This window comes from Lentzea chajnantorensis (assembly GCF_054300775.1).
Window position 1 is genome coordinate 7,675,001 of sequence record NZ_JBSDZT010000002.1, and the last position, 56,639, is coordinate 7,731,639.

The 56,639-nt window shown below is 70.5% G+C and carries 55 protein-coding genes and 4 pseudogenes (1 of these 59 cut by a window edge); 25 read left to right on the forward strand and 34 right to left on the reverse strand.

Annotated features, from left to right (window positions below; all coding sequences use genetic code 11):
* Positions 1-231: 231 nt before the first annotated feature.
* From ACVDFE_RS36610 to ACVDFE_RS36625, 4 genes and pseudogenes are all read right to left on the reverse strand, one after another.
* Entirely contained in the window at positions 232-1,359 is a 1,128-nt protein-coding gene (locus tag ACVDFE_RS36610; protein WP_360398277.1) for a sensor histidine kinase, read from the reverse strand.
* Between the two features lie 3 nt (positions 1,360-1,362).
* Positions 1,363-2,047: pseudogene (locus tag ACVDFE_RS36615) on the reverse strand (response regulator transcription factor).
* Positions 2,048-2,093: 46 nt separating this feature from the next.
* The gene (locus tag ACVDFE_RS36620) at positions 2,094-2,537 is read right to left on the reverse strand and encodes a MarR family winged helix-turn-helix transcriptional regulator (protein ID WP_360398280.1); all 444 of its coding nucleotides are present in this window, start codon (positions 2,535-2,537) and stop codon (positions 2,094-2,096) included.
* A gap of 27 nt (positions 2,538-2,564) precedes the next feature.
* A complete protein-coding gene (locus ACVDFE_RS36625) occupies positions 2,565-3,041 on the reverse strand; it encodes a hypothetical protein (protein ID WP_458433667.1) in 477 nt (158 codons plus the stop codon).
* 61 nt (positions 3,042-3,102) lie between these two features.
* Between ACVDFE_RS36625 and ACVDFE_RS36630 the strand changes: the two genes are divergently transcribed.
* Positions 3,103-3,561: a hypothetical protein gene (locus ACVDFE_RS36630; protein WP_458433668.1), complete on the forward strand. Its 459-nt coding sequence runs from the start codon at positions 3,103-3,105 to the stop codon at positions 3,559-3,561.
* On the opposite strand, the gene ACVDFE_RS36635 is transcribed toward ACVDFE_RS36630, so the two are convergent.
* From ACVDFE_RS36635 to ACVDFE_RS36650, 4 genes and pseudogenes are all read right to left on the reverse strand, one after another.
* Positions 3,548-4,189: an SPFH domain-containing protein gene (locus ACVDFE_RS36635; RefSeq protein ID WP_458433669.1), complete on the reverse strand. Its 642-nt coding sequence runs from the start codon at positions 4,187-4,189 to the stop codon at positions 3,548-3,550. The two genes, ACVDFE_RS36630 and ACVDFE_RS36635, sit on opposite strands and share 14 nt — an antisense overlap.
* A 219-nt stretch (positions 4,190-4,408) precedes the next feature.
* Positions 4,409-6,322, reverse strand: coding sequence for a 1-deoxy-D-xylulose-5-phosphate synthase (dxs, locus tag ACVDFE_RS36640; protein WP_458433670.1), 1,914 nt, complete (start codon positions 6,320-6,322; stop codon positions 4,409-4,411).
* Between the two features lie 61 nt (positions 6,323-6,383).
* Positions 6,384-7,541, reverse strand: coding sequence for a class I SAM-dependent RNA methyltransferase (locus ACVDFE_RS36645; protein ID WP_458433671.1), 1,158 nt, complete (start codon positions 7,539-7,541; stop codon positions 6,384-6,386).
* A 29-nt stretch (positions 7,542-7,570) separates the two neighbouring features.
* Positions 7,571-9,557, reverse strand: a pseudogene (locus ACVDFE_RS36650) (APC family permease).
* Between the two features lie 82 nt (positions 9,558-9,639).
* Here ACVDFE_RS36650 and ACVDFE_RS36655 point away from each other — a divergent pair.
* Positions 9,640-10,302, forward strand: coding sequence for a potassium channel family protein (locus ACVDFE_RS36655; protein ID WP_360398292.1), 663 nt, complete (start codon positions 9,640-9,642; stop codon positions 10,300-10,302).
* The gene (locus ACVDFE_RS36660) at positions 10,302-10,958 is read left to right on the forward strand and encodes a potassium channel family protein (RefSeq protein WP_053738527.1); all 657 of its coding nucleotides are present in this window, start codon (positions 10,302-10,304) and stop codon (positions 10,956-10,958) included. Before ACVDFE_RS36655 ends, ACVDFE_RS36660 begins: the two co-directional genes overlap by 1 nt.
* A gap of 93 nt (positions 10,959-11,051) precedes the next feature.
* Here ACVDFE_RS36660 and ACVDFE_RS36665 read toward each other — a convergent pair whose 3' ends face one another.
* On the reverse strand, positions 11,052-11,186 hold the full coding sequence (locus ACVDFE_RS36665) for a hypothetical protein (RefSeq protein WP_360398294.1): 135 nt from the start codon (positions 11,184-11,186) through the stop codon (positions 11,052-11,054).
* Between the two features lie 80 nt (positions 11,187-11,266).
* On the opposite strand from ACVDFE_RS36665, the gene ACVDFE_RS36670 reads away from it, so the two are divergent.
* Positions 11,267-12,580 (forward strand): LuxR C-terminal-related transcriptional regulator, encoded by a 1,314-nt coding sequence (locus ACVDFE_RS36670; RefSeq protein ID WP_458433672.1) that lies wholly within the window; start codon positions 11,267-11,269, stop codon positions 12,578-12,580.
* Positions 12,581-12,671: 91 nt separating this feature from the next.
* Here the strand turns inward: ACVDFE_RS36670 and ACVDFE_RS36675 are convergent, their stop codons facing one another.
* Positions 12,672-13,442: a DUF3159 domain-containing protein gene (locus ACVDFE_RS36675; protein ID WP_360398298.1), complete on the reverse strand. Its 771-nt coding sequence runs from the start codon at positions 13,440-13,442 to the stop codon at positions 12,672-12,674.
* Entirely contained in the window at positions 13,439-13,804 is a 366-nt protein-coding gene (locus ACVDFE_RS36680) for an OB-fold nucleic acid binding domain-containing protein (RefSeq protein WP_065913341.1), read from the reverse strand. The genes ACVDFE_RS36675 and ACVDFE_RS36680 overlap by 4 nt, the downstream gene beginning before the upstream one ends.
* A 219-nt stretch (positions 13,805-14,023) precedes the next feature.
* Here ACVDFE_RS36680 and ACVDFE_RS36685 point away from each other — a divergent pair, with 219 nt between their 5' ends.
* A complete protein-coding gene (locus ACVDFE_RS36685) occupies positions 14,024-14,551 on the forward strand; it encodes an alpha/beta fold hydrolase (RefSeq protein WP_458433673.1) in 528 nt (175 codons plus the stop codon).
* Here the strand turns inward: ACVDFE_RS36685 and ACVDFE_RS36690 are convergent.
* Positions 14,548-15,165, reverse strand: coding sequence for a DUF3710 domain-containing protein (locus tag ACVDFE_RS36690; RefSeq protein ID WP_360398302.1), 618 nt, complete (start codon positions 15,163-15,165; stop codon positions 14,548-14,550). The genes ACVDFE_RS36685 and ACVDFE_RS36690 overlap by 4 nt on opposite strands.
* A gap of 3 nt (positions 15,166-15,168) precedes the next feature.
* Positions 15,169-15,651, reverse strand: coding sequence for a dUTP diphosphatase (gene dut / locus ACVDFE_RS36695; RefSeq protein WP_360398304.1), 483 nt, complete (start codon positions 15,649-15,651; stop codon positions 15,169-15,171).
* A gap of 24 nt (positions 15,652-15,675) precedes the next feature.
* Here dut and ACVDFE_RS36700 point away from each other — a divergent pair, with 24 nt between their 5' ends.
* The gene (locus ACVDFE_RS36700) at positions 15,676-16,137 is read left to right on the forward strand and encodes a DUF3093 domain-containing protein (RefSeq protein WP_360398306.1); all 462 of its coding nucleotides are present in this window, start codon (positions 15,676-15,678) and stop codon (positions 16,135-16,137) included.
* 105 nt (positions 16,138-16,242) lie between these two features.
* On the opposite strand, the pseudogene ACVDFE_RS36705 reads toward ACVDFE_RS36700, so the two are convergent.
* Positions 16,243-16,543: pseudogene (locus ACVDFE_RS36705) on the reverse strand (DUF4193 domain-containing protein).
* Positions 16,544-16,984: 441 nt separating this feature from the next.
* Here ACVDFE_RS36705 and cei point away from each other — a divergent pair.
* A complete protein-coding gene (gene cei, locus ACVDFE_RS36710) occupies positions 16,985-17,680 on the forward strand; it encodes an envelope integrity protein Cei (protein ID WP_360398308.1) in 696 nt (231 codons plus the stop codon).
* 133 nt (positions 17,681-17,813) lie between these two features.
* Here cei and ACVDFE_RS36715 read toward each other — a convergent pair whose 3' ends face one another.
* Positions 17,814-18,608: an inositol monophosphatase family protein gene (locus ACVDFE_RS36715; RefSeq protein ID WP_360398310.1), complete on the reverse strand. Its 795-nt coding sequence runs from the start codon at positions 18,606-18,608 to the stop codon at positions 17,814-17,816.
* Positions 18,609-18,708: 100 nt separating this feature from the next.
* On the opposite strand from ACVDFE_RS36715, the gene ppgK reads away from it, so the two are divergent.
* From ppgK to ACVDFE_RS36730, 3 genes and pseudogenes are all read left to right on the forward strand, one after another.
* Positions 18,709-19,470 carry a polyphosphate--glucose phosphotransferase gene (ppgK, locus tag ACVDFE_RS36720; RefSeq protein ID WP_360398312.1) on the forward strand — a complete coding sequence of 254 codons (762 nt, stop codon included), beginning with the start codon at positions 18,709-18,711 and terminating at the stop codon, positions 19,468-19,470.
* 227 nt (positions 19,471-19,697) lie between these two features.
* A pseudogene (locus ACVDFE_RS36725) lies at positions 19,698-21,036 on the forward strand (RNA polymerase sigma factor).
* A gap of 474 nt (positions 21,037-21,510) precedes the next feature.
* Positions 21,511-21,690, forward strand: a complete 180-nt coding sequence (locus ACVDFE_RS36730) for a DUF7455 domain-containing protein (protein WP_231642793.1) — start codon at positions 21,511-21,513, stop codon at positions 21,688-21,690.
* A gap of 83 nt (positions 21,691-21,773) precedes the next feature.
* On the opposite strand, the gene ACVDFE_RS36735 is transcribed toward ACVDFE_RS36730, so the two are convergent.
* From ACVDFE_RS36735 to ACVDFE_RS36755, 5 genes are all read right to left on the reverse strand, one after another.
* Positions 21,774-22,928, reverse strand: a complete 1,155-nt coding sequence (locus ACVDFE_RS36735; RefSeq protein WP_360398316.1) for an ROK family protein — start codon at positions 22,926-22,928, stop codon at positions 21,774-21,776.
* A gap of 4 nt (positions 22,929-22,932) precedes the next feature.
* Entirely contained in the window at positions 22,933-24,363 is a 1,431-nt protein-coding gene (locus ACVDFE_RS36740; protein ID WP_360398318.1) for a sugar ABC transporter permease, read from the reverse strand.
* Between the two features lie 20 nt (positions 24,364-24,383).
* The gene (locus tag ACVDFE_RS36745; RefSeq protein WP_053738513.1) at positions 24,384-25,157 is read right to left on the reverse strand and encodes an ATP-binding cassette domain-containing protein; all 774 of its coding nucleotides are present in this window, start codon (positions 25,155-25,157) and stop codon (positions 24,384-24,386) included.
* Between the two features lie 76 nt (positions 25,158-25,233).
* Positions 25,234-26,358, reverse strand: a complete 1,125-nt coding sequence (locus tag ACVDFE_RS36750) for a sugar ABC transporter substrate-binding protein (protein ID WP_360398319.1) — start codon at positions 26,356-26,358, stop codon at positions 25,234-25,236.
* A 192-nt stretch (positions 26,359-26,550) separates the two neighbouring features.
* Complete coding sequence (locus ACVDFE_RS36755) at positions 26,551-27,144, reverse strand: TetR/AcrR family transcriptional regulator (protein WP_458434459.1); 594 nt, start codon at positions 27,142-27,144, stop codon at positions 26,551-26,553.
* A gap of 363 nt (positions 27,145-27,507) precedes the next feature.
* Here ACVDFE_RS36755 and ACVDFE_RS36760 point away from each other — a divergent pair, with 363 nt between their 5' ends.
* Positions 27,508-28,305 (forward strand): class I SAM-dependent methyltransferase, encoded by a 798-nt coding sequence (locus ACVDFE_RS36760; RefSeq protein WP_458433674.1) that lies wholly within the window; start codon positions 27,508-27,510, stop codon positions 28,303-28,305.
* 90 nt (positions 28,306-28,395) lie between these two features.
* Here the strand turns inward: ACVDFE_RS36760 and ACVDFE_RS36765 are convergent, their stop codons facing one another.
* The gene (locus ACVDFE_RS36765) at positions 28,396-30,081 is read right to left on the reverse strand and encodes a DEAD/DEAH box helicase (RefSeq protein ID WP_458433675.1); all 1,686 of its coding nucleotides are present in this window, start codon (positions 30,079-30,081) and stop codon (positions 28,396-28,398) included.
* A gap of 179 nt (positions 30,082-30,260) precedes the next feature.
* On the opposite strand from ACVDFE_RS36765, the gene ACVDFE_RS36770 reads away from it, so the two are divergent.
* A complete protein-coding gene (locus tag ACVDFE_RS36770; RefSeq protein ID WP_458433676.1) occupies positions 30,261-31,349 on the forward strand; it encodes a YihY/virulence factor BrkB family protein in 1,089 nt (362 codons plus the stop codon).
* Between the two features lie 72 nt (positions 31,350-31,421).
* Here ACVDFE_RS36770 and ACVDFE_RS36775 read toward each other — a convergent pair whose 3' ends face one another.
* The gene (locus tag ACVDFE_RS36775) at positions 31,422-31,673 is read right to left on the reverse strand and encodes a DUF3039 domain-containing protein (RefSeq protein ID WP_360398327.1); all 252 of its coding nucleotides are present in this window, start codon (positions 31,671-31,673) and stop codon (positions 31,422-31,424) included.
* A 31-nt stretch (positions 31,674-31,704) separates the two neighbouring features.
* On the opposite strand from ACVDFE_RS36775, the gene ACVDFE_RS36780 reads away from it, so the two are divergent.
* Entirely contained in the window at positions 31,705-32,592 is an 888-nt protein-coding gene (locus tag ACVDFE_RS36780) for a pseudouridine-5'-phosphate glycosidase (protein ID WP_458433677.1), read from the forward strand.
* Positions 32,589-33,467: a carbohydrate kinase family protein gene (locus ACVDFE_RS36785; protein ID WP_458433678.1), complete on the forward strand. Its 879-nt coding sequence runs from the start codon at positions 32,589-32,591 to the stop codon at positions 33,465-33,467. Before ACVDFE_RS36780 ends, ACVDFE_RS36785 begins: the two co-directional genes overlap by 4 nt.
* Here ACVDFE_RS36785 and ACVDFE_RS36790 read toward each other — a convergent pair.
* Positions 33,464-33,799: a DUF3099 domain-containing protein gene (locus tag ACVDFE_RS36790; protein ID WP_360398333.1), complete on the reverse strand. Its 336-nt coding sequence runs from the start codon at positions 33,797-33,799 to the stop codon at positions 33,464-33,466. The genes ACVDFE_RS36785 and ACVDFE_RS36790 overlap by 4 nt on opposite strands.
* Before the next feature lie 54 nt (positions 33,800-33,853).
* On the opposite strand from ACVDFE_RS36790, the gene ACVDFE_RS36795 reads away from it, so the two are divergent.
* The 5 genes from ACVDFE_RS36795 (at position 33,854) to ACVDFE_RS36815 (ending at position 40,419) form a co-directional block, all read left to right on the forward strand.
* Complete coding sequence (locus ACVDFE_RS36795; RefSeq protein WP_458433679.1) at positions 33,854-35,353, forward strand: PucR family transcriptional regulator; 1,500 nt, start codon at positions 33,854-33,856, stop codon at positions 35,351-35,353.
* A 28-nt stretch (positions 35,354-35,381) separates the two neighbouring features.
* Positions 35,382-36,836 (forward strand): DUF7782 domain-containing protein, encoded by a 1,455-nt coding sequence (locus ACVDFE_RS36800; RefSeq protein ID WP_458433680.1) that lies wholly within the window; start codon positions 35,382-35,384, stop codon positions 36,834-36,836.
* Positions 36,833-37,258: a D-aminoacyl-tRNA deacylase gene (gene dtd / locus ACVDFE_RS36805; RefSeq protein WP_458433681.1), complete on the forward strand. Its 426-nt coding sequence runs from the start codon at positions 36,833-36,835 to the stop codon at positions 37,256-37,258. The genes ACVDFE_RS36800 and dtd overlap by 4 nt, the downstream gene beginning before the upstream one ends.
* A gap of 238 nt (positions 37,259-37,496) precedes the next feature.
* The gene (locus tag ACVDFE_RS36810) at positions 37,497-38,483 is read left to right on the forward strand and encodes a sigma-70 family RNA polymerase sigma factor (protein WP_360398341.1); all 987 of its coding nucleotides are present in this window, start codon (positions 37,497-37,499) and stop codon (positions 38,481-38,483) included.
* A gap of 271 nt (positions 38,484-38,754) precedes the next feature.
* Complete coding sequence (locus tag ACVDFE_RS36815; protein ID WP_458433682.1) at positions 38,755-40,419, forward strand: fumarate hydratase; 1,665 nt, start codon at positions 38,755-38,757, stop codon at positions 40,417-40,419.
* Between the two features lie 425 nt (positions 40,420-40,844).
* Here the strand turns inward: ACVDFE_RS36815 and ACVDFE_RS36820 are convergent, their stop codons facing one another.
* From ACVDFE_RS36820 to ACVDFE_RS36860, 9 genes are all read right to left on the reverse strand, one after another.
* The gene (locus tag ACVDFE_RS36820; RefSeq protein WP_458433683.1) at positions 40,845-41,342 is read right to left on the reverse strand and encodes an alpha/beta fold hydrolase; all 498 of its coding nucleotides are present in this window, start codon (positions 41,340-41,342) and stop codon (positions 40,845-40,847) included.
* A 16-nt stretch (positions 41,343-41,358) separates the two neighbouring features.
* Positions 41,359-41,883 (reverse strand): hypothetical protein, encoded by a 525-nt coding sequence (locus ACVDFE_RS36825; RefSeq protein ID WP_360398347.1) that lies wholly within the window; start codon positions 41,881-41,883, stop codon positions 41,359-41,361.
* Between the two features lie 85 nt (positions 41,884-41,968).
* Complete coding sequence (locus tag ACVDFE_RS36830) at positions 41,969-42,337, reverse strand: hypothetical protein (RefSeq protein WP_360398349.1); 369 nt, start codon at positions 42,335-42,337, stop codon at positions 41,969-41,971.
* A gap of 158 nt (positions 42,338-42,495) precedes the next feature.
* Complete coding sequence (locus ACVDFE_RS36835; RefSeq protein ID WP_458433684.1) at positions 42,496-43,626, reverse strand: hypothetical protein; 1,131 nt, start codon at positions 43,624-43,626, stop codon at positions 42,496-42,498.
* Entirely contained in the window at positions 43,620-44,879 is a 1,260-nt protein-coding gene (locus tag ACVDFE_RS36840; RefSeq protein WP_458433685.1) for a glucarate dehydratase family protein, read from the reverse strand. Before ACVDFE_RS36840 ends, ACVDFE_RS36835 begins: the two co-directional genes overlap by 7 nt.
* Before the next feature lie 13 nt (positions 44,880-44,892).
* The gene (locus ACVDFE_RS36845; protein WP_360398355.1) at positions 44,893-45,795 is read right to left on the reverse strand and encodes a 5-dehydro-4-deoxyglucarate dehydratase; all 903 of its coding nucleotides are present in this window, start codon (positions 45,793-45,795) and stop codon (positions 44,893-44,895) included.
* 8 nt (positions 45,796-45,803) lie between these two features.
* Complete coding sequence (locus ACVDFE_RS36850; RefSeq protein ID WP_458433686.1) at positions 45,804-46,685, reverse strand: carbohydrate ABC transporter permease; 882 nt, start codon at positions 46,683-46,685, stop codon at positions 45,804-45,806.
* Positions 46,682-47,572 (reverse strand): carbohydrate ABC transporter permease, encoded by an 891-nt coding sequence (locus tag ACVDFE_RS36855; protein WP_458433687.1) that lies wholly within the window; start codon positions 47,570-47,572, stop codon positions 46,682-46,684. The genes ACVDFE_RS36850 and ACVDFE_RS36855 overlap by 4 nt, the downstream gene beginning before the upstream one ends.
* A 77-nt stretch (positions 47,573-47,649) precedes the next feature.
* Positions 47,650-48,966 carry an ABC transporter substrate-binding protein gene (locus tag ACVDFE_RS36860; RefSeq protein ID WP_458433688.1) on the reverse strand — a complete coding sequence of 439 codons (1,317 nt, stop codon included), beginning with the start codon at positions 48,964-48,966 and terminating at the stop codon, positions 47,650-47,652.
* Between the two features lie 123 nt (positions 48,967-49,089).
* On the opposite strand from ACVDFE_RS36860, the gene ACVDFE_RS36865 reads away from it, so the two are divergent.
* The 4 genes from ACVDFE_RS36865 (at position 49,090) to ACVDFE_RS36880 (ending at position 52,717) form a co-directional block, all read left to right on the forward strand.
* Complete coding sequence (locus tag ACVDFE_RS36865) at positions 49,090-49,878, forward strand: IclR family transcriptional regulator (protein WP_360398362.1); 789 nt, start codon at positions 49,090-49,092, stop codon at positions 49,876-49,878.
* A gap of 46 nt (positions 49,879-49,924) precedes the next feature.
* Positions 49,925-50,752 (forward strand): NAD-dependent epimerase/dehydratase family protein, encoded by an 828-nt coding sequence (locus ACVDFE_RS36870; RefSeq protein WP_458433689.1) that lies wholly within the window; start codon positions 49,925-49,927, stop codon positions 50,750-50,752.
* The gene (locus tag ACVDFE_RS36875; protein ID WP_458433690.1) at positions 50,749-52,251 is read left to right on the forward strand and encodes an aldehyde dehydrogenase (NADP(+)); all 1,503 of its coding nucleotides are present in this window, start codon (positions 50,749-50,751) and stop codon (positions 52,249-52,251) included. The genes ACVDFE_RS36870 and ACVDFE_RS36875 overlap by 4 nt, the downstream gene beginning before the upstream one ends.
* A 94-nt stretch (positions 52,252-52,345) precedes the next feature.
* Entirely contained in the window at positions 52,346-52,717 is a 372-nt protein-coding gene (locus ACVDFE_RS36880) for a heavy metal-responsive transcriptional regulator (protein ID WP_360398368.1), read from the forward strand.
* 93 nt (positions 52,718-52,810) lie between these two features.
* On the opposite strand, the gene cpt is transcribed toward ACVDFE_RS36880, so the two are convergent.
* Both cpt and ACVDFE_RS36890 read right to left on the reverse strand, forming a co-directional pair.
* Positions 52,811-53,353: a chloramphenicol phosphotransferase CPT gene (gene cpt, locus ACVDFE_RS36885; RefSeq protein WP_458433691.1), complete on the reverse strand. Its 543-nt coding sequence runs from the start codon at positions 53,351-53,353 to the stop codon at positions 52,811-52,813.
* Between the two features lie 204 nt (positions 53,354-53,557).
* Entirely contained in the window at positions 53,558-54,874 is a 1,317-nt protein-coding gene (locus ACVDFE_RS36890; RefSeq protein ID WP_458433692.1) for an NAD(P)-binding domain-containing protein, read from the reverse strand.
* A gap of 131 nt (positions 54,875-55,005) precedes the next feature.
* Between ACVDFE_RS36890 and ACVDFE_RS36895 the strand changes: the two genes are divergently transcribed.
* Entirely contained in the window at positions 55,006-55,650 is a 645-nt protein-coding gene (locus ACVDFE_RS36895; RefSeq protein WP_458433693.1) for a hypothetical protein, read from the forward strand.
* Between the two features lie 10 nt (positions 55,651-55,660).
* Positions 55,661-56,639 carry the 5' portion of an RtcB family protein gene (locus ACVDFE_RS36900; RefSeq protein ID WP_458433694.1) on the forward strand. Its footprint extends 200 nt past the window's final position, so 979 of the gene's 1,179 nt are visible here — the first part of the coding sequence; the start codon lies at positions 55,661-55,663; its stop codon lies off the right edge, out of view.

The window sequence follows — 56,639 nt, forward strand, 5'->3', positions numbered from 1 at the left end:
GAGTCACTTCCGGGGCTGTGTCAGGCTTAGAAGTCTTTCGCCGCGCTCCGTTCCGGTGTTTCCCGGCCCGTTCCGCGCTGGCAGAGAGAAATTTACACGGTGGCCTCCCAACATCCAAATCGGGGGTCCGCCACTACATCTGCGCAGGTCAGACCTCGCACGGAAGGCCTAAACACCCCAAGATCGACGCACAGTGTGACCGGGGCCACGTCGAAGATCTTGCACCTGGCCTCACCGAGGTGCGCTGGGCAGGTGCACGGTCACCGACAGGCCACCCGCCGGCACGGCCACTGCCTGCACAAACCCGCCGTGCGCGGCCACGGCGGCGCGCACGATCGAGAGTCCGAGGCCGGTGCCGGACTGGCTGGTCCGGTCCTTGACGCCGCGGCGGAACGGCTCGAACAGCTCCTCGACGCGGTCCGGGGCGATGAGCTGACCTGACGACGACACCCGCAGCACCGACCACTGCGGGCCGGTTTCGACGGTCGTCTCGATCCAGCCGTTGACGTGGTTGTGCCGGACGGCGTTCTCCAGCAGGTTGCCCGCGATGCGCTCCAGCAGTGCCGGGTCGCCGACGGCGAGTGCGGGCGCACAGCGGAAGACGGTGCGCAGATGACGTGCCTCGGCCTCCGCGCGCACGGCCCTCCACGCCGACTCGACCAACGCCGACAGGTCGACGGGTTCGCGGACCGCGAGTCCGATGCCGTCCGTGCGCGCGAGCAACAGCAGCGCGGACACCAGTTGTTCGGCCCGCTCCCCCGCCGCGCGCACGACGCCGGCCATGCGCCGCAGCTCTTCGACGTCGGCGTCCGGGTCGGACAGGGTCACGTCCAGCTCGGTGCGCACCACGGACAGGGGGGTGCGCAGTTCGTGCGACGCGTTCGCGACGAACCGGCGCTGGGAGTCGAAGGCGGCTTCGAGGCGGTCGAGCATCGCGTCGAAGGTGTCCGCGAGCTCCGCGACCTCGTCGCGCGGCCCCTCCAGGCGCAACCGCGAGCCGAGCGACTCGGCGGACAGGCGTTGTGCGGCTCCGGTGACGTCGTGCAGGGGCTTGAGCACCCGGCCGGTGAACGTCCACGCCAGCACGGCCGCGGCCAGCACCATGCACGCGAACGCCACCAGCCCCGCCCGCACTAGGTCCTGGCGAGCTGCGGTGGTCAACGCCTCCGTCAACACCGTCACGTCGACGTTGACGCCGTCAACGTTGACTTGACTGCCTGCGGGGAACGACGGTGACGAGTCGAAGACGCGGCCGACCAGCACCCACCCGAGCGCGAGCAGCACAGCACTCACCACCGCGACCAGCGCGGTGGTGAGGAGCGTGATCCGGAGCCTCAGCCCCGGCCCGCGCCGTCGCACGTGTCAGACCTCTGCAGACCCGATCGAGGCACTGGGCACCCGGTAACCGGAACCCACCACGGTGTCGATGATGCCCGGCTCGCCCAGCTTCTTGCGCAACGTCATCACGGTGACGCGCACGGTCGTGGTGAACGGGTCGGCGTTCTCGTCCCAGACGCGTTCGAGCAGCTCCTCGCTGCTGACGACGGAGCCCTTGGCGGCGAGGAGGACCTCGAGCACGCCGAACTCCTTGCGGGTCAGCTCGATCGGCGTCCCGCCGCGGGACACGGTCCGCCGTGCGGGGTCGAGCTCGACGTCCTGCGCCGAGAGCACGGGCGGCGTCGCCGGCGTCGCGCGGCGGGCCAGTGCGCGCACGCGTGCGACGAAGCTCGGGGAACGCGAAGGGCTTGGCGAGGTAGTCGTCGGCGCCCAGCGAGAGCCCGGACACGCGGTCCTCGATCGACCCGCTGGCGGTCAGCATCATGACCCTGGTCAGCGCGCCGGAGCTGAGGATCTCCTTGCACAGCTCGTCACCGGACATGCCGGGCAGGTCCCGGTCGAGGACGACGACGTCGTACCTGGTGACCGTCGACTTCTCGTGCCCGGTCTCGCCGTCGTAGGCGACGTCCACGGCCATGCCCTCGCGCCTCAGGCCGCGAGCGATCGCGTCGGCCAGCGGCACCTCGTCCTCGACTACCAATATCCGCACGCCACAAAGGTGCCACAAACACCTGAGAAGGCGCTTAACGGCACCTTCACAGGCCCTGTCGGATCTGCTCCTCCGTGCGGGCGGCCGCGGTCCGCAGGAACCGCAGCACCGCGGCCAGCTCGGTCTCGTCGAACGAGCCGAGGTCGGCCAGGTGCCGTTCGTTCAGCGAGTCGTAGAGCCCGCCGACCCGGCGCACCGCGTCGTCGTCGGGTTCGATGACGACCTTGCGCCGGTCGTGCGGGTCCGGCACCCGGCGCACGTACCCGGCCCGGACGAGCCGCTCGATCATCCGCGAGGCGGAGCCGCTGGTCAGGTTGACCCGCTTGGCGAGCTCGCCCGGAGTGGCCGGGCCGTCGTTGGCCAGCACGAACAGCGCCTGGAGGTCTGTCCAGTTCATGCCGAGGCGCTCGGCGAGCATCCCGTTGAACTGGATCACCGGGATCTGCCACCTGGCCACGGCACGCAAGACCTCGTCCAGCAGCTGCGTCATGGTCGCGAGCATACGAGCGCCGCACAATCACTGCGCAACGCAGCTACTGCGCGATACAGTCACTGCGTGATGCAGCAAATCTGGTACGACCACCCCGTCTGGATCGTCACCGAACCCGGCCTGGCGAAGGAGGTGCTCACCGACAGCCGGTTCGCCAAGGACACCGCGCTCGCGCCGAAGCACTGGGACGCCGCGACAGCGGGCCTCGAACCGACAGCCGGACAACAGCTCGCGATCACCACGCTCGACGGTGAGCCGCACGCGGAGCTGCGCAAGGCCTTCGCGCCGCTGTTCAACGCCGCGAAGCTGCGCGCGTTCTACCCCCGTGTGCGATATATCGCGGAGCAGCTGCTCGGTGAGCTGCCCGACGAGGTCGACCTCGTCGAGGACTTCACGCCGCGGTACCCGCTGGCGGTGCTGTGCGAGCTGCTCGGCATCCCCGCGCACCACGTCGAGACGGCGATGACGTCGTGCCGCCTGATGCTGGTCGACTACCCGGCGCACGTCCCCGCCGCCATGGCCGGTTTCGCACGGCTGTCGGCGGAGGCGACCGCGGAGCTTCCGCATGCCGCCCGGCACGACCGAGCAGGACCTGCACTACCAGGTGTTCACGATCCTGTTCGCCGGGCAGATCACCACCGACCTCGCGGCCGGCTCGCTCGTCGCCCGCCTGCTCACTACCGACGAGCCGCCGGACGTGCTGGTGCGGGAGTCGTTGCGGGAGCACCCACCGGCGCCGTACACGCTGTGGCGCTTCACCACGGCCGAGGTGGACCTCGGCGGCACGAGGGTGCCCGCGGGCTCGCCCGTGCTGGTCGACCTGACCCGCGTCCCGGACCTGGTGTTCGGGCACGGCCCGCACTACTGCATCGGCGCGCAGCTGGCCCAGCTGGAGCTGCGCGCCCTCGCGGAGACCTTCCGGACCGCCTACCCGAACGCGCGGCTGACCGCCGTCCCCACCCGCACCGAACCGGTCGGGATCATGGGCGGCCGGCTGCGCTCGTTGCCGGTCAGGCTCGCCTAGGCCGGTCCACGACGACGGTCGACGCCGCCTGCAACGCCCGCAGCTCCAGCAGCGCCGGGTGCTCCTCGGCCAGCCGGGCGGCGTTCAGCAACGACCGCAGCGCCGCGGTCTCCCCGCGCGCCCGCTCCAGCGCGGCCCGTCCCTCCGCGGCCGCGACCAGCTCGGCCAGCGCCGCACGGCGCAGCTCACCGGGCATCACGACGTCGCGCACGGCCACCTCGGCAACGGAGATGCCCAGCTCTTCGGCCCGTGCGGCGACACCGGCGGCGACCTCGGCCGCGATGGCCTCGCGCTCGGGGTCTACCGCCGAATGGGCGCGCGTGAGCACCGCACCGCGCAACGCCAGCTGCACGGCCGTGTACAGCTCAGCTTCGGTAGACGCTGACTCGACGATGAACCTCGTCGGCGACGACACCGCCCACCGCACCACGACGGTCACGCGCACCAGCACACCGTCGGAGGTGGGCACGTCCTGCGCCGCCGGGGTCATCGTGCGCGGGCGGACGTCAACGCGGTGCAGCGCGGCCCGCCACGGTAGGCGGTGCCGGCCGGGACCGACCTCGCCCACCAGCACACCGCGGTCGAACCGGACACCCCGCTCCCACGGGTACAGCGTGTGCTTCACCATCTCTCCCCCCTCGGTCCGGGTACACCGCGACCCCGGCCGGCGGGACGGCGGGCGGGCGTCCACAAGGGACGCGCAGGGCCCGACGCCCCCGTGTGCGACCGGGGTCGTGGTTCCAGGATTCGAACCTGGTGCTTCAAAGGCACCCAGTGCCCGCTTCGATCGTGGAACCCGGGCGAGGAAGACCTGCCGGGCCACCGGGGAGCGGGCGCGAGGAGGAGGCTAGCCGACCTGCTTGTCCGCCCGCGCGTCGATTTCCACCGGCAGGCACTCCAGGCGGGCCGCCCACTCGGTGACGCGGCGCGCCACGTCCTGCGCGGTGATGCCGCACAGCGACAGCACCTCGCCGCGCGAGCCGTGGTCGTGGAACTGCTGCGGCAGGGCGATGTCACGCAACGGCACCTCGACGTCGGCGTCGCGCAGCGCGGCCGCGAGCGCCGAACCGAAGCCGCCGTGGCGGCCGCCGTCCTCGACGGTCACGACGAGCTTGTGCGCCGCGGCCAGCTCCACGAGGTCGCCCGACATCGGGTAGATCCACCTCGGGTCGACGACCGTCACGCCGATGCCCTGGTCCTCAAGCCGTTGCGCGGCCTCCAGCCCCAGCTCGCCCAGCGCGCCGACCGTGACCAGCAGCACGTCGTTGCCGGAGCGGCGGAGCACGTCGACCGAGCCCACGCGTTCCACCGCGGGCAGGTCCTTGCCCACGGACGCCTTCGGGTAGCGGATGACGGTGGGCGCGTCCGAGATCTCCACGGCCTCGCGCAGCTCCTCGACCAGCGAGGCGGCGTCGCGCGGTGCCGCCACGTGGACGCCGGGGATCACGCCGAGGATCGACATGTCCCACATGCCGTGGTGCGACGCGCCGTCCGGGCCGGTGACGCCCGCGCGGTCGAGCACGACCGTGACGCCCTGCCGGTGCAGCGCGACGTCCATGAGCAGCTGGTCGAACGCCCGGTTGAGGAACGTGGCGTAGACGGCGACGACCGGGTGCAGGCCGCCGATGGCGAGGCCGGCGGCGGAGGTCAGCGCGTGCTGCTCGGCGATGCCGACGTCGAAGAAGCGCTCCGGGAACGCCTTGGCGAACGGGTCGAGGCCGGTGGGCCCCTGCATCGCGGCGGTGATCGCCACGACGTCGGAGCGCTCGCGGCCGACGTCGACGAGCGCGTCGGAGAACACGTGCGTCCAGGTCCGGCCGGCCGGCTTCACGTCCTCGCCGGTGATCGGGTCGATGATCCCGGTGGCGTGCATCTGGTCGGCCTCGTGGTTCTCGGCCGGCGCGAAGCCCATGCCCTTGCGGGTGACCGCGTGCACGATCACCGGGCCGCCGAACGACTTCGCGCGCTGCAACGCGGACTCGAGCGTCGCCTGGTCGTGGCCGTCGACCGGGCCGATGTACTTGAGGCCGAGGTCCTCGAACATCGCCTGCGGCGCCAGCGCGTCCTTGATGCCGCGCTTGGCGGCGTGCAGGGCGGCGTAGAGCGGCTTGCCGAAGAACGGCGTCTGCTGCAGGGCGCTCTTGCCCTTCTCCAGCACGCGCTCGTAGCCGGGGCGCAGCCGCAGCGACGACAGGTGGTCGGCGAGACCACCGATCGTCGGCGAGTACGAGCGGCCGTTGTCGTTGACCACGATCACGACCGGGCGCGTCTTGTCCGCCGCGATGTTGTTCAGCGCCTCCCAGCACATGCCGCCGGTCAGCGCGCCGTCGCCGACGACGGCGACCACGTGGCCGCCGCTGCCGTTGATCTGCTTCGCCTTGGCCAGGCCGTCCGCGTAGGACAGCGCCGTCGAGGCGTGCGAGCTCTCCTGCACGTCGTGCTCGGACTCCGACCGCGACGGGTAGCCCGACATGCCGCCCTGCTGGCGCAGCCGGTCGAAACCGTCGCGCCGGCCGGTGACGATCTTGTGGACGTACGACTGGTGCCCGGTGTCGAACACGATCGGGTCCTGCGGCGAGTCGAACACCCGGTGCAGTGCCACGGTCAGCTCGACGACACCCAGGTTCGGGCCGAGGTGCCCGCCCGTCTTGGACACCTTGTCGACCAGGAAACGCCGGATCTCCTCGCACAGCTGCGTCAGCTGCGCCTCGTCCATCCGTTTCAGATCAGCCGGTCCGTGCACGGACTCCAGCAGGGTCACCACGCCACCTCACTCCTGAAGACTTCGGCTCAGTCTACGGAGACGCGACTGAGACGCATGGTCAGCGCGTCTCAGGTACGAGCAGGGCGATGCACTCCACGTGGTGGGTCATCGGGAACGCGTCGAAGGCCCGCAGCTGGTCGAGCCGGTACCCCTGAACTGTGAATTCGGCCAGGTCACGTGCCAGTGCGGCGGGGTCGCAGGCCACGTAGACCACCCGCTGCGGACGGCGCCGTGCGACTTCAGCCACAACGACCTTGCCCGCCCCCTTGCGCGGTGGGTCGAGGACCACGACCTGCGGGTCCTCCACCGGCAGCGGACGGGTCACCAGGCGTTCTACCTTGCCCACGACCCACTCGACCTGGGGCATGCGCCGCAGGTTGCGCCTGCCGTCCTCGACCGCGCCCGGGAAGGACTCCACGACCAGCACGGACCCGGTGTCACCGACCTGGCGGCCGAGCACCGACGCGAACAGCCCGGCGCCGCCGTAGAGGTCCCACGCGCGCTGGCCGGGCTCGGCCGCGGCCCACTGCCCCACGACGGTCGCGAACGTGTCCGCCGCCGCCGGGTGGACCTGCCAGAAGCCGTCGGCGGAAATTCGCCACTTTCGGCTGGCGGCCGTCTCGACGGCCGTACCGGTTCCGGCGCGTCGCACGGTGTGTCGGCCGCGCACCTCACCCACATGGCGGTTGCCGTCACCGTCTTGGACGATCGTCAGCTCCTGCGCCCGCCACCTGCGGTCGGTCACGGCCTCGACCATGCCCGGCCGGCTGATCACACAGTGGTCGACCGGGATCACATCGTGGGAACGGGTGCCGCGGAAACCGGGTCGCCCGTCACCGTCGACGGCCATCCGGATGCGGGTCCGCCACTCCAGCGGCCCGCCCGGCAGCGCCTCCACGACCACGTCCCGCTCGATCTTGCCGAGACGGCTCAGCTGCTCGCGGACGACCTGCGCCTTCAGCTCCCGTTGCGCGTCCCACGCCACGTGCTGGAAGTCGCAGCCGCCGCACAGCCCCGGCCCGCTGAACGGACATGGGGCCTCGACGCGGTCCGGTGACGCCTGGAGGACCTCCACGGCGTCCGCACGGCAGAACGACCCGCCGTTGTCCTCGTACACGGAGGCGACAACGCGCTCACCGGGCAATGCGTGGCGCACGAACAGAACACGGCCCTCGTGCCGTGCGACGAAGTGCCCGCCGTGCGCGACGGGCCCCACCTCTACCTCGAAACGTCGTCCTACCCAGCTCACCGGTCGTCAAGTCCCCTCCGGACAGCGCCGGGCGCGATGACGTCCTTGTCGCGGACCTTGGCCGCCGACGTGAGCTGCCAGGGCACGCTCGTCACCATCACTCCCGGCTGGAAAAGCAGCCTTCCCTTGAGCCGCAACGCGCTCTGGTTGTGCAGCAGCTGCTCCCACCAGTGGCCGACCACGTACTCGGGGATGAACACCGTAACGACATCGCGCGGGTTGTCCGACCTGACCCGCTTCACGTAGTCGAGGACGGGCTTGGTGATCTCGCGGTACGGCGACTCGATGACCTTCAGCGGGACCTTGAAGTTCTCCCGCTCCCAGTCCGCGACGAGCTTGCGGGTGTCGCCGTCGTCGACGTTGACCGTGACGGCCTCCAGCACGTCCGGGCGGGTGGCCTTGGCGTAGGACAGCGCCCGCAGCGTCGGCATGTGCAGTTTGGACACCAGGACCATCGCGTGGTTGCGGGCCGGCAGCGTGCGGACCCGCTCCTGCTGGCGCAGCTCCTCGGCGACGGTGTCGTAGTGCTTGCGGATCGCGGTCATCAACGCGTAGATGGCCGCCATCGCCGCGATGGCGATCCACGCGCCCTTCGTGAACTTCGTGATGAGCACGATGATCAGCACGGTCGCGGTCAGCGCCAGGCCGAAGGTGTTGATCATCTGGGAGCGGCGCATCCTGGTGCGTGCCTGGGCGTCGGTCTCGGTCCTGAGCAGCCGCTGCCAGTGCTTGATCATGCCGAGCTGGCTGAGCGTGAACGACACGAACACGCCCACGATGTAGAGCTGGATCAGCCGGGTGACCTCGGCGTCGAACGCGATCACCAGCACGACCGCGAAGCCGGCGAGGAACAGGATGCCGTTGGAGAACGCCAGCCGGTCGCCGCGGGTGTGCAGCTGGCGGGGCAGGTAGCGGTCCTGGGCGAGGATCGAGCCGAGCACCGGGAAGCCGTTGAACGCGGTGTTCGCGGCGAGCACCAGGATGAGCGCGGTGACGCCGGCGATGAAGTAGAAGCCGGGCGGGAAGCTGTCGAACACGGCGTGCGCGATCTGCGCGACCATCGTCTTCTGCTCGTAGCCCTCAGGGGCGTTGGTGATCTGCTGCGCGGGCGACTCGGCCATCCGCACGTCGGTGAGCTGGGCGAGGATGATCAGGCCCATCAGCATGACGACCGAGATGCCGCCCATCAGCAACAACGTCGTCGCGGCGTTGCGCGACTTCGGCTTGCGGAACGCGGGCACGCCGTTGCTGATCGCCTCGACACCGGTCAAAGCGGCGCAACCGGACGAAAAAGCCCGCAGCACCAGGAACACGAACGCCAGTCCCATCAGGTGGTCCGACTCGGCGTGGATCTCCAGGCCGGAGCTTCTCCGCACGCATCTCGTCGCCCAGGACGAAGCCGCGGAACAGCCCGTAGCCGATCAGGCCGAACACGCCGATCATGAACGCGTAGACGGGGACGGCGAACGCGCTGCCGGACTCGCGGATGCCGCGCAGGTTCACCGCCGTCAGCAGCACGATGGCCGCCACCGCGAACTCCGCCTTGTGCGTGGCGACGAACGGGATGGCCGAGCCGATGTTCGCCATCGCCGCCGAGATCGACACCGCGACGGTGAGGATGTAGTCGACGAGCAGGGCGCTGGCCACCGTGAGCCCTGCCCTGCGGCCCAGGTTGACCGTCGCGACCTCGTAGTCACCGCCACCCGACGGGTAGGCGTGCACGTTCTGCCGGTAGCTGGCGACCACGGTCAGCATCACGACCACGACCGCCACCCCCACCCACGGTGCCATCGCATAGGCGCTCAAGCCCGCCACCGACAGCATCAGGAAGATCTCCTCCGGCGCGTACGCGACCGACGACATGGCGTCGGAGGCGAAGACCGGCAAGGCGATGCGCTTGGGCAGCAGGGTGTGAGCGAGGCGATCGCTGCGGAACGGCCGTCCGACCAGGAGGCGTTTGGCAGCGGTGGCGAGCTTGGACACGGCCAGAGCGTAAGGGGTCCGCTCACCGGGACGGGCTAATGCTCGGTAGGTTCTGCGCAGAGTTCGCCTGAGGAGGCATTCGGTGCACGTGGTGATCATGGGTTGCGGGCGGGTGGGGGCGTCCCTGGCCAAGGCCCTGGAACGGCTGGACCACCAGGTCGCCGTGATCGACAAGGACGCGCAGTCGTTCCGCAGGCTGGGCGGGGACTTCCACGGCCAGCAGGTCGTCGGGAACGGGTTCGACCGCAACGTGCTGATCGAGGCGGGTGTCGAGCGCGCCGGCGCGTTCGCGGCGGTCTCCAGCGGCGACAACTCGAACATCATCTCGGCGCGGGTGGCGCGGGAGACGTTCGGCGTGGAGCACGTCGTCGCGCGCATCTACGACCACAAGCGGGCCGCGGTGTACGAGCGGCTGGGCATCCCGACGGTGGCCACGGTGCCGTGGAGCACCGACCGGTTCCTGCGCATGCTGCTGCCCGAGGGCGCGGCGACGGCGTGGCGCGACCCGTCCGGCACGGTGGCGGTGCTGCCGGTCGAGGTCGACGAGCGGTGGGTGGGCCGGCCGGTGTTCGAGCTGGAGGCCGCGGTGGGGGCGCGGGTGGCGTTCCTCATGCGGTTCGGCACGGGCGTGCTGCCCGACGCGAAGACCACGGTGCAGGCGGACGACACCATCTACGTGGCGGCGTTGTCCGGCACGGTCACCGACGTCGCGGCCGCGGCGCTGCAGGCACCGGAGGAGAGCTGATGCGGATCGCGATCGCTGGTGCGGGTGCGGTGGGGCGGTCCATCGCGCAGGAGCTCGTCCAGGACGGGCACCAGGTCATGCTGATCGAACGGGACCGGGCGCACTTCGACCCGAACTCGGTGGAGCAGGCCGAGTGGGTGCAGGCCGACGCGTGCGAGCTGTCGTCCCTGGAGGACGCCGGCATGCAGCTGTGCGACGTGGTGATCGCCGCGACCGGTGACGACAAGGTCAACCTGGTGGTGTCGCTGCTCGCGAAGACCGAGTTCGCGGTGCGGCGCGTGGTGGCGCGAGTGAACGACCCGACGAACGAATGGCTCTTCACCGAGTCGTGGGGGGTCGACGTCGCCGTGTCGACGCCGCGGTTGCTCGCCGCGATGGTCGAGGAGTCGGTGACGATCGGCGACGTGGTGCGGCTGCTGACGCTGCGCCAGGGCCAGGCGAACCTGGTGGAGATCACGCTCGACGAGTCGACGCCGTTCGCCGGGCGCGCGGTGTCGGAGCTGACCCTGCCGCGTGACGCCGCGCTGGTGACGATCCTGCGGGGCGGGCGGGTCATCGTGCCGCAGCCGGACGACACCCTCGAAGGCGGCGACGAGCTGCTGTTCGTCACGACCGCCGCGGTCGAGCAGGACATCAAGTCCGCGCTCGGCTACTGATATACCGCATATCGGATACTGCATATCGGATATGGGCTCGGAGCTAGAGCTCATATCCGATATATCGCGTGCTGATGTACTGGATATCGGATATCAGGGTGCGTTCCAGTGCTGGTCGTCGCCGCCATGGCAGTCCCATAGCTGCACCGCGATGCCGTTAAACCGGTTGGGACCGGCGATCTCGACCGCTGCGCTGTGGCTGGTCGTTCCCGGCTTCAGGAGTGTCATGCGGCCCCGACGTCGGCATCGGACCGCAGGACACACCGATCGAGCGGTATCTGCGGAGCGCATCCGCACACTTACCAGCTGTGAGCGATCAGTTGCCCCTGGTCGGGCGCGACGAAGCGCGGCGGGTCGAGGTCGCCCGCACGCGGGCGTCCGAGCTGTTCTTCGGTCTGGGAGACGAGGAAGCCGCTGTCGCCGTGCTGGACGAGCTGACAGCGGCGGCACTGCCCGCGGAGCTGGAACGCGCGGTCCTGCACACCGCGGCGGAGTTCGCGGTGGAGGCCGCACCGGTACCGGTGCTCCGGCTGGTCGGCGCGCTGCTGCTCGCCGAGGACGAACGGGCCGGCCGGCGGGTGCTCGCGGTCGCCGACCGGCTCAGCGGCCACCACGCCGACGCCATCGCGCGGGTCGAAGCCGATGACGAGGTCTGCACGGCGAGCCTTCTGCTCTCCGGTGACCTGGCGCCGGCCGAGGAACGTGCCACGCGGACGTTGGCCGAAGAAGGGCACAGCACGGCATCCCAGGTGTCGTCGCGGGTGTTGTTGAGCCAGAGCGCGCGCATGCGCGGACAAGCGGCGGCGGCTGTGCGGATCAGCGCCGAAGGCCTTCCCGAGCCGAACACACCGCTGACGCTGTGGGACGTCGTGCTGCTGGCCGAGTTCGCCACCGGAGCCGCACTGCGGGGGCAGACCGATCGCGCGCAACGCGCGCTGGCCGGTGCCGAGGCCGGGTTGCGACCGGCCTGGCGCGTGGCGCGGTTCACCGTCGGTGGCGCACGGTCGTGGGTGCTCGCGAGTGCGGGACGGGTCGATGAGGCCGTGCAGGCAGCGTTGGACAACGCCGCCGCCGCATGGGCCCACGGCGCACATTCCGAGGAAATCGTGTCGCTGCACGACGCTGCACGATTCGGTGCCGACACCTCACCGCGTCTGCTGGAACTGGCGAAGTCGCGCAAAGACCCGCTCACAACCGCATACGCCACCCACGCGCAGGCGCGCGCGTTGCGTGACCCGGCGGGGCTGGAGGAGGTGGCGGCGGCGTTCCTGGCGTGCGGTGCCACGTTGTTCGCCGCCGAGTCGATCGCCGAGGCCGGCCGCCTGTCCCGCCTGCACGACCGGCCCCGCGACGCGGACCGGTTGGAACGGCAGGCCGCCGCGCTCGCCGAGTCGTTCGACGGCGCGACCACACCGGGCCTGGCGGTCACGAGCACGCTCGTCGCCCTCACCCACCGTCAGCGGGAGATCGCGCGCCTGGCCGTGGCGGGGCTGACGAACACCGAGATCGCCGACCGCCTGGCCATCGCCAAGCGCACCGTCGACAACCACCTGCACACCACGTACGCGGCGGTCGGCGTCACCGGGCGGTGCGGGCTGCGCGCGCTCTTCGGCCAGTGCTAGCGAGCGACCGGTCCCGCGACGAGCCTCGTGCGGAACGGGACAGGGCCGGGCTTCCTCGCGGAGGCCCGGCCCTGTCCGTGTCGAAAGTGCGTCAGTCGCGGGACTTCTCGCGCGACTCCTGCTCGACGGTGCGCTTCAGCTCGTCCATGTCCGGGGTGAGCAGGTCGTCGGCCGTGCGGGCGAGGACCTCGTCGGTCTCCGCGGCGAGCTCGGCCTCCGCCTCCCGCTCGGCTGCTTCCTCCGCGGCCTTGAGGCGCTTGTCGGCGCGGCGGACGGCCCACACGGTGGCGACGAGGGCGATGGCCATCAGCGGGTAGCCCATGCCGAGGCGGGCGACGGCCAGCCAGCCGACCTGGTCCTCCTCGTAGAGCCAGCGCTGCACGACGAAGCGGGCGAAGAAGACGAGCGCCCACACGAAGGTGGCGATGTCGTAGTCGCGCAGCGAGGCCTTGTCGGAGCGCCAGGAGCGGTCCCTGCCGTTGAGGAAAGCCCAGATCACGCCGGCCAGCGGCCAGCGCACGAGGATCGACAGCAGGAACGCGCCGCCGTAGACGACGCTCTGCCAGATGCCGAACAGGAAGAAGCCCTTGGCCTCACCTGTCTTGTAGGCGATGAACGCGGCGATGCCGACGCCGAAGACGGCGGAGATGGCGGGCTGGATCGTGCCCTTGCGGACGGCGAGGACCACGCCGATCACGACGGCCGCCGCCAGGGCGCTGATGATCGCGGCCATGAGGTTCTTGGCGGCGAAGTTGACGATCACGAAGACGACGACGGGCAGCGAGGAGTAGAGCATTCCGCTCACTCCGCCCATCTGCTCGAGGACGGTGGGCTGCTTTTCTTCGGTCTTGGCTGAGGTCATGAAGCGATCTGCAACTCGTAATAGGGGTTGTAGAGCACCTTGCGCCCGTCGCGCACGGCGATGCGGCCACGGGCCTTGATCGTCCGACCAGGCTCGATGCCCGCGATGCGACGGCGGCCGAGCCAGACGAGGGTGACGCCCTCGGTGCCGTCGTAGAGCTCGGCTTCCAGGGTGGCGGCCGCGTCGCGGGGGCAGAGCTCCACGCTGCGGAGCCGGCCCAGGACGGTGACCTCCTCACCGGACTTGCAGTCGCAGGCCTTCACCGCGCCGACGGCCTCCGCTTTCCGCGACAGGTCGTCCGCGTCGAGCTCGGCGACGTCGCTGGTCAAGCGACGCACCAAGCGGTGCCAATAGCCGCCCATCCCCGACTCCTGCAGTGCCTTGGTGGCCCAGTGGTGTGGACCGTCTGACAGTGAGGGTACGCACGAGGGCGGACAATCTCGGCCGTGCCTGTCGAGACTGTCCTCCTGCTGCCCGGTACCGCCTCCGACGCCGTGTTTGTCCGTTCCGTCTTCACGGACCCGTTGTCGCAGGTCGGAGCAGTGATTGACGCTCCGCACGTCCGCACACTCAGTGAACGGTTGACGGCACTGGAACACGCCGCCGCAGAGCACCCGATCGTGGTGGGGGGCGTCTCGCTCGGCGCGCACGTCGCCGCGTCGTGGGCGGTCCGCAACCCGGACCGGTGCGCGGGGCTCGTGCTCGCGCTGCCCGCGTGGAACGGCAGCCCGGACGGCGCACCGGCCGCACTCGCGGCGAGGGCGAGCGCGCAAGTCGTTGCGGCACATGGGATCGACGCAGCGCTCGCCGGCACGTCCGGCTGGCTGCACGACGAGCTGCGGCGCGCCTGGCACGGCTACGGCGAGCTGCTCGTGCCGCACCTCGCCGAGGCGGCCGAGTCGGTCGCGCCGACCCTGGCGGAGCTGAGGTCCCTCGACGTGCCCGCGGGGATCGTCGGCTGCGTCGACGACCCGGTGCACCCGGTCGAGGTCGCACGCGCGTGGGCGGACGCACTGCCGCGCGCCGTGCTGGTGGAGACGACGCTGGACGCCTACCCGCACGCGCTGGGGCGTGCGGTGCAGGCGTGGCGTCGGGCGCAGGGGCGTTAGCCCTGCTGCTGCTGGATCTGCCGGGCGATCGCCTCCGGCAGCTCGACGGGCAGCGGGGTGCGGGGCGGCATCGGCTGCTCACCGCGCACGACCACGGTGCCGCGGATCATCTCGCGCAACGCCGCGGCGTTGTGCTCGAAGTGCTCCTCGGGACCGGCGGCGACACCGCGCAGCATCCAGCGCGGGCCGTCGATGCCGACGAAGAGGATCTGCACGCCCTGGTTGCGCGCGGTGATCTCCTCGCCCCACTCGCCGTTCTCCCGGTTGATGCGGGCGCCGTCCTCCTTGAGGCCCGCGATCAGCTCGGCGCCGACCTCCTTCCAGAGGCCACCGGACTTCGGCGCGGCGAACGCGCTCACCGTCAGCTGACCGACGGGCGTGAGGATGTGCACCGCGCGCACGGATGCGCTCTGCTGGTCCATCTCGACCTGCAGCTGGGCCTCGTCCGGCATGGGCAGCAGCACCGAACCCAGGTCGAGCCGCTGCACGTCGTCCTTCGGTGCGACGGTCGAGTCCCACGGGCCTTCCACGTCGTCGAAGACCTCGTCGTTCTCCAGGCCGGTGTCAACGCCCCCCGCGGAGTGACGACCGCGCTTGCGGCGCCTTCCGAACATCCCTTACCCCTCGGTCTCTGTGGTTGCCGTGCCGGCGAGCACCACGTGCCCGCCGGTCGAGCCGTAGCCCCCCGCACCGCGCTCCGTCTCCGGCAGCGCCGTGACCTCCCGGAACACCGCATGCTCGACGCGTTGCACGACGAGCTGGGCGATCCGGTCGCCGCGCGAGAGGGCGATCGGCTCACGCAGATCATGGTTCACGAGGCAAACGCGGATCTCACCGCGGTAGCCCGAGTCGATCGTCCCCGGCGTGTTCACCACGCTCAACCCGACCCGCGCGGCCAGGCCGGAGCGGGGGTGCACGAAGCCCGCGAACCCGTCGGGGAGCGCGATCGCGACACCGGTGCCGACCACCGCGCGCTCGCCTGGTGGAATGACCACGTCCGACGTGGTGACCAGGTCGGCGCCCGCGTCGCCGGGACGGGCGTAGGCGGGCACGGGAACCCCCGGATCGAGCCGGGTCAGCAACACCTCGACGCTGGACACGGCGGCCGAGATTACCCTGACGACGTGAGTGAGACTGCCGTGACCGCCACTACGACCTTCCGCGAGCGCCTGTACGTGACGTGGTGGATCTGGCCGCTGCCTCTGCTGGCCGCCGCGCTGCTGGCCGCCGAGGTGCACATGGGGTTCCCCGGGGTGCGCTCCTGGCTGCCGTACGCGGTCCTGCTGCCGCTGACCGTCCTGCTGATCGTCCGGATGGGGTCGACGAAGGTCGAGGTGTCCGGCGGTGAGCTGCACGTGGGCGAGGCCCACATCCCGCTGGAGCTGCTGGGCGAGGTGGAGGTCATCGCGCCGGAGGCCCGGCGCGCCGCCATGGGCCGTGAGCTAGACCCGGCGGCGTTCGTGCTGCACCGCGGCTGGGTCAAGCCGATGGTGCGCGTGCGGGTGACCGACCCGGAGGACCCGACGCCCTACTGGCTGGTCAGCACCCGCCACCCCGAGCGGCTCGCCGCCGCGCTGAAGGCCTGAGGTTTCCCCGAAAGGCTGAAGTTCGACGGTGCCGTCGAGGTCGGTCAAGACACAACTGGGCGCCACCCGTGCGGGTGAGCGCCCAGTGCTGTTGAGGCCTGCGGATCAGGCGCAGTCGCGGCAGATGTACACGCCGCCGTTGTCCTCGGCGAGCCTGCTGCGGTGGTGCACCAGGAAGCACTTGGAGCACGTGAACTCGTCGGCCTGCTTGGGCAGGACCTTGAACGTCAGCTCCTCGCCGGACAGGTCGGCTCCGGGGAAGCTCGAAGTTCTCCGCGCTCGCGTCCTCGTCGACGTCGACGACGCCGGACTGCGTCTCGTTCCGCCGGGCCTTCAACTCCTCGAGGGAGTCCTCAGCGAGTTCGTCCGCCTCGCTGCGACGCGGCGCGTCGTAGTCGGTCGCCATCTTCTTCACCCCTGCGGTCTACGGAGACTGTTCGTGTCGCTGGTTAACGCTCCAGCGCCCTCTTTTGTGCCCCACGTCAAGGTGACGTAGGTCTCTCGCACTCCGTGGCAAGCCAACCCCCTTGACGTGACCGTCGGCTTGATCGACATGTGTGCGGAGCGCGCAGAGGGTAGCTCACTGCCCGAATGACCCGACATCGGGTTACCCCTTACCGACCGGACGGGTGACACAACCTTTCTACGCTGGACCGATACCCTGTGCGGGAGCACCTTCGGCTCGGCGTGCAACCTCGCTCCGGGCAGGTACCGTCCTGACTGAGAGCGACCGGGCCGGTGCGGTGGGTCACGTGCGCCGCGGCGCACGCCGGCCGGGCAGGGCCTAGGCTGATCAGAGGGTTGGAACACGGGGAGGGCTTCGGACGTGGGACCCGCATCGGGAAGCTTGACGCCGTACAAGCGGCGCCGGCCGGTACCCGCGCTCATCCTGTTCACGGTGCTGCTGGTCAGCTCCGTCTTCGTGTGGGTGGAGGTGCTCGGCAGCGCCAGTGACGTGGACGCGGCCATCAGGTGCAACCCGCCCGGCGGCACGACCACGAACGTGACGAGCGTGGTCGACCCGGCGGCAGCGCCGGTCGCGCCGCCGCCCGCCCTGGGCACGGTGCTGGAGCACGACGCGCTGGACCGCACGAACCCGGTTCCGGTGGGTGACGTGAACTTCCGCGTGGTGAACGCCTCGACGCAGCGCAACCACGCGAAGGCCGTGGCGGTGATGCTCACCGAGCTCGGCATGAAGCAGGCGGCCGAACCCGGCAACGACCCGGTCTACCCCGCGGGGGACATGAACTGCCGCGGCCAGCTCCGCTTCGGTGCGCCCGGCGCCCAGGCGGCGCGGACGTTGTCGCTCGTCGAACCGTGCCTGGAGCTGGTGCGCGACGACCGCCAGGACGCGACCGTCGACGTGTCGGTGGGCAAGAAGTTCGACGAGGTCAAGCCGAACAGCGCCGCCCGCAAGGTCCTCGACCAGCTCAAGGAGTGGGCGGACCAGCAGCCGGAGCAGCAGGGCGGTCAGGTCGCCGAGCCGAACCCGCCGACGCTGAACGCCGACAACGTGGCCGCGGCCCGTGAAGTGACCTGCTGACCTCTCGTCCCGCTCCACCCGGCCGTGAGCCAGACGGCTCCAGCTGAGTCCAGGTTGACTGGACAGCGATCAGTCATCAGTTGACCGGATCAATCCACATGTTGATCCGGTCAACGTGCACAAGCCGCGTCAATCAGACCTTGCCGAAGCCCGACTCCACCAACGCCGTGTACATGGCGTCGGCGACACCGGGCGCGGCGGCGAACGTGGCGTCCTCCCCCAGCTCCGGCGACGTCCCCGGCAGCCGCACCACCGCACCCGCCTCGGCGGCGACCAGCGCGCCCGCCGCCCAGTCCCAGCGGCCCAGGCCGTGCTCGGCGTAGGCGTCGAGGCGACCGGCGGCCACCGAGCACAGGTCGAGCGAGGCGGCACCGGCACGGCGCATGTCCCGCACGCGGGTCGACATCGCTGCCCAGGTGTCGGCCTGGCGCTGACGGCGTTCGGCGCGGTATTCGAAGCCGTAGCCCAGCAGCGACAGCGACAGGTCCGTGGCCGCCGACACGCGCACCGGTTCGCCGTCGAGGAACGCGCCGTGCCCGCGCGCCGCCGTCCACATCCGGCCGGTCGCCGGCTCGAAGACCGCGCCGGCGACGGACTCGCCGTCGAGCTGCGCCGCGATCGACACCGAGTACCAGGGGATGCCGTAGAGGTAGTTGACGGTGCCGTCGATCGGGTCGACGACCCAGGTCAGGCCGGAGCCGACGGACCCGCCCTCCTCCTCGCCCAGCACCGGCTCACCGGGCCGGGCCTCGGACAGACGCGTCCGAACGAGTTGTTCCGAGGCGCGGTCGGCTTCCGTCACCACGTCGGTGGAGGTGCTCTTCGTGTCGAACGACACCACCGCGGACGCGCGCATGCGCTGGACGAGAGCACCTGCTTCCCGTCCGATGGCTGCGGCGATGTCGACGAGTGGCCGGGGATCAAGCACGACCGGTTCCCTCCTGCGTCACTAGCACGGGACTATCGGACAACGTCAGGCTAATGTCTGCGCACCACGGTTACTGAATCGAGTAGGAAGGACCACGGGGATGGGCATCACCCGCGGGTTCGGTGTGGACATCGGCGGCTCCGGCATCAAGGGCGGGCTGGTCGATCTCGAAACCGGCTCACTGGACGGCGAACGGATGCGGATCCCCACGCCCCAGCCCTCGACTCCCGACGCGGTGGCGGACGTCGTCGCCGAGATCGTCGAGAAGTTCCAGTGGGACGGACCGGTCGGCGTGACGCTGCCGTGCGTCGTCAAGCACGGCGTCGCGCACAGCGCCGCGAACGTGGACAAGGGCTGGATCGGCTGCGACGCGGCGTCGTTGTTCGCCGAACGCCTGGGCCGCAAGCCCGAGGACATCGTCGTGATGAACGACGCGGACGCCGCCGGCATCGCGGAGATGTCGTACGGCGCGGGTGTGGACAGGCTCGGGACCGTGGTGCTGCTGACGTTCGGCACGGGCATCGGCAGCGCGGTGTTCCTGGACGGCAAGCTCGTCCCGAACACCGAGTTCGGCCACCTCCAGGTCGACGGGCACGACGCGGAGAAGCGCGCGGCGGCGTCGGTCAAGGAGGAGAAGGAGCTGTCCTGGGAGGAGTGGACGCCCAGGGTCAGCCGGTACGTCAACGTGCTGGAGGACCTCATCTGGCCGGACCTCGTCATCGCGGGCGGCGGCGTGAGCAAGAAGGCGCACAAGTGGCTGCCGTTGCTCAAGGTGCGCACGGAGGTCGTCGCGGCCGCGCTGAAGAACGACGCGGGCATCGTCGGTGTCGCGTGGGCCGCGGCGCACGGCGCCCGGCCGTAGCGGGTAACCGACACCGAAACGTGTCCGTTCCTCTCGACTGGATCTAGCTGCGAGAACGCAGGTGGGAGCGCCTCGAACAGCCTCGGGGCGCAACACCGCGTCACGGACGTCGTTACAATGGAACGCACACCCGCCAGTCAAGATCGGCGGGGAGATCCCCTGAACTCTGGCGACCGAGGTTTCGCGCCCTCTGGTCAGCCTTGAACGACCGTCGCGAAAGGGCGTACGTGGCAGCCGCAGAAACCGCAACCCGACGCTCCAGCTCCGCCGCGAGCGCCGCCAAGACCACCAAGTCGACCGCGGCCGGCGAGGCCGAGGAGACGACGAAGCGCAAGACGACCGCTGCGGCAGCCAAGAAGCCCGCAGCCAAGGCCGCCGGCGCCAAGACCACCCGCGCTCCGCGCAAGGCAGGGGCCAAGGACGCCGCCGCCAAGGGCGGGCCGAAGAAGGCCGGCGAGGGCGACGAGCCGGAGGACGTGGAAGGCGCTCCCGGCGAAGGCGACCTGGAGGACGTCGAGCTGGTCGACGAGCCGATCGCCGACGAGCCGGAAGAGGCCGAGGACCCCAAGAGCGAGGGCGACTTCGTCTGGGACGAGGAGGAGTCCGAGGCCCTGCGCCAGGCGCGCAAGGACGCGGAGCTCACCGCCTCGGCCGACTCGGTCCGCGCCTACCTCAAGCAGATCGGCAAGGTCGCCCTCCTCAACGCCGAGGAGGAGGTCGAGCTGGCCAAGCGCATCGAGGCCGGTCTCTACGCCGCCGAACGCGTGCGCCGCTCCGAGGAGGAGGCCGAGAAGCTCACGCCGCAGCTGCGCCGCGACCTGCGCTGGATCGTCCGCGACGGCGAGCGCGCCAAGAACCACCTGCTCGAGGCGAACCTCCGCCTCGTCGTGTCGCTGGCCAAGCGCTACACCGGCCGCGGCATGGCGTTCCTGGACCTGATCCAGGAGGGCAACCTGGGCCTGATCCGCGCGGTCGAGAAGTTCGACTACACCAAGGGCTACAAGTTCTCCACGTACGCCACGTGGTGGATCCGCCAGGCGATCACCCGCGCGATGGCCGACCAGGCCCGCACCATCCGCATCCCGGTGCACATGGTCGAGGTCATCAACAAGCTGGGTCGCATCCAGCGCGAGCTGCTGCAGGACCTGGGCCGCGAGCCCACTCCCGAAGAGCTGCGCCAAGGAAATGGACATCACGCCGGAGAAGGTGCTGGAGATCCAGCAGTACGCGCGTGAGCCCATCTCGCTGGACCAGACGATCGGTGACGAGGGCGACAGCCAGCTCGGTGACTTCATCGAGGACTCGGAAGCCGTCGTCGCCGTGGACGCCGTCTCGTTCACGTTGCTGCAGGACCAGCTGCAGTCCGTGCTCGCGACGCTGTCCGAGCGCGAGGCGGGCGTCGTCCGGCTGCGCTTCGGCCTCACCGACGGCCAGCCGCGCACGCTCGACGAGATCGGCCAGGTCTACGGCGTCACGCGGGAACGCATCCGGCAGATCGAGTCGAAGACGATGTCGAAGCTGCGGCACCCGTCGCGGTCGCAGGTCCTGCGCGACTACCTCGACTAGGACAGCGTCTTACAAGGACATACGCACGACGGCCCCGCACCGGTTCGGTGCGGGGCCGTCGTGCTTCCAAGTCAGGTGCTTGCGAGGGCGTTTTGATCACGGTTTCGCGTCCGAATCGTGGGACGTTCGTGACCTGTTCGCTGCGGGCGGACAAGAGCAACCGATATCACACTCCCGGTTGCACGCAACCGACCGAACGGCCCTGAAGGGCTGCTCCACCAGCACGTTTTCGGTTGCTGTGGGTACCTGTCAAGCCGGTGAACCGGTGGCAAACCCAGGTGTGAGCCTGCGTCAAGCGGGTAAATCCCGGAGTGACGCGAGTCGCCACGCACACGGGAACACTGACTATCGCCAAAACGTCTGTCAGAGTGGAGCCAGCGAGCACGCGCACCAAGCCAGGGGCGCTGTGGTCGCAGCTTGGTAAGAGGGCACCGGAACACAACGTTTCGTTGCTGGGACGGAGGGAGATTCATCATGACTGCAGCACTCACCCGCCCCGAGTTGACCGCTGCCGACCGCTGCGACCGCTGCGGGGCTGCTGCCCAGGTTCGCGCCTTGCTCCCGTCCGGGGGCGAGCTGCTGTTCTGCGGGCACCACGCTCGCGCGCACAGTGAGAAGTTGCGCGAACTCGCTGCTGAGATTCAGCAGGGCTGACTTCCACCCCACCTAGCCGCTCGGGCCGGAGATCCACTGGATCTCCGGCCCCTTCGCTTCCGCGGGTGGTCTCCCCCCAGCGGTCAGATGGTGTCGAGCACCGGTTCGAAGGCCAGCTCCGCTGCGCCGACGAGCTTCGCGTCCCTGCCCAGCGGGGACGTGACGACCTGGGTGCCGCCGACGGCCCTGGAGACGAGGCTGCGCCGCTGCACGGCCGCGCTGACCCCGTCGACCACCGACGCCGGCAGCGCCGTGTAGAGGTCGCCCAGCACGACCATCTCCGGGCCGAGGACGTTGACGATGTTCGCGAGCCCCAGTGCGAGCCAGTCGGCGAACTCGTCGAGCACGGACGGGTCGTCGAGTGCCCGCAGCGCCGCGACGACAGCGCCGCGCGGGGCGTCGTCGGGCAGGCCGAGTGCCCGGCACAGCGCCGGTTCCCCGACCTCGGTCTCCCAGCAGCCGGTGCAGCCGCAGTAGCACTGCCGCCCGCGCGGGTTGACCACCATGTGCCCCAGCTCGCCGACGTAGCCGCCGGTGCCGCGCAACGGCTGCCCCGACAGGATGACGCCGCCGCCGACGCCCACGTCGGCGGAGATGTAGACCATGTCCGAGGACTGCTGCGCCGCGCCGCGCACGTGCTCCGCGAGCGCGCCGAGCTCCGCGTCGTTGCCGACCTGGACGGGCACCTTCAGCACCGCCTCCAGGCGTGTGCCGAGGGCCACGTCCGTCCAGTGCAGGTTCGGTGCCTCGTGCACGTGCCCGTCGGCACGCCGCACGACTCCGGGCACCGAGACGCCCACTCCGACGGCGGTGGCGTCGAGGTCGTCGGCCATGAGGCGCGCCGAGTCGACGATGTGCGTGATGACCTCACCCGGATCACGCGTCCGGTGCAGGTTCCAGCTGTCCCGCCCGAGGATCTCCCCACCGAGGCCGACGAACCCCATCGCCACGTGCTCCACGCGCACGTCGATCGCGATCACGACCGCCGCGTGCGGCTGGGGCAGGACGAGCAGGGACGGGCGGCCCGCTCCGCTGCGCAGAGCGGGCACGCGTTCGGCGACCACGCCGGCTTCGGCGAGACCGTCCACCAGTGCCTTGATCGTGCTGCGGTTGAGCCCGAGCTCGGCCGCGAGCGACGCCCTGGTGGACGGTCCGTCGACGTGCAGGCGGCGCAGCAGCGCCGTCCTGTTGTGCCTGCGGATCTCGTCGGGACGGGTGCCGGACGTGGGTCCAGTCACCGCGTCAGCGAGCCGAGTTCGCCGCTCGGCGTCGGGACAGGGCGTCGACGCTCGCGGCGAGCAGCAGGACCAGACCGGTCACGATGAACACGACCGCGGCGGGCTGCTTGAGCAGGCCCATGCCGTTCTGGATGATCGCGAGCACGGCGCCACCGATGACGGCGTCGCGCAGACGGCCCTTGCCACCGAACAGCGACGTGCCACCGATGACGGCCGCGCCGACCGACAGCAGCAGCGTGTTGCCGCCACCGGCGTTCGGGTCGACCGAGCCGACCTTCGACGAGTACACGATCGCGCCGATCGCGGCGGCGGAGGAGGCGATCACGAAGACGCTCATCCGGATCCGCTCGACGTTGATGCCGGCACGGCGCGCGGCTTCCTTGTTGCCACCCACGGCGTAGACGTGGCGGCCGTAGGAGGTGCGGTCGAGCACGAAGGTGCCGATCACCAGCAGCACGAGCACCAGCGGCACCACGTACGGCACACCCTCGATGACGACGAGGTTGCTCGGCGCGCGGTTGAGCGAGAGCGCGTAGGTGATGACGGCGGCCAGCACCGCGAGGGCACCGATCTTGGCCAGCACCAGCGTGGTCGGCTGGGCCACGAGGCCCCGGCGCAGGCGGGAGAAGTGCCGGGTGAGCACGACCGCCGCGTAGCCGCCGACGGCGACGACGAACAGCACCCACGAGCCGACGAAGTTGAGGTTGCCGTTGGCGACGTTGAAGATCGTGTCGTCCCGCAGGCCGAGCGTGCCGCCCTGGCCGATGAGCTGCAGCACGACACCGCCCCAGACGAGGAACAGCGCCAGGGTCACGACGAACGACGGGATGCCGACCTTCGCGACCAGGAAGCCGGTGATGCAGCCGATGGCCGCGCCGACGCAGACGGCGAGCAGCATCTCCAGCCAGGCGTTCGCGGGAACGCCGACGGCGGCGATCACCAGTGCGATGGCCGACAGCGCGGCGCCCGCCCAGATCTTCATCACCACGGCGAGCACGATCGCCAGCACCAGCAGGCCGCAGAACACGTAGAACACCGTGTCGCCCATGCCGCCGAGCAGGTTGCCGTTGTGGATCAGGTGCAGCGCCATCACCGCAGCGGTCACACCGGACGCGGTACCGGCCGACAGGTCGATCTCGCCGAGCAGCAGCACGAACACCAGGCCCATCGCGATGATGGTGATGCTGGCGCCCTGCTGGAGCAGGTTGGCGAGGTTGCCCAGGGTGAAGAACGTGTCGGACAGCGAGCTGAACACGATGAGCAGCACCACGAGCCCGAGGAGCGCGGGGAGCGAGCCGAGCTCGCCGCCGCGGACCCTGGCCCAGTAGTCGCGCACCGCTTCGCCGGTGGACATGGAGGTCGTGTCGATGCCGAAGTCGGAGATCGCGCCCTGCTGGGCGGTCTCCGCCTCGTGCGTTTCGGTGGTGTCGGTCATGCTGGCCTCTTCGGAACTCATCAGATCGTCGCCGCCTCGGGGCGGGCGATGCCCAGGTCACCGGAACGTCCGGCGGTGATCAGCTCGACCACCTGGCCGTGCGTGACGTCCTTGGACCCCACGACGGCGGCCATGCGGCCCAGGTACAGGCACGCGATGCGGTCGGCGACCTCGAAGACGTCGTTCATGTTGTGGCTGATCAGGACGACGCCCAGGCCCTGCTCGGCGAGCCGGCGGACCAGGTCGAGCACCTGGCGCGTCTGCGCGACGCCGAGTGCGGCGGTGGGTTCGTCGAGCAGCACGACCTTGCTGTTCCACAGCACGGCCTTGGCGATCGCCACGGTCTGGCGCTGACCACCGGACAGCGACGAGACCTGCGTGCGCACCGACTTCACCGTGCGCACCGACAGCGACGCCAGCGTCTTGCGCGCCGCCTGCTCCATGTCGGTCTCGTCGAGCAGACCGCCCTTGGTGCGCTCGCGGCCGAGGAACATGTTCTGGACGATGTCGAGGTTGTCGGCCAGCGCGAGGTCCTGGTAGACGACCTCGATTCCGAGCTCTGCGGCGTCGCGCGGGCCCTTGATGTGCACCGGTTCGCCGTTGAAAAGGACCTCACCCGAGTCCGTCGGGTGGATGCCCGCAATGCACTTGACCAGCGTCGACTTGCCCGCGCCGTTGTCGCCGACGAGGGCGGTGACCTCGCCGGGGTTCACGACGAGGTCGATGTCGTGCAGGACGTGCACGGGACCGAAGCTCTTGTTGATGCCGCGCAGCTCGAGAATCGGCTCGCTCACTGGGGGTTCCTCCGGAGTTACCACGCGCCGAGGCGGGGTGCGCAGTCCGCACCCCGCCTGGACGCAAGCGGTCCTACTACTTGATGCCGAGCTCGGTGCAGGCGGCCTGGGTGTCGGCCACGCAGATCTCCGAGGCCTTGACGAAGCCCGCGTCGACCACGGACTTGACCTTGTCCTTGGTGATCAGCTGAGCGGTGAGCAGCACGGACTTGACGTCGCGGTTGGCCTTGCCGTCCTTCGTCGTGCCGGTCGCGAGGGCGTCGGCGGCGGCCGTGTCGCCCTTGGCGAGGGCGGCGGCCAGCTTGGCGGCGGCCTCGGCCTCGTCCTTGATCGGCTTGAAGACGGTCATGTACTGGTCACCGCGGAGCACGGCCTGCAGACCGTCCGGGGTGGCGTCCTGACCGGTGACCGGGACCTTGCCGTTCAGGCCGACCTTCTTGAGGACCGTGATCACCGCGCCGGCGAGGCCGTCGTTCGCGGCGACGACGCCGTCCACCTTGCCGCCGTTGGAGGTCAGGATCTGCTCGAAGACCTGGCCACCCTTCTGGTTGTCCCAGTTGTCGATCGGCTGGGACTGCACGAGCTTGAGCTTGCCGGACTCGTAGAGCGGCTTGAGGACCTTCTGCTGCCCCTCGTGGAACAGGGTCGCGTTGTTGTCCGTCGGCGCGCCCTCGACCTCGATGACGTTCGCGCCCTGCGGCGCGGCCTTCAGCGCGTCCGCGAGGCCCTGGCCCTGCAGCTCGCCGACCTTCACGTTGTCGAACGACACGTAGTAGGACGAGGAGCCACCGGTGTTCAGGCGGTCGTAGTCGATGACCTGGATGCCCTGGGCCTGCGCCTTCTTGGCGACGGAGGCGCCGACCTCGCTGTTGGGCGTGGCGATGATCAGGACCTTGACGCCGGCGTTGATCATGCCGTCGGCGAGGGTGCTGAACTTCTGGACGTCGCCCTGGGCGTTCTGGATGTCGGGGACGAGCCCCTCCTTCTCCAGAGCGGCCTTGAGGAGCGGCTTGTCGAAGCCCTCCCAGCGTGCGGAGGAGGCGGTCTCAGGAAGGATCACGCCGACCTTCGCGCCACTGCCGCTGCCAGAGTTCGTTTCGGTGCTTCCCCCGGTGCCGGAGGACGTGTTGGCGCCGCACGCCGAGACCGCCAGGGCGAGGCCCGCGGTAACGGCGATGGAAGCGAGAGTCTTGCTGCGCATCCGCCATCCCTTTCACTGCGCTGTGTCACAGAGAATGTTGTGGCGCACAACGTATGCCCGACATACGCGTGACCGGAACCACACTGCATCGATTAAGTCGTCACGATGCGGTAACTCTGCCGCAATTTAGCTACCGAGCGTTGTGAGAGCGTTACCAAGGCACTACTGCAACCAGTACTGATATATCGGATATCAGTTGTCGGCCGAGGAATCGACGGCCGGTCGAACGACCCGTCGAACCAGCTGTCGAACGCTCTCCGCGTCCGGCCGCGCCTGCCGGTCGGCGAACAACAGGTGGGCGCTGCCGATGAGCATCGGCGCCAGCCCGTCGACCTCGACGCCGGCCTCGACCCGGCCGAGCCGCTGTTCCGCGGCGAGGTAGGCCGCGATCAGCTCGACCGCCTCGGTCAGCACCGGCACCCCGGCGGGCCAGGTGTCACGCAGCCGGGCGCGCAACTCGTCCCGGAAGGTGATCAGCGCGACCACCGACACGGCGACGGACGTGAAGACCGCCTCGACGGCCTCGGCCAGGTTGCCGACGACCGTCCCCTCACCCGCGGTCAGCTCCGCGAGCCGTCGTTCCGTCCTGGTCGCGCGGTCCACGACGAACGCGGCGAGGAACGCGTCGAAGTCCGCGAAGTGCCGGTGCAACACACCTTTGGCGACGCCCGCGGTCTCCGTGACCGCGCGGCTGGTCAACGCGCTGGGCCCGCCCTCGCGCAGCACTTGCTCGGCCGCACCGAACAGCTGTTCCCGCACGTCACGCAGATGCACCCCGGTCGGCACGGCTCGCGCCTCCACCCTCGCTCGGTTCACAAGTGGGCGCATGCCCACTACGGTGGGCACATGCCCACTCTAGCCGGGTGGTCGCAGAGCTTCGGCTCGGACGCCGACCGCTACGACCGCGCTCGCCCGCCCTACCCCGCCGAGATGGTCGACCGGATCGCCCGCATCGGACGCGGTCCTGACACGGGCTCGGGCCGGAGCCCCAGCGCGAGTTCCGACACGGGCTCGGGCCAGGGTCTCGACGCAGGCTTGGGCCGGGTTCCCGACACGAGTTCCGGCCGCAGTTCCGCCATGGGCTCCAGCCGGGTTCCCGACGCGAGTTCCGGCCGGGGTTCCGACACGGGCTCCGGCCACAGTCTCGACATGGGCTCCGGCGCAACCTCCGAACGCGGGCCCAACACAGACTCCGGCCTGGGCTACGCCACTGGCTCCGGCGCGAATCCCGACACGGACTCCGGCCATGGCCCCGACACCGGCTCCGACCCAGGCCTCAGCACCGGTCCGCGCGTGCTCGACGTCGGCTGCGGCACGGGCATCGCCGCCCGGCAGCTGCGGGACGCGGGCTGCACCGTGCTCGGCGTCGAGCCCGACGAGCGGATGGCCGAGTTCGCCCGCGGCACCGGTGTGATCGTCGAGACGGCGGCGTTCGAGAGCTGGGACCCGGCCGGCCGCACGGTCGACGCCGTCGTCGCGGCCCAGTCGTGGCACTGGGTCGATCCCGCGGCCGGCCCCGCTCAGGTCGCGCGGGTGCTGCGGCCCGGTGGGTTGTTCGTCGCGCTGTGGCACGTGTTCACGCCGCCGGACCCGGTTGCCCAGGCCTTCGCCGATGCGTACCGGCGCGTCGTGCCCGACGCACCGTTCCAGCTCAGCACCACGGCCGAGCAGGCGCTGCAGAGCTACGCGGCTGGCTGCACCCGGACCGCCGACGCGTTCCTGGCCACCGGCGAGTTCAGCGGTGCCGAGCAGTGGCGTGCCGACTGGGAGCACAGCTACACGACCGGCAGCTACCTCGACCTCATGCTCACCACGGGCTCGCTCACGCCGCTCGCCCGCGACAAGGTCGACGTCGTCATCGACGCCGTCAGCAACGCGATCGACGCCATGGGTGGTGGCTTCACCGCGAGCTACAGCACGCTCGCGGTCGCCGTCGTCCGAGCTTGAGCGATATATCGCATACGGGATATCGCATACTGGATACCGGATATGGCATATCGCCTGATCAGCGATGTGCCATATCCGATATATCGGCGCTCACCAGGAGCGGAGCGTCGCGATCCGCTCTTCGAGCTGCTCGATGCTCGCCATCGCCGTCACCGGGCCACCGCAGTACTCGCGCAGCTGGTTGTGGATCTTGCCGTGCGGCTTCTTCGTGCGGTGGTGGTGCATGGCGACGAGGGTGTTGAGCTCCTTGCGCAGTGAGGCGAGCCGTTCCTGGACGCTGGCCGTCCGCACCTCCCGCACCGGGGCTTCCGCCTTGGGGCGCTTGGCCGCTGACGCGAGCTGCTCCTCCTGGCGTTGCAACAGGAGCGTGCGCACCTGGTCGGGCTCCAGCAGCCCCGGCAGGCCGAGGTACTCCTGCTCCTCCTGCGAGCCCGCGAACGCCGCCGTGCCGAACGACGAACCGTCGTAGATGACCTGGTCGAGCTCGGCGGTGGTGCCCAGCGCGGTGAAGGCGCGTTCCTCCTCGCCGGGTTCGTCCTTGGTCTGGTTCGCGTCGGCGAGCAGCTCGTCGTCCCAGCCGTCCTTCTCCCGGTGCGGCTTGCCCAGGACGTGGTCGCGCTGGGCCTCCAGCTCGGCCGCGAGCTGCAGCAGGACCGGCACCGAGGGCAGGAACACCGACGCGGTCTCGCCGGGTTTGCGGGCGCGCACGAAGCGTCCGACGGCCTGCGCGAAGAACAGCGGGGTCGACGACGACGTGGCGTACACGCCGACCGCGAGCCGCGGGACGTCGACGCCCTCGGACACCATGCGGACGGCGATCATCCAGCGTTCGTTCGTCGCGGCGAACTCGGCGATCTTGCCGGAGGCCTTCGGGTCGTCGGAGAGGACGACGGTCGCGGTGTGGCCGGTCACGCGCAGGAGCACCTGCGCGTAGGCCTTCGCCGTCTCCTGGTCGGTCGCGATCACCAGGCCGGCGGCGTCGGGGATGCCGTTCTCGCGCTTCTGCGTGAGCCGCTGGTCGGCGGCGCGCAGCACGGAGGCCATCCAGTCGCCGGCCGGGTCCAGCGCGGTGCGCCAGGCCCGCGCGGTCTGCTCCTGGGTGAGCGGTTCGCCCAGCCGTGCCGTGAACTCCTCGCCCGCGCTGGTCCGCCACGACGCCTCACCCGAGTACGCCATGAAGAGCACGGGCCGGACGACGCCGTCGCGCAGCGCGTCGGAGTAGCCGTAGGTGTGGTCGGCCTTCGAGGTCTTGAACCCGCCCGCGCCCTCCTCGTACTGCACGAACGGGATCGGCGAGTCGTCGGAGCGGAACGGCGTGCCGGTCAGGCACAGCCGGCGCACGGCGGGCGTGAACGCCTCGCGGATCGCGTCACCCCACGACTTCGCGTCACCGCCGTGGTGGATCTCGTCGAGCAGCACGAGCGTCTTGCGGTTCTCCGTGCGCACCCGGTGCAGCGACGGGTGCGCGGCGACCTGGGCGTACGTGACCGCGACACCGTGGTAGTCGCGGGAGGTGATCGCGTTGGTGTTGCGGAAGTTCGAGTCGATCGCGATGCCCTGCTCGGCCGCGGACTTCGCCCACTGGTGCTTGAGGTGCTCGGTGGGCGTGACGATCGTGACGGCCTCGATCGTGCGGTCGGCGAGCAGCTCGGCCGCCACCCGGAGGCCGAAGGTCGTCTTCCCCGCACCGGGCGTGGCGACGGCGAGGAAGTCCTGGGGCTTCGCCGCCAGGTACTTGGTCAGCGCGCGGCGTTGCCATGCCCGCAGCGGTCGCATTGCTGCTGTCGCTGTCGCTGTCGCTGTCACAGACGTGTTTCTCCTCGTTTGCGCAGGTCGAACGTGGTTTCGACACAAAACTGCCCTCAGGCAGGCCGTCGCCGAGGGCACCCCGACCCTACCTGTTCCGGACGCCGATGCCGCGAAACGTGGCCACATGCACCATGCTTGACCTTGCGATGGGTTCGCCTACCGACAACGACGCACGCAGGTCCGGCCGCAAGACGCCGCTGCGTCTACTGGCGCGCACGCTGTCGAAGGCGTGGCAGGGAAACATCTTCTCAGAAGCCGCCGAGGCCGCGTTCTGGCAGACGCTCTCGTTCCCCCCGCTGCTGCTCGGAGTGCTGGGCGCCATGGGTTACCTCGGCGACTGGTTCGGCTCCGCGGTCGTGAGCGCCGTCCAGGACAGGATCATCGGGTTCACCCGGACGATCTTCAGCGGGGACGTGGTGAACGGGGTGATCCAGCCGACGGTCACCGAGATCCTGAGCACCGGCAAGGGCGAGATCGTCTCCATCGGCTTCCTGATCTCGCTGTGGGCGGGGTCTTCGGCGATGTCGTCGTTCGTGGACGCGATCACGGTCGCGCACGGCCAGTACGGCGTGCGCAACGAACTGTGGCAGCGCCTGTTCGCCCTGCTGCTGTACATGGTGTCGCTGGTCGCGCTGGTGGTCGGCCTGCCGGTGCTGGCGCTGGGCCCGGAAATCCTGCCGCAGCTGTTCCCGGCGTCGTGGCAGCCCTACGTCGAGACGTGGGTGAGCCGCTTCTACTACCCCGGTGTGGGGCTGCTGCTCGTGCTGTCGCTGTCGATGCTCTACAAGCTCGCCCTGCCGCGGAAGCTGCCGTGGCACCGGGTGCTGCCCGGCGCGGTCCTCGCGATGGCGGTGTTCATCCTGTCGTCGATCGGCCTGCGCCTGTACATCCAGTGGATCACCACCACCGGCTACACCTACGGCGCGCTGGCGACGCCGATCGCGTTCCTGCTGTTCGTGTTCTTCATCGGCCTGGCGATCACGATCGGCGCGTACTTCAACAGCGCCATCCAGGACATGTGGCCCGCGAAGATGACCCGCCGCCAGCGCCGCCGGTGGCGCCGCCTGGAGCTGGAACGCGCCGCGTCGCGCATCCGCGAGGAGGCCGCGCGGCCCCGGCCGGCCAGGCCGGAGCAGACCGCCCACACCGCGCCCTCTCCCGCCGACACGCAGCTCACGACACCGTTACCGGTCCAGGCCGTCAAGCAGGAACGCGAACGCACCAGCGGCCCCTGACAGGTCCGCGACGCACGCGAGCCCCGGCGCCTGAGCAGCAGGCGCCGGGGCTCGCGTCGCAGGACAGGAGGGCTACTCCTCGCCGCCGCCCTCGGGCAGGTTCTCGTAGATCTTCTTGCAGTCCGGGCACACCGGCGAGCCGGGCTTCGGCGACCGCGTGACCGGGAAGACCTCGCCGCACAGTGCGACCACGTGGGTGCCCATCACGGCGCTCTCGGCGATCTTCGCCTTGCGCACGTAGTGGAACATCTTCGGGGCGTCGTCCGAGGACTGGTCGGTCTCATCCGGCCGTACGTCGACCTCGGGGAGAGTCTGGGTGCTCACCCGCCCAGAGTACCTGGGAAGATGCCCTCTCGTGACTACGCTGCACATCGCTGAGGAAGTTGCCGCCGCACTGGCCGAGAACCGGCCGGTCGTCGCACTTGAGAGCACGATCCTGTCCCACGGGCTGCCCGCCCCGCGCAACCTGACCGTCGCCGCACGCCTGGAGCACGTGGTGCGGGAGGCCGGTGCCGTCCCGGCCACGATCGCCGTGCTCGACGGCGTGCCGCACATCGGCCTCACCACCGCCGAACTGGAGCGGGTCTGCTCCGAGGAGCTGCTGAAGCTGTCCCTGCGCGACCTGGGTGCCGCCTGCGCGCTCGGCCGCAGCGGTGCCACGACCGTGGCGTCCACGACCGCGCTCGCCCACCGGGCCGGCATCCGCGTGTTCGGCACCGGCGGCCTCGGCGGTGTGCACCGCGGCGCGCACGAGACGTGGGACGTCTCGGCCGACCTCGACGTGGTCGCGACGACGCCGGTGCTCGTGGTGTCCTCCGGGGTGAAGTCGATCCTCGACATGGGCGCGACGCTGGAGGTGCTGGAGACCCGGTCCGTGCCGGTCGTCGGCTACCGGACCGACCGCTTCCCCGCGTTCTACCGGCGCGAGTCGGAGTTCGGCGTGCCGTGGCGGGTCGAGGACGCGAAGCAGGCGGCCGCGGTGTTCGCGGCGGGCGAGCGCGGCATGCTGCTGGTCAACCCGATCCCGGAGGCGTTCGAGATGGACGCCGGGCTGCACGACCGGCTGCTCGCCGAGGGCCTGCGGAAGCTCGTCGACGGCGACGTGCGCGGCAAGGACGTCACGCCGGTGCTGCTGGAGCACTTCCACACCGCGAGCGGGGGCGTGAGCCTCGACGCGAACGAGGAGCTCGTCGTCAGCAACGTCCAGGTCGCGGCCGAGGTCGCGGTGGAGCTGTGCCGGTGAGGCCGGTCGTCGTGGTCGGCGATGCCGGCCTGGACGTCGTCGCCCGCCACTCCGGCCCCATCGCGCACGGCGGTGACGTGCGCGCGAAGGTGACGATCGAACCCGGCGGCGCGGGCGCGAACACGGCCGTGTGGCTGGCCGCGTGCGGTGCGTCGCCGGTGCTGGTCGCGCGCGTGGGCGCCGACTCGGCGGGACGGCAGGTGCACGCCGAGCTGACCGCCGCGGGCGTGCGGTGCGCGTTCGCGGTCGACCCGGACCTCGCGACGTGCTGCGTGGTCGTGCTGGTCGACGAGAACGGCCAGCGCTCGATGCTGCCCGACCGCGGAGCGAACGCCCGGTTCTCCCCCGCCGACCTCGACCCCGGCCTGCTCGCGGGCGCGGACGGCCACCTGCACCTGTCCGGTTACGTGCTGCTCGACGCCACCTCGCGGCCCGCCGGGCTGGCGGCGCTGGCGGCGGCGCGGGCGGCCGGCTGGACCACGTCGGTGGACCCGCAGGCCGCGGTGCTGATCGAGGCCACGCCGTGGTTCCTGGAGGACGTGCGGGGCGTCGACGTGCTGATGCCCAACGCCGACGAGCTGGCGGCGCTGGCGGGCTCACCCGACCCGGCCGCGGCCAAGCAGCTGCTCTCGCACGTCGGGGCCGTCGTGGTCACCTCCGGCCCGGACGGTGCCTCGTGGGTCGACGCCGACGAGATCGTGTCGGTTCCGGCCGAGCGCGCCGAGTGCGTCGACTCGACCGGTGCCGGTGACGCGTTCGACGCGGGGTTCCTCGCGGCGTGGCTCTCGGGTGCGTCCAAGCGCGACGCATTGCTCGGTGGCGTGCGCGCGGGTTCGCGGGCGGTCGCCGTCGTCGGCGCCCAGCCGCCCCGTTAACCGTCGATGACGGTCGTGCTCTTCGGTGCGATCGCGCGGCGTTCGACCTGGTGCCGGTTCACCTTCTCGGACTTGCGCGGCGGCCGGTCGTTCGCGATCAGCACGGCCATCCACGGCAACGGCACGGACAGCACGATGAAGAACAGCGCGAGCCACCACGTGTGCGCGAACAGCGCCGCGAGGATGAGGCACGGGAAGCGCAGGCTCATCATGATCGCGTACTTGCGGCGCCGGGCGGCGTGCTGTTCCTCGTAGGACGGGGCCGCCTCGGTGATCAACACCGGGGTGTCGTTCCGGTCTGGACTGCTCACGACACCACCTCCGGCATCCATGGTCGCACGTCCGGGTGACGACCGGGACGGCCGGTCGGCGGTTAACATCCGCGGGTGGTCGCCCTTGATCGCCTCGTGGACGTGCTCGGCAGCCTGGGCACGCACCTGGCGTGCGCGCCGAGGGGCCGTGCCGCCGAGCTGCGCGGGGTCGCCCTGCACGACCCGGCCGAGAACACGCCCGCCGCCGCGGGGGACGTGCTGCTGGGCCTGGGCACGCCGTCGGTCGCCGCGGCGGCCCGGCTGGTGTCGTCGACCGCGGCCTCCGCGGTGGTGCTGCACGGCAGGCCGCCGCTGGACGAACGGGTCGTGGTCGCCGCGAAGAAGTCCGGCGCGGCCGTGCTGCTCGTGGACCCCTCGGTGCCGTGGAGCCAGCTCGCGAACGTGACGCAGACACTGGTCAACGGCGGCACGCGCACCGGTGACCTGTTCGGGCTGGCCGACGTCATCGCGGGCGTGGTCGGCGGGCCGGTGACGATCGAGGACCAGCAGTCCCGCGTGCTCGCCTACTCCTACCGCCAGCAGGACGTCGACCCGGTGCGGGTGCAAACCATCCTGGGCCGCCGGGTGCCGGAGGAGGCCCGGCGCGCGCTCGACGAGTACGGCGTCTTCACGCACCTCGCCTCGTCCGACGAACCGATCTTCGTGCCCAAGCTGACCCCGCAGCTGGGCAACCGCCTGGTGGCCGCCGTGCGCGCCGGACGCGAGCTGCTCGGTTCGGTGTGGGTGGAGGTGACCGGCCCGGTCGACGCGGCCCGCACGGCGGCGTTGGTGGACGGCGCGCGCACGGCCGCGTTGCACCTGCTGCGCTCGCGTGCCTCGACCGACCTCGAACGCCAGGCGGAGGCCGACCTGGTCATCCGGCTGCTCGAACACCCGGAGTCCGCGGACGTCGCCCGGCTCGGCCTGCCGTCGGCGGACCTGCGGGTGATCGCGGTGCAGGCGCACGCGGGCGAGGGCGAGCACGGGGCGGCGGTGCTGGCGTTCCAGCGGGCCACCGCGGGCTTCGGCTGGTCGCGGCCGGGGCGCAGCGCGTTGTTCGGCAACGTCCTCTACACGGTGATCCCCGCCGCCGACGACGCCGTCGACTGGGTGCGCTCGCTGGTGCGGGAGCTGCCGGCGGAGGCGACGGTGCTGGCCGGTGTCGGCGGGCCGGCCGAGGCGACGCAGCTGCCGACCTCGCGCCAGGAGGCCGACGAGTGCCTGGCGCTGTCGACGGGTGAGCCGGTCGTGTACGACGACGCGTGGGCACGGGTGCTGCTGCACCGGCTCGCGGCCGTCGCCGACGCCGGACGGCTGCCGACCCGTGGACCGATATCCAACATATTGCGACACGACGAGGAGTTCGGGACGAACTACGCATCGACGCTGAAGGCGTGGCTCGCAGCCCAGGGTGACGTGCGGGCCGCCGCGCGGGAGCTCAACGTGCACCCGAACACGCTGCGGTACCGCATGCAGAAGATGGCGGAGGTGACACCGCTTCCGCTCGACGACCCGGACCAGCGGCTGGCGATGGCGATCGCGCTGTCGGTGATGAGGCTGTCGGCCACGCGCTGATCCCGGTGCCGTGAAAACATGTGCAGCCGTGCACCCTGATCTTTCCGCCGACCTGTGCGCCCGCCTGCGCGAGGCCTTCGAGAACGCCGGCTACACCGCGGACGGCGTGGTCGACGCGCTCGGCCCGCAGGCCCACGCCGCCCTCGGCAGGGGCGAGCCGGAACCCGCCCGCCGCGCCAGCAGGGACGCCGGGACCCTCGGCACGCTGATCCGCCTGTTCCTGCTCGGCGACCCCGAACCCGAGCAGGACGTCCGCAGGGCGCTGGCCGGGACCGACATCGACGACCTCGTCGCGAACGAGGTGCTGACGAGCGAGCTGACCGCCGGGCTGGACGTGCGGCCCTACGAGGACAACTGGTGGGTCATCGCCGACCTCGACTCCGACCTGCGCGGCGGTTCCGTGCCCGAGGACCACGTCCTGGGCGTCGGCCACGCCTCGATCAGCCTCGCCCGCGCCACCCGGCGCACCCCGGTCGGCTCGCTGCTCGACCTCGGCACCGGCTGCGGTGTCCAGGCGTTGCACGCCAGCAAGCACGCCGAACGCATCACGGCCACCGATCTGTCCGAGCGCGCGCTACGGCTCGCACAGGGCACGTTCCGCATCAACGGGCTGGACGTGGAGACGTTGCAGGGCGAGTGGTTCGGCCCGGTGCGCCACCGGCGGTTCGACCAGGTCGTGTGCAACCCGCCGTTCGTCGTCGGTCCGCCGCGGGTCGACTACGTCTACCGCGACTCCGGTCTCGGCGGTGACGACGCGTCGGCGCTGGTGATCCGGCAGCTGCCCGCGTTCCTCAACGAGGGTGGTGTGGGGCAGCTGCTCGCGTCCTGGGTGCACCGCAAGGGCGAGGACTGGGAGGAGCGCGTCTCCGGCTGGCTCCCCCGCGGCGGTGTGGACGCGTGGTTCGTGCAGCGCGACATCGCGGAGCCGGCGCTGTACGTCGGCACGTGGCTCAAGGACGCGGGCGTCGACCCGCGCAGTCCGGAGGGGCGGGCGAAGGCCGCCGCGTGGCTCGACTGGTTCGAGGAGAACGACGTCCAGGGGGTCGGCTTCGGGTACGTGACGCTGCGGCGCACCGACGAGCTGCACTCCGAGGTCGTGTGCGAGGACCTGCGGCACGCGTTCGACGACCCGCTGGGCCCGGAGGCGGCGCGGTGGCTCGACAACGTGGCGTGGCTGCGCGCGAACCCCGACCTGCTGGACCGGACGTTCCGGGTCGCGGACACCGTGCTGCTGGAGGAGGTGTCCGAGGCGGGCGAGGAGGGCTGGCGCAAGGTCGTGGCCCGGCTGCACCGCACCGACGGGCCCGGCTGGCAGCACGAGGTGGACGAGGCGACGGCCAAGCTCGTCGCCGGGTGCACGGGTGCGCTGCCGTTGGCGGACCTGCTCGCGTTGCTGGAGTTCGCGTATGGAGAAATCGATTCGGAAGCCGCGTTGCCGATCGTTCGTGATCTCATCCGGCACGGAATGTTGATTCCCGCGTGAAAGCCGTTGTGGCGCGCGTCACAGAGGCGAGTGTGGAAGTCGAAGGGGAGGTCGTCGGGGCGATCACCGAGCCCGGATTGCTGGTCCTGCTCGGCGTCCACCACGACGACACCGCGGGCCACGCCGCCAAAATGGCGCGCAAGTTGCACGGGCTGCGAATCCTCGATGACGAGCAGTCGTGCGAGTCGACCGGCGCTCCCCTGCTGGTCGTCAGCCAGTTCACCCTCTACGGAGACACGCGCAAGGGCCGCCGCCCGTCCTGGACGGCGGCCGCGCGGCCCGAGCACGCGGAACCGTTGGTGAACGCCGTCGTGGCGGAGCTGCGCCAAATGGGCGCACGGGTCGAAACGGGACGTTTCCGGGCGGAGATGAAGGTGCGGAGCGTGAACGACGGTCCGTTCACGGTGCTCGTGGAGGTCTGAGGAAAGGCTTCTCAGCCAATCCTCAGATTACTCGCGCAACCGTTGTGACAGCGGCGACGTCTTCAGGTCAGGAAGTCGGGAACGAATTCGGAATCCGGTTCGTTACCCCGGATGAGAGCCAGCAAGCGATGGGATCCACAGAGCGGGCCCGCCGCGAACCGGCACCAGGGCGCAGCGCCGCGCCGCCTTGACCACCGTGCCCGCGACCGCGTCGCCCGCAGCAGGGGGAGGGAGATCCATGACCGTCACCAGGATCTTCGACCGTGAAGTCGGAGACAACACCGCCGTCGAAGCAGCCGACCTCGACGCTCAGGGGCCAGCGGCCGACCTCGTTCGAGTCTACCTGAACGGAATCGGCAAGACAGCGCTGCTCACCGCCGAGGAGGAAGTCGACCTCGCGAAGCGCATCGAGGCGGGCGTGTTCGCCCACCACGTCCTGGAGACGGCCAAGCGCCTGACTCCCACCCGTCGCGAAGAGCTGGGGGAGCTCGTCCGCGACGGCCGCCGTGCCAAGGACCACCTGCTCAAGGCCAACCTGCGCCTCGTCGTGTCGCTCGCGAAGCGCTACACGGGCCGCGGCATGCCGCTGCTGGACCTGATCCAGGAGGGCAACCTGGGCCTGATCCGCGCGGTGGAGAAGTTCGACTACACCAAGGGCTTCAAGTTCTCGACGTACGCGACGTGGTGGATCCGCCAGGCCATCACCCGCGGCATGGCCGACCAGGGCCGCACCATCCGCCTCCCCGTCCACCTGGTCGAGCAGGTGAACAAGCTCGCGCGGATCAAGCGCGACCTGCACCAGTCGCTGGGCCGCGAGGCCACGCACGAGGAGCTCGCCAAGGAGTCGGGCATCTCCGTGGACAAGGTCTCCGACCTGCTCGACCACGCCCGTGACCCGGTATCGCTCGACATGCCGGTCGGCACGGAGGAGGACGCTCCCCTCGGTGACTTCATCGAGGACTCGGACGCGACCGACGCCGAGAGCGCCGTCATCTCCGGCCTGCTGCAGGACGACCTGCGCCGCGTGCTCGCCACGCTGGAGCCGCGCGAGCAGGCCGTGATCCGGCTGCGCTACGGCCTCGAAGACGGTCAGCCGCGCACCCTCGACCAGATCGGCAAGCGGTTCGGCCTGTCCCGCGAGCGGGTGCGCCAGATCGAGCGCGAGGTCATGTCGAAGCTGCGCCAGGGCGAGAGGGCCGCGAAGCTGCGGGCATACGCCTCCTGAGACCCGTTGGGCCAGGTGGTGTCACGGTCGGATCTCAGGCGACCGCGAGCATTGACTTGTGACTCAACGCACGGCACGGTCGGGCGTTACCAAGCCACGCGACGCCCGCCGAGAGCCGGACGTCGCACACGGAGGAAGGTCGGGGCAGCCGGGGGCTGCCCCGGCCTTCCGCGTTTCGGGCGGCCGTAGCGAAGAACACGGTGGACGGGGCGTGGTACGTCCCTTTGGTGGCGGTACGGTTTTCTGATCCGAACTGCACACCGTTGGAGTTGTGTACGCCGTGCCCACCACTTTCGAGTACACCGACGTCCTCCCGCTCGCGAAGGACACCGAGACCGAGTACCGCCTCGTCACCTCCGACGGGGTGAAGCTGATCGAGGCCGGCGACCGCAGGTTCCTGGAGATCGCGCCGGAGACCCTGACGCTGCTCGCGAAGGAAGCCGTCCGCGACATCCAGCACCTGCTGCGCCCGTCGCACCTCGCCCAGCTGCGCAAGATCATCGACGACCCCGAGGCGTCCGGAAACGACCGCTTCGTCGCGATGGACCTGCTGCGCAACGCGGCCATCTCCTCCGGCGGCGTGCTGCCGATGTGCCAGGACACCGGCACGGCGATCATCATGGGCAAGCGCACGGAGACGGTCCTGACCGGCGGCGACGACGAGCAGGCACTGGCCCGCGGCGTCTACGAGGCCTACCAGGAGCTCAACCTGCGCTACTCGCAGATGGCGCCGCTGACGTTCTGGGACGAGAAGAACACCGGCACCAACCTGCCCGCGCAGATCGAGGTGTTCCACAAGCCCGGCCAGGACCCGGTGTACGAGTTCCTGTTCATGGCCAAGGGCGGCGGCAGCGCGAACAAGACGTTCCTGTACCAGGAGACGAAGGCGGTGCTGAACCCGAAGCGCCTCGCGTCGTTCCTCGACGAGAAGCTGCGCTCGCTCGGCACCGCCGCCTGCCCGCCGTACCACCTCGCGGTGGTGGTCGGTGGCCTGTCCGCGGAGCAGAACCTGAAGGTCGCGAAGCTGGCGTCGGCCCGCTACCTGGACAACCTGCCGTCGGAGGGTTCGGCGTCGGGCCACGCGTTCCGCGACCGCGACCTGGAGCAGCAGGTCCTGGAGCTGACCCGCAACTTCGGCATCGGCGCCCAGTTCGGCGGCAAGTACTTCTGCCACGACGTGCGCGTCATCCGCCTGCCCCGCCACGGCGCGTCCCTGCCGGTCGGCATCGCGGTGTCGTGCTCGGCGGACCGCCAGGCCAAGGCCCGCATCACCGCCGAGGGCGTGTTCCTGGAACAGCTCGAACGCGACCCGGCCCAGTTCCTGCCCGAGGTCGAGGGCGAGGACCTGTCCGACGAGGTCGTCCGCATCGACCTCACCCGCCCGATGGCCGAGATCCGCGAGGTCCTCACCCAGCTGCCGGTGAAGACCCGCGTGTCGCTGACCGGTCCGCTGGTCGTGGCCCGCGACATCGCGCACGCCAAGATCAAGGAACGCCTCGACGCCGGCGAAGAGATGCCGCAGTACCTGAAGGACCACCCGGTCTACTACGCGGGCCCGGCCAAGACGCCGGAGGGGTACGCCTCCGGGTCGTTCGGCCCGACGACCGCCGGCCGCATGGACTCCTACGTCGAGCAGTTCCAGGCCGCGGGCGGCTCGCTGGTGATGCTCGCGAAGGGCAACCGCTCCAAGCAGGTGACGTCCGCGTGCGCCACGCACGGCGGCTTCTACCTCGGTTCGATCGGCGGCCCGGCGGCGCGACTGGCGCAGGACTGCATCCGCAAGGTCGAGGTGCTGGAGTACCCCGAGCTCGGCATGGAGGCGGTCTGGAAGATCGAGGTCGAGGACTTCCCGGCGTTCGTCGTCGTCGATGACAAGGGCAACGACTTCTTCGCCGAGACCTCCGCCCCGACCCTGCAGATCAGCTTCCGCCGCTAGCTCGCACAGCGGCTTCCAGCCGAGCTGCCGCAACACCTCAACGGCCGGGCCAACTGATATATCGGTTGACCCGGCCGTTGCTTGGCCCACCCCTTTGCAACGACTCTTTTGCGGTCGTCGTCCAAAGAGTCGTTGCAAAGAGGCAGGTAGGAGCTGGTCGAGGACGGCGGGCACGTGGGTGAGCACGGAGATGCGGCCGTCGTCGGCGAACAGGCGGAAGCTCGGCGCCGGGGATGCGGCCGGCCAGCCAGCGGGCGTGGGCGGCGGGGGCGATGCCGTCGCGTTCGCCGTGCAGCAGCACGGTCGGTGCGGTGATGGCCGACGGGTCGAAGCCCCACGGGGTCACGTGGGCGAGGTCGTCGTCGATGAGCGGGCCAGGGCCGTTGGCGAGGGCGGGACCGACGACCTGCTCGAACCACGACCAGTCACCGCGCAGCGCGGCGAGGTCGCCTCGGTGAACTCCGGGTCGTACTCGGCGCCGGAGGACTCGTGCTGCTCCTTCGCCGCACGGCCCGCAGCGAGGCCGAGCCGGAGGGGATCATGCCGGCGAAGTGGTCCAGGCCGGTGGCGTCGAACGGCGCCAGGCACGCGGCGGCGACGCCGGCGGTGACGCGGTCACCGAGCAGAGTGGCACAGGCCAGGGTGTGCGGGCCGCCACCGGAATGGCCGACGACCGCGAACGCCGACAGGCCGAGCTCGTCGGCGATGTGCGATATATCAGTTACGGCCGACGCCACCGTACGGCCGGGCAGCGGGGTCGACGTGCCATAGCCGGGCCGGTCGTACGAGAGCCAGCGGACACCCGGCCGGAACAACGGCTCGGGCGGGAGGCCGAGGTTGGGCGTGCCGTGGTGCCAGAAGACCGGCGCCCTCCCCGACGTCGTGCACGTGCAGCTCGCGGTTCCCCAGGCGAAGATCCACACATCGGTGTCCCAGCCGTCAGCCGGACTCCTCGCGGGACTCCAGCACGAGCCTGCGGTCGCCCAGCGGCGCGTCGAGGCGGACGGTCAGCGGGACCTCGCGGACCTCCTGCGTGCAGACCGTGCCCGGCGGCTGCTTGGTGATCGTCACCAGCGTCACCTGCACGACCTCGGCGGACTGCGCGGTCACCTCGGCGCGGGCCTCCTTGCAGCCACCGCCGACGCCGAAGACCTCGACGTCGCGACCGTCGCCGAACACGTACGCCTCGGTGCGGAAGGTCTCTGACAACGATGTCGAGTCGACCTTCTCCTGAGGCACCGGCGTGACGTCCGGCGGCACGACCGGCTTCTCCTGCGAGATCGACACCGGCGGCTGCACGGGGGCGGAGGGCGAGCTCGACCCCGGCGTCGACGTGCCGGGCGCGGAGGTCCCGGTCGGCGCGGCACCGGACGAGGAGCTCGAACCCGGCGCGCTCGACGTGCCACCGGACGAGCACCCGGCGACCACGACAGCGAGAGCAACGGCAGCGACGACGTTTCTCATGCGCACCATCCTTGCAAACGGAGCTGAGCGCGGGTGGTGCCCGGCCGACGGGGCAGGTGCCAGCCGGGCACCGGGGGAGGGAGGTCTACTTCTGTTCCTGCCGCGACGTCAGCACGACCGTGCGCTCACCCAGGGGCTCGTCCAGCTGCACCTTCAGCGGGGGGAAGCGGATGTCCATCGTGCACATCTGCTTGGTGAGCGGCAGCGTCTCCAGCAGCTCGATCTTCACGACCGACGCCGACTGCTCCAGCACCGACGCGCTGGCCTTGCCGCACCCGGCCTCCTGGGCCACGACGGTGACGGTCTTGCCGTCGCCCTGGGTCCACGCGGTGCGCGGGTAGTCCGACGCCAGGGCGTTGGTGTCCAGCTTCGTCACCGGTGTGCCGTCGGGCGGCACCTCACCGGGCGCGATGCCCGGCGGCACCTCCGAGGAGGACGAGGTGGCGGTCGGCAAGGTTGGACCGCCACCTGCTCCAGTGCCGGTGTTCTGCGCACTGCCACAGGCGGTCATCACCAGCAGCAGGGCGCCAGTGCCAACTACGGTTCCGATGTGCCTCATGCACCAAGGACGGAACCGCGCTCACAACGGGTTGCAGCGAGTTCGCTTCACAGTTACCGGGAAACGGCCGCGACCGCCTCGCGCAGCGCCTCCAGCCGGGCCGCCGACGCCAGGCCGCCGTGGTAGAGGTGGAACTCCTCAACCCCCGCGTCCGCGTACGCCAGCCACTCCTTCGACAGCGCCGCTCCGTCGGCCGGTTTCGGCGGCAGTCCCAGCACGTACGCGGCGATCCGCGTGTCCGGGGCGGCCGCGCGCAACGCCTCGATGCCCGGCACCGCGACCTCCGGGCCCGGCCAGCACATGGTGGTGAGCACGTCGACGTCCGCGTCCAGCCCGCCGGCGACGGTCGCGAACGGCCCGGTGCCCCACGGGTCCGCCGTCACGTGCATGCCGATCCGGACGGAAGGCGCGGCGGCACGGATCTCACCGACGACGCGTTGCCGCAACGACCGCACCACACCCGTGCGCACCGCGCGGACGTCGTCCGCGAGCGCACCCAGCGCTTCCTCGACGCCGGGTGCGCCGCGGTCGACCCCGGCCCGCACCGCTGCGCGCACGGCGTCCGGGTCGGCGTACAGGGCGGTGCAGGCCGAGCAGAAGCAGAGCGACAACAGCTTCTGCTGCACCGCGTTCCAGTCGGTTCCGTCGGTCTTCTCGTGGTGCCCGCCGTGGACGAACCCCAGTGGCCCGCAGGCCTCCAGGACGACCCCGTCCGGCGCACCGAGCTCCAGCACCTCCGACACCAGCGCCGACGTGTACTCCACGACGTCGGGCTGCGCCGTGCACAGCGCGTACGGGTACCGGTCGCCGAACGCGTTCACCACGGTGACGTCCGGGTGCAGGTCGCCCAGCCGCGAGCTGTGCGTCAGCACGGTCCACGCGTACACCGGCAACCCGGCCGCACGGACCAGCGCGGCCGCCTCGCCGAACGAGTCGGGACCGTCCACCCAGGACGGTTCCGCCGGCACGAGCCGCCCGTACTTCTCCGGGCGCACGGGCAGGTAGAACGCCGCGTGCCGCGCGTCGACCAGACGGTGCTCCGGGTGCAAGGGGGTCGCCGCCCGCACCGTGTGGTACGAGGCGGCCAGGGCGACCGCGTCGACACCGAGGTCCCGGTACCGCGCAACGGCGTCAGGATCACCGATCAGGTCCCACGGGTAGGCGTGGACAACCGACTTCACCACCGGGGGCGCTTCCTCTCGTAGCTCGGGTCGAACTTCTGCATGTACCCCGTGTCGTCACGGGCCGTGATGCCGCACCGCTCGTAGTTCTCCGCCAGCCGGGCCAGCGCGTCCCGGTCGAGCGACACGCCCAGGCCCGGACCGGTGGGCACCGGCACCGCACCGTCCACGAAGGACAGCACGCCGGGTTCGACGACCTCGTCGGCCGCGTTCCACGGGTAGTGCGTGTCGCAGGCGTAGTTCAGGTTCGGCGTCGCGGCGGCCAGGTGCGTCATAGCGGCCAGCGAGATGCCCAGGTGCGAGTTCGAGTGCATCGACAGGCCGATGCCGAACGTCTGGCAGATCATGCCCAGCTGCCGCGACCGCTGCAGCCCGCCCCAGTAGTGGTGGTCGGACAGGATCACCTGCACGGCACCCTGCTCGACCGACGGCCGCAGGTGCTCGAACGCGACCACGCACATGTTGGTGGCCAACGGCATCGGTGCCCGCGCGGCCACCTCGGCCATGCCGGCGATCTGCGCGGTCGGGTCCTCCAGGTACTCCAGGACGCCGTCCAGCTCGGCCGCGACCCGCAGCGACGTCGCCGGGGACCAGGCCGCGTTCGGGTCGAGCCGCAGCGGGTGGCCGGGGAACGCCTCGCGCAGCGCGCGGATCGCCTCGACCTCCTGCTCCGGCGGGAAGACGCCGCCCTTGAGCTTGATCGACCCGAAGCCGTACTGCCCGATCATCTTCTGCGCCTGCGCCACGATGCCCGCGGGGTCGACCGCCGCGCCCCACTCGTCGGGTTCGGCACCGGGGTGCCCGTCCCACTTGTAGAACAGGTAGGCGGAGTACGGCACCGCCGGGCGGACGGCGCCGCCCAGCAGGTCGTGCACCGGGCGGCCCAGCGCCTTGCCCTGGATGTCCAGGCACGCGACCTCGAACGGCGAGAACACCCGGTCGACGGTGCTCTCCGCGGTGATCTGGCCGGTCAGGCCGTGCTTGTCGAGCCCGACGGTGCCGCCGAGCACGGCGGAGACGCGCGCGTGCATCTCGTTGAGCGCGAACACGTCCAGGCCGACGAGCGAGCCGACGACGGACCGCGAGCGCTCCAGGTGCCCGAGGTCGCCGTAGGTCTCCCCCAGCCCGGAGATGCCCTCGTCGGTGTGCACCTCGACGATCGTGCGCAGCGCCCACGGCTCGTGCACACCGGCCGAGTTCAGCAGCGGCGGGTCGCGGAACGCGATCGGTGTCAGAACAATCTCGGTGATCTTCACGGCGACCGTCCCCTCAGGCCAGCAGGGCCTTGCCCGCGGCGATGATCTTGTCCAGCGCGGCGAGGTGCTCGTCGGACGGGTCGACCAGCGGCGCGCGCACGCCGCCGACGTCGAGGCCGTTCGCGCGCACGGCCGCCTTCACCAGGGCGACGGCGTAGCCGGGGACCTGGTCGCGCAGCTCGACCAGCGGCTTGTAGAACTCGTGCAGGAACCGGTTGACCAGCTCGGTGTTCCCGGACTGCACGGCCTGGTAGAAGCCGAGGGAGATCTCCGGCGCGAAGCAGAACACCGCCGACGAGTACAGCTCGACGCCGATGGCCCGGTAGGCGAGCTGGGTCATCTCCGCGGTCGGCAGGCCGTTGAAGAACTGGAACGGCTTGTCGACGCCGGCGCGCACCGAGAGCACGATGCGCTGCATCTGGTCGAGGTCGCCCAGGCCGTCCTTGAGGCCGATGACGTTCGGGATCGACGCGACCTCGACGGCGGTGTCCGGCGTGAACCGCGCGTTGTTGCGCTGGTACACGATGATCGGCAGCTCCGTGGCGCCCGCGACCTCGGCCACGTACCGCACGAGGCCGGCGGCCGGGTTCGTCACGAGGTACGGCGGCAGCAGCAGGATGCCGTCGGCACCGGCGCGTTCGGCGGCCTGCACGAACTGCTTGGTGAACGCCACCGAGCCACCGGCACCGGCGAACACCGGTACCCGCCCGCCGGTCGCCTCGACCGCGACCGCCACCGCGCGTTCGAACTCCGCCAGCTCCAACGCGTGGAACTCGCCGGTGCCGCAGGCGACGAACACCGCGCCCGGACCGGCCGACACACCGTGCTTGACGTGCTCGGCGAGCACGTCGCAGGCGATGTTTCCCTCGGTGTCGAACGGGGTCACCGGAAAGAACAGCACACCATCGAGTTGCATACCAGCACTCATCCCTTGATCGCTCCCGTGGTGATCCCACGCAGGAAGGACTTCTGCAGCGACAGGTACACGACCAGGCTCGGTACCAGCGCCAGCAACGCACCGGCCAGCACGATCCCCGTCCCGACCATGTCGTCGGAGCGGAGCGCGAGCAGTGCGACCGTGAGCGTGTAGTCGGAGGGGTCGGCGGCGACGATCAGGGGGAGCAGGTACTGCTCCCAGATCATGTTGAAGCCGAACACGGCGATGACGCCCAGCGCCGGCCTGCACAGCGGGAGGATGATCTGCGCGAAGAGCCGCAGCTCCCCCGCACCGTCCACTTTGGCCGCCTCCTCCAGCTCCGCGGGGATCTCCCTCATGAACTCCGTCATGACGAAGATGGAGAAACCCCACGCCCCCAACGGGAGGATGACGCCGAGCAGGGTGCCCCTGAGGCTCACGTGCAGCAGCGGGAGGTCGCCGATCACCAGGGACAGCGGGATCGCGATGACCTCCTCCGGCAGCATCATCGTGGCGAGGATGACCAGCAGCGCGATGGCCTGTCCGCGGAACTTCTTGCGCGCCAGCGCGTAGGCGGCGAACACGCTGACCGCGAGCTGCAGCAGCAAGGCGCCGCCGGCGATGATCAGCGAGTTGGCCAGGTAGTGCCAGATCCTGTTCTCCGCCGCGACCCGGAAGTTGATCAGCGACGGGTCGTCCGGTACCACCGACAGCTTCGTCGGGTCCGGGTTGTGGTCGAAGGCGCCCGAGAAGATGACCAGCAGCGGCCCGCAGAAGAGGACCACCGCGAGGGCGCCCAGGACGAAGCGGAGGCCCCGGCTGAACCACGCGCCGGTGTGGGTGGACCAGCCGAGGGCGCTGTCGAAACGGCTTGAGTTGACGCTGCTCATCGCGCCTCCCTCCGGCGGCGGTACCACTGCACGCTGACCGTCAAAACCAAGGTAACCAGGAACAACAGCACGGAGCCAGCGGAGGCGAGCCCGGCTTCGGACTGCTCGAACGCGGTGGTGTAGACGCGGGTCATCCAGACGTCGGTCGACCCGGCCGGTCCGCCGCCGGTCAGCACGTACACCTCGGTGAACACGCGCAGGCCGCGGATCGCCGCCAGCGTCAGCAGGATCGTGATGACGGGCCGCAACGCGGGCAGTGTCACGTTCCAGATCCGCTGGGGCGTCGAGGCACCGTCGATCGCGGCCGCTTCGTACTGCCGGCGGTCGATGCCGGCCAGACCGGCGAGGATCAGCACCATGTCGTACGGCGCGTGCTTCCAGATGCCGACGAACATCACCGACACCAGCGACGTGCCGGGGTCGTGGATGTACTCCCACGGGCCGAGCCCGACCCACGAGATGAGCTCGTTGAGGAAGCCTTCCGGTGCCGGGTAGAAGAAGAGCCGCCAGATCTCACCGATGACCGCGGTGGCCGCCACGACGGGCAGAAACACCGCGGACCGCACGAACCACAGCGTCTTGGTGTGGCCTTCCAGCAACAACGCGAGGAAGAAGCCGATCACCATCGCACCGGCCGTCTGACCGCCGGCCAGCACGAGGGTGTGCCAGCCGGCGGTCAGGAACTTCTCGTCCCGCAGGATCGTGGCGTAGTTCTCGAACCCGACGAAGATGTCACCGAGGAACGGCCGCACCTGGTACAGCGAGAGCCGGATGCCCTCTGCCATCGGGATGAACTTGAAGACCAGGAAGATCAGCGCGGCGGGGAGCAGGAACAGCCAGGGGACGAAGGTGGCTCCCGTGAGGCGGCGCCGGCGGCGCCGCCTCACGGGGTGGGTCTCGACGGCACCGCCGCCACTAGCCGTCAAGCCCACGTCTCGGGTGTCGCCGGGTGACCGCACTGCCGTCACTTCGACGCCTTCTGGTTGTCGAGCTCCTTCTTGAGCGCCTCCGCGAGCGACCTCAGCTCGGACGAGGAGTCGGCGGGGCACTTCGCGAGGATGGAGTTCAGGGTCTCCGAGGTCTTCTGCCGGAACGGCGCGAAGTTCGGGACGCTCGGGAACGGCCGCGCCTCGCTGGAGTACACGCCCGCCACGGTTGCCCAGCGCGGGTCGTCGTAGGTCGCGTCGACGTCGACGTTCTTGTTGACGGGCAGGCGGACCACGGGCTGCGGGTCGCCCTTCATGCCGGCCTGCTGCGCCTCGGGCGTGATGAGGTACTCGGCGAGCTTCTCCTGGTCGGCGGTCTTCGCGGAGCCGGCCATCCGGTAGATGTTCTCGCCCTCACCGAGCACGGTGGCACCGGCCGGGCCGCGCGGGGACGCGATGACCTCGTACCTGTCCTTGCCGACCGACTTGTCGAAGCGGCCGATCATGTAGGGGCCGGTGAGGTAGATGCCGCTCTTGCCGGCCTCGAACAGCGGGTGCGCGTCGTTGGTGCCCAGTGTCAGCGAGCCGGGCTGCACGACCTTGTCCTCGCAGAAGAGCTTGCGCAGCCGTTCGACGGCCTTGACCGACTCCGGGGAGTCGATGCCGACGCGGAACTTGCCGTCGCCCTGCTCCTCCAGGATGTCGCCGCCGCCCTGCCAGATGTAGCTCGACGCCCACCAGGCGAGGTAGCCGCGGTCGGTGGTGCCGGGGACGAGCATGCCGTAGGTGTCGTTCTGCCCGTTGCCGTCGGGGTCGTCGCGGGTGAAGGCCCTCGCGAGGTCGTCGAGCTCCTCCCACGTCGTGGGGATCGGCTTGCCGAGCTTCTCGCGCCAGTCCTTGCGGATCAGCGTGACCATCGCCTGGGTGGAGTAGGGGATGGCGTAGAACTTGCCGTCCGCGCCCTTGGCGTTGTTCCACGCCCGGTCGACGACGTCGGAGCCGCCCTCGACGTCGCCGCGGTTCACCTCGGTCGTCCAGCCCTGCTTGACGAAGTTGCCGAGCGAGCCGGTGTCTGTGATGACGACGTCGGGGAGGTCCTTCGACGCGGCGCGCTGCTGCACCTGCTTGTCGAAGTCGTTGAAGATCGGCTTGTAGTCGACCCGCACACCGGTCTTCTCGGTGAAGGACTTGAAGATCTTCTCGTAGACCTTCGCCGTCGCCTCGGTCGAGCGGGTCCACACCTCGAGGGGCTTGTCCGGGTCCTTGGCCGACGAGGCCGTGCTGCCGCTGCCACACCCCGCGAGCAGGGCGGCCACGCTGAGCGTGGCGACGGTGGTGGCTGTTCTACGGCGCATCGTCAGGCCCTTCGAGTTCAGGTATGTGAACCTGGGTCGTACTTGTGAACCTGGTGCAGGACTGTAAGAATCAGGACAGCAACGTGTCAAGGGCAAGTTGCTTTCCTGTTTCGAGGAGGCCAGGTGGCGTCGCCGATCGACAAGGGCACGGCTCGTCCGGGTGCGGTGAAGTCCGCCGACCGCACGGTGGAGCTGCTCGAGGTGCTGTCCGCGTCAGACCGCAGGCTGACGCTCACGGAGCTGCACCGCGAGCTCAGCTACCCCAAGTCCAGCCTCTACATGCTGCTGCAGACGCTCGTCGCGCGCGGCTGGGTGGAGGTCGACTCGGACAGGGGCACCTACGGCATCGGCGTTCGCGCGCTGCTCGTCGGTACGTCCTACCTGGACCACGACCCCGTCGTGCGGGCGGCCATCCGGGTGATGGAGCAGGTGCGCCAGGAGATCAACGAGACCGTGCACCTCGCCCGTTTGGACGGTGCCGACGTCGTCTACCTGGCGAGCCGCGAGTCCGAGCACCACCTGCGCGTCGTCTCGCGCGTCGGCCGCCGGCTGCCCGCGCACTCCACGTCGCTGGGCAAGGCCGTGCTGTCCACGCGGACGCCGGAGGAGGTCGACCTGATCCTCCCCGACGGGCTGGCGCCGCTGACGCCGAACACGGTGACCGACCGGGCGGCCCTGCACGAGCAGCTCGCCGGGTTCCGCAACGCCGGGTACGCCCACGAGCGCGAGGAGAACACGCCGGGGCTCGGCTGCTTCGCCGTCGCCCTGCCGTACCGCAACCCCGTGCTGGACGCGATGAGCTGCTCGGTCCCGCTGGGCCGGCTGACCCCGGAACACGAGCGGCAGGTCATCGCCGCCCTGCTGGACGCCGCCAGGACGATCACCGAGCTCCTCCGCCAGTTCGGCCGCTGAACCCGAGCTCCACCAGACACACGCACACGACGGAGGGGTCGAACCCGTGACCGCACGCATCCTGATCACCGGCGCGGCCGGCGTGGTGGGAACGCTCATGCGTCCCCGGCTCGCCGCACAGGGCCGTGTCCTGCGGCTGCTGGACATCGCCGAGCTGCCCGCCGCGGCGGACGGCGAGGACGTCGAGCTCGTCCAGGCGTCGGTGACCGACATGGCCGCGATGGAGGCGGCGATGCGGGACGTGGACGCCGTGATCCACCTCGGCGGGCACAGCCTGGAGGAGTCGTGGGAGAAGATCCTGCGGGTCAACATCGACGGCACGCACACGGTCCTGGAGGCCGCGCGCCGCTGCGGTGTGCGGCGGGTGGTGCTGGCGAGCTCCAACCACGCCGTCGGGTACGTCGAACGCGCCGACGGCGAGGCCGGTGACTACCTCTTCCCGCGCCCGGACACCTACTACGGTGTGTCGAAGGTGGCGCTGGAGGCGCTGGGGTCGTTGTACGCCGACCGCTACGGGATGGACGTGATCGCACTGCGCATCGGCTCGTGCTTCCCGAAGCCGCGCGACGTGCGGATGCTGTCGACGTGGATGTCACCCGACGACGGCGCCCGGCTGTTCGAGGCGGCGCTGTCGGTCGCCTCACCGGGGTTCCGGATCGTGTGGGGCGTCTCGGCCAACACGCGCGGCTGGTTCTCGCTCGACGAGGCCCGCGCGCTGGGCTACGAACCGCAGGACGACTCCGAGGTGTTCGCGGAAGAGGTGCTGGCCGCGCACGGCGGTGAGCTCGACCCGTCGTCGTATGCGGGCAAGTACGTGGGCGGGGCCTGGTGCGGCCCCGATTTCGACACGGCAGTCAAGGAGGCAGGGCGTTGAGCCACGTCGTTCAGGGATACAACCCGCGCACCGGTGAGCCGTTCGGCGAACCGGTCGCCAAGACCCCGGACAGCGAGGTGGACCGGATCGCCTCGGCTGCCGCCGTCGCGTTCCCGGCGTGGTCGCTCGCGCCGGCCGCCGACCGCGCGGTGGTGCTGGAGGAGGTCGCCGACGCGCTCGACGCGGAGTCGGAGCTGCTGGTCTCCACGGCGGACAGCGAGACGGCGCTGGGCGTGCCGCGGCTGACCACCGAGCTCAAGCGCACGACGAACCAGCTGCGGCTGTTCGCGGAGGTGCTGCGCGAGGGCAGCTACGTCGAGGCGACGCTGGACTCGGCGAACCCGGACATCATCCCGCCGCGCCCGGTGTTGCGCCGCGTGCTGCGTCCACTGGGGACGGTCGCGGTGTTCTCCGCGTCGAACTTCCCGTTCGCGTTCTCGGTGGCCGGCGGTGACACGGTGTCCGCGCTCGCGTCCGGCTGTTCCGTCGTGGTGAAGGCACACTCGGCGCACCCGTCGACCTCGCGGGAGACCGCCCGCGTGGTCGTGGACGCGCTGCGCGCGGCCGGTGCGCCCGAGGGCGTGTTCGGGATCGTCTACGGCACCCAGGCCGGTGTGGCCCTGGTGCAGCACCCGGTCGTGCGGGCTGTCGGCTTCACCGGGTCGACCGGTGGCGGGCGGGCGTTGTTCGACCTGGCGCAGGGCAGGCCGGACCCGATCCCGTTCTACGGCGAGCTGGGCAGCGTGAACCCGACGGTGATCCTGCCGGGTGCGGCGACCCCGGACGTCGCCGCCGGTTTCGCGCAGTCGCTGACGATGGGCGTCGGCCAGTTCTGCACGAACCCCGGCCTGGTGTTCGCGCCCGCGGAGCTGGTGCCCGCGCTGGGCGAGGCGGTGGCGGCGACGGCCGGTGGCGCGATGCTCAACGAGCGGATGTGCGACTCCTACACCGCCTCGACGGACGCGCTGGCCGCGTCGGACCTGGTGACCGTCGTGTCGACCGGCAGCCGGCCGGACGAGGCGTGGGCGGTGTCGCCGCGGCTGTTCAGCGTGCCGATCTCGGTGTTCGAGCAGAACCTGGAGAAGCTGACCGAGGAGCACTTCGGCCCGGCGGCGCTGGTCGTGACGTACTCGTCGCCCGCGGAGCTGCACCCCGTGCTCGCGAAGCTGCCGGGAACGCTGACCGGCACCGTGCACGCGGCCGAGTCGGACCACGCCGAGGCCGGTGCGGTCGCCGAGGTCCTGCGGCACGTCGCGGGCCGCATCATCTTCAACGCCTGGCCGACCGGTGTCGCCGTGGCGTGGGGCCAGCACCACGGTGGCCCGTGGCCGTCGACGACGAACCCGCTGCACACCTCGGTGGGCGCGACGTCGATCCGCCGCTGGATCGCACCGGTGACCTACCAGTCGTGGCCGGACGCCCTGCTGCCGGCCGAGCTGCAGGACGCGAACCCGCTGGGCATCCCGCGCCGCGTCGACGGCGTGCTCGGCGTGCACTGACCCGTTCGCCCGAAGGGGGCGGCCGGCATCACGCCGGCCGCCCCCTTCGTCGTGCTTGACCCTGGAGTGCACTCCCAGGTTTAGCGTGGGCGGCATGAGAGTTGCGGAGCTCGCACGGGAGGTGGGGGTCGCGCCGGACACGGTGCGGTACTACGAGCGGGCGGGGTTGCTCGCTCCCCCGCCGCGCACGTCGTCGGGCTACCGGCAGTACCCGGAGGCGGCCGCCGAGCGGATCCGGTTCATCCGCGACTGCCAGCGGTTCGGGCTCACATTGCGCGAGATCGCCTCGCTGCTGGCCGTCCGCGACACCGGCGAGTGCCCGTGCGAACCCGCCTCGGAGCTGCTGCGGCGGCACATCGCGGACATCGACGCCGAGATGACGCGGCTGGCCCGGCTCCGCACCGAGCTGGCGGAGATGGTCGAGAGCACCGACTGTCCCCCGTGGTGCCCACCGGAGGGGAGGTGATCCCGATGACGGACGAGTGCTGCACGTGCTGCGAGTGCTGCTGACCTGAGTCCCGTTCACCGGTTCGGTGTGGCGCCCACCGAACCCCCTGGCTCAGCCGTTCTTGCTGCTCAGGAAACCCGCAATCGCTTTCGCGCAGTCCAGTGACTCGGTGTGCGTGGTGTCGACCTCGACGTCGTAGGTCATGTCCCGGTGCACCAGGTCCGCCTGCGCTTCCGCCATGCCGCTCACCCGGTCCCCGCGGGCGAGCTCACGCCCGGTGGCGACCGTCGCGTCGCACCGCACCCCGACCCACACCACGTCGAGCCCGTGCAGCGCCTTCTCCCACCGCGCCCGCGACTCCGTGCCGCCGAGGAACACCTCGTCCACGATCACGCGCGCCCCGGCCCGTGCCATCGCGGCGACACCGCCGATCCACGCGTCCTCCAGCTCGCGGAACTCCCCGCCGACGGTCACCTCACCGTCGTCGGCGAACCCGATGCCCTCCTCGCCGAGCCGCAACCGCGCCGGCATCGCGTCGATCAGCGTGTCCACCCCGAACGCCAGCCACGGCTCCGGGAACACCGCCTGCAGGCACCGCGCGATCCCGGACTTGCCCGCGCTGGACCCGCCGTTGAGCACGATCACCTGAGCCACACCTGGACCGTACCCAGCCCGCTCCCCCGTCACGCCTGCCCCAGCCTTCCCGTAGCTCACCACCCGTCAGCTCACCACCGTCAGCTCACCTCCAGCTGGCTGCTGCCCTGCCCCTTTGCAACGATTCTTTGCGGTCGTCGTCCAAAGACTCATTGCTAAGGTACAGGTCAGCAGGGTGTCGTGAGCTACGAAGCAGCCGATATATCAGTGAGCGGGCGTGCGGCGCCGTTCCGCCAGCAGCTCCCGCTGGTACCCGAGGAAGTCGACCTCCAGGGTGTGCCGCTTCGACGCGACGTACCGGCTGCGCAGCCCCTGCCGGTACGCGAGGACCTCCGCTTTCATGTCCGGCACCGGCGGCAGCACCGCCCGTCCGGTGAGCAGGTCGGCGACCCACTCGGCCTGCGCCTCCGCGAGCGGCATGACCGCCCCGAGCGGCTGGATCAGCCCGAGGAAGTAGAGCCCGGGGTGCTCGGGGTCGACGACCCGCTTGTAGAGCGACACCTCGTTGTCGGCCGACGACACCGAGGGGAACGCGGACGCCTCCAGGAATGGGAACTCGACCTTGTACCCGGTGCAGTAGACGATGACGTCGACGTCCTCGCGGCTGCCGTCGGTGAAGACGACACCGGTCCCGTCGAGCCGGGCGACGTTCGGCTTCACCGTGATGTCGCCGTGCCCGAGCCGGGTGAGCAGGTCGTCGGACACCGTCGGGTGCGCGGCGAGGATGCCGTGCGCGGGCTGCGGCAGACCGTAGTCGGTGAGCTTGCCGCGCGAGATCCGCAGCATGAGCCGCAGTGACAGCGCCTGCAGCCACGACGGCGCGAACCGGGCGAGCGGTGAGGTCGTCAGGTGGTCGGTAGGCATGCCGAACAGGAACTTCGGCATGATGTGCGCGCCGCGGCGCATCGCCAGGAACGTCCGCGCGGACACCCGCGACGACTCGACGGCGATGTCGCAGGCCGAGTTGCCGATGCCGAGCACCAGGACCTTCTTGCCGGCGAACCGCTCCGGCGTCTTGTAGAAGTGCGCGTGCATCTGCTCGCCGTCGAACGTGCCCTCGAACGCCGGCTCCGGCCAGCGCGGCGACCAGTGGTGCCCGTTCGCGACGACGACCGAGCCGTACGAGGTCGTGACCGGCTCCCCCGTGTCCCGGTCGCGCGAGGTGACCGCGTAGCCCCCGGCGGTGGGCACCACGGACGTGACCTCGGTGCGGAACCGGATGCGGTCGCGGAAGCCGTGGTGCTTCACGAAGTCGTCGAAGTACTCGGCGATCTGGAAGTGCGACGGGTACGCCGGCAGGTGTGCCGGCATCGGGAAGGACCTGAACTCCATCATCTGCCGCGAGGTGTTGATGTGGAGCGAGCGGTAGGCGGACGACATGCCGTTGTCGTTGAGGTAGCGCCAGTTCCCGCCGATGTCGGAGCCGGCCTCGTAGCAGTCGTAGTCGACGCCGCGGGCGCTCAGCACCTGACAAGCGGCGATGCCGGACGAACCCGCTCCGATGACGCACACGCGATCCATGACTGAAGGATTCTCACGTTCTGTGCGGCTGTCAATGATCGACCCGGCCCGCCTGCTGGGATTCCGCACGCCGACCGGCTCGGGCCAATACCTTGACGCGCATGCGAAAACTACTCGTTGCAGTCACCTCGGTGCTGGCGTTCTCTGTCTCCACCGGAACGGCGGCGGGCACCTCGTTGCCGTTGCCGGAGATCTTCGCGACGAACAACACCGCGATCATCACCGACCCCGCCGACCCCCGCCTGCGGGACCGGCTGACCGGCTTCGACCGCGAGGTCCGCGGCATCGTCTTCGCGCACGGCGGCGTCACCACCCGCTCCACGCTGCTCGACGGCGTGTTCTGGTCGAGCGAGCAGCAGCGGACGACGTTCGAGCGCTCCCGCAAGTTCGACGTCACCCTCGGCGAGGAGGGCCTGCGGCACGCCGCCGCCACGATCGGCAAGCGGTTCCGGCAGGAGTCGGTGCTGACGTTCCGCTTCCTGCCCGCGAACTCGCCGCAGGTCGACGCCGTGCAGGTCGAGGTCGACGGCATCACCGCGCAGCAGCTGCGGGAAGGCCTGCTCAACGACGCCGTGGCGCGCGAGACGCTCGGTGGCGGCAGCGTCACGCTCCAGAACCGGGCGATCCTCATCGCCGGCGTCGGAGACCTGCCGGTCGTGCGCGCGTTCGTCACGTCCCTGGGCGGCGACATGAGCAGGGCGAAGGTGCGCAAGGGCACCTGGGAGTTCGTGTCGGCCGCGGAAACTCCTTTGTGGATCAACGAGAACGCGGCCTAACCTCGTTCTCATGGCAGCAACCGTCGTCCGCGGCCAGAACGTGGACATCCGCATGTGGACCCGGCCCGACGAGGTCGAGGAGTTCGCCATGCGACAGCTCCAGAACATCTCCGCGCTGCCGTGGGCCGTCAAGCACATTGCGGTGATGCCGGACGTGCACTACGGCAAGGGGGCCACGGTGGGTTCGGTGATCGCGTTGCGCGACGCCGTCTCCCCCGCGGCCGTCGGCGTGGACATCGGCTGCGGCATGACCGCCGTGCGCACGTCGCTCACGGCGAGCGATCTGCCGGAGACGTTGCGTGGTCTCAGGTCGCGCATGGAGTCGGTCGTGCCCGTCGGGTTCGGCCAGCACAGGGCGACGGCGTTCACCGAGAGGGACGCGTCCGACTGGGGATCGTTCTGGCGGCGGTTCGACGACCTGACGCCGGCCGTGAAGGCGCGTGCCGACAAGGCGATGCACCAGATGGGCACGCTCGGCGGCGGCAACCACTTCCTGGAGGTCTGCCTCGACGGCGACCAGCGGGTGTGGATGATGCTGCACTCCGGGTCGCGCGGGATCGGCAACGAGCTGGCGCAGCACCACATCGCGGTGGCGCGCACGCTCGCGCACAACGCCGAGCTGCCGGACCCGGACCTGGCGGTGTTCCTCGCGGGCACGCCGGAGATGGCGTCCTACCGGCACGACCTGTACTGGGCGCAGGACTACGCGCGGCGCAACCGTTCGGTCATGCTGCGCCTGGTGTCCGACGTGCTGCGCGCGGAGTTCCCGCACATCGCGTTCGAGGAGCCGATCTCCTGTCATCACAACTACGTCGCGGAGGAGACGCACTTCGGCGAGGACGTGCTGGTGACCCGCAAGGGCGCGATCCGCGCCGGCCGCGGTGAGCTGGGCATCATCCCCGGTTCGATGGGCACCGGTTCGTACATCGTGCGCGGGCTCGGCAACCCCGACTCGTTCCAGTCGGCGTCGCACGGCGCGGGCCGGCGGA

Bases quoted from the DNA above. Each gene is read 5' to 3' on its own strand.
- ACVDFE_RS36620 (WP_360398280.1), bottom strand. From the start codon at position 2,537: ATGACGCAGCTGCTGGACGAGGTCTTGCGTGCCGTGGCCAGGTGGCAG.
- ACVDFE_RS36630 (WP_458433668.1), top strand. From the start codon at position 3,103: ATGCCGCCCGGCACGACCGAGCAGGACCTGCACTACCAGGTGTTCACG.
- ACVDFE_RS36635 (WP_458433669.1), bottom strand. From the start codon at position 4,189: ATGGTGAAGCACACGCTGTACCCGTGGGAGCGGGGTGTCCGGTTCGAC.
- ACVDFE_RS36660 (WP_053738527.1), top strand. From the start codon at position 10,302: ATGCGGATCGCGATCGCTGGTGCGGGTGCGGTGGGGCGGTCCATCGCG.
- ACVDFE_RS36665 (WP_360398294.1), bottom strand. From the start codon at position 11,186: ATGACACTCCTGAAGCCGGGAACGACCAGCCACAGCGCAGCGGTCGAG.
- ACVDFE_RS36675 (WP_360398298.1), bottom strand. From the start codon at position 13,442: ATGACCTCAGCCAAGACCGAAGAAAAGCAGCCCACCGTCCTCGAGCAG.
- ACVDFE_RS36680 (WP_065913341.1), bottom strand. From the start codon at position 13,804: ATGGGCGGCTATTGGCACCGCTTGGTGCGTCGCTTGACCAGCGACGTC.
- ACVDFE_RS36690 (WP_360398302.1), bottom strand. From the start codon at position 15,165: ATGTTCGGAAGGCGCCGCAAGCGCGGTCGTCACTCCGCGGGGGGCGTT.
- ppgK (WP_360398312.1), top strand. From the start codon at position 18,709: ATGGGCATCACCCGCGGGTTCGGTGTGGACATCGGCGGCTCCGGCATC.
- ACVDFE_RS36730 (WP_231642793.1), top strand. From the start codon at position 21,511: ATGACTGCAGCACTCACCCGCCCCGAGTTGACCGCTGCCGACCGCTGC.
- ACVDFE_RS36740 (WP_360398318.1), bottom strand. From the start codon at position 24,363: ATGACCGACACCACCGAAACGCACGAGGCGGAGACCGCCCAGCAGGGC.
- ACVDFE_RS36750 (WP_360398319.1), bottom strand. From the start codon at position 26,358: ATGCGCAGCAAGACTCTCGCTTCCATCGCCGTTACCGCGGGCCTCGCC.
- ACVDFE_RS36760 (WP_458433674.1), top strand. From the start codon at position 27,508: ATGGGCTCCGGCGCAACCTCCGAACGCGGGCCCAACACAGACTCCGGC.
- ACVDFE_RS36765 (WP_458433675.1), bottom strand. From the start codon at position 30,081: ATGCGACCGCTGCGGGCATGGCAACGCCGCGCGCTGACCAAGTACCTG.
- ACVDFE_RS36770 (WP_458433676.1), top strand. From the start codon at position 30,261: ATGGGTTCGCCTACCGACAACGACGCACGCAGGTCCGGCCGCAAGACG.
- ACVDFE_RS36790 (WP_360398333.1), bottom strand. From the start codon at position 33,799: ATGGATGCCGGAGGTGGTGTCGTGAGCAGTCCAGACCGGAACGACACC.
- ACVDFE_RS36810 (WP_360398341.1), top strand. From the start codon at position 37,497: ATGACCGTCACCAGGATCTTCGACCGTGAAGTCGGAGACAACACCGCC.
- ACVDFE_RS36825 (WP_360398347.1), bottom strand. From the start codon at position 41,883: ATGAGAAACGTCGTCGCTGCCGTTGCTCTCGCTGTCGTGGTCGCCGGG.
- ACVDFE_RS36845 (WP_360398355.1), bottom strand. From the start codon at position 45,795: ATGCAACTCGATGGTGTGCTGTTCTTTCCGGTGACCCCGTTCGACACC.
- ACVDFE_RS36850 (WP_458433686.1), bottom strand. From the start codon at position 46,685: ATGAGCAGCGTCAACTCAAGCCGTTTCGACAGCGCCCTCGGCTGGTCC.
- ACVDFE_RS36860 (WP_458433688.1), bottom strand. From the start codon at position 48,966: ATGCGCCGTAGAACAGCCACCACCGTCGCCACGCTCAGCGTGGCCGCC.
- ACVDFE_RS36880 (WP_360398368.1), top strand. From the start codon at position 52,346: ATGAGAGTTGCGGAGCTCGCACGGGAGGTGGGGGTCGCGCCGGACACG.
- ACVDFE_RS36890 (WP_458433692.1), bottom strand. From the start codon at position 54,874: ATGGATCGCGTGTGCGTCATCGGAGCGGGTTCGTCCGGCATCGCCGCT.